Raw genomic sequence first — 57,671 nt, 5'->3', positions numbered from 1 at the left:
CAGGAGAGCGAGCTCTCCTGCCTGCCTTTTTTCTGAGGGTGATAGTTTGAAATCCCCTAAACTGTCCGCATGCCTTATCACCACTGATCCCTCTGAACCCCGCTTAGATCCGGCTGTGCATTTTACGATTCACAGGAATAGTGAATCGGCAAAATCACTCACTCAAGGTATGTTCTTCTGTGCAGAACTCTAAATTTTGTTTTCGAGCCTGCTCACTCCTCTGTTTTGTTGCCTGTATATTATGAGGGCGTATTATTTGTTCCTATTTTCATTTGTGAAGTGGCCTACTTATTGCCTGTATATAGTGAGAGGCTTTTTGCTTCTCACACTTAAGGAGGTGTTGGCCATGAAAGAATCAGGCTACAAAAGCTATGAGGACTTGCCGCTGTTCCTGAACGCGGCAACAGTGGCAAAGGTGCTGGGGGTGTCTCCCTCATCCGGCTACGAGCTGATGCTCGTCGTCGCAAAGTCCACTCCGCTCCACCCGGCATATATGCCGGGTATACGCTCTGCTCCCTTGCTCCTCCTCTCCCCATGAAAACGCATTGCGTTTTCATGGGGGCCTCTTATGGTTTCCCGGTGCTGAAGATCGGCAGCCGGATGGTGGTGCCGAAAGAACAGTTCATCTGCTGGGTGGAGGAGCATACGGGAGGCGGCACATGAAGTATGGGATCGGAAACTATTTCTCTCTTCCAAACGAGATCTTCCTGCTGGGTCTGAGCAGCGGCGAGCTGGCGGTCTACAGTTTCCTGAAACGGTGCGAAAATCGAAAGACGCATCAATGCTGGCCCAGCTACAGGACCATCGGGCAGGCAGTGCGTATGAGCGAGAACACGGTACGCAAGTACACACTGTGCCTTGAGGAGCGCGGGCTCATCTCCACCGAGCCAACTGAAATCACCACCAGGGCTGGTCAGAAACGCAATGGGAACCTGCTGTACACGCTCCGTCCGATCCAGGAGGTGATAGATGAACACTACGACCGGCAACTGGATCAGCTGGAGCTCGTTGCGGCGCGTCAGCGGACGACAGCGGCCCAGGCCGGCACGTGACCGCCTGTGGGCCGCTGTGTGCGGCGATTGCGGCATGGGCAGGAACAGACACTCCCGCACCACAAAGCGCGGTGTGGGGGGCTGTGTGCCGCAGGTACCGGGATCGCCCGGAAGCCAAAATGAGCGGGTGAACCGAGGGGACGAAAATCGTGCAGGATAAAGGCCGGGGGTCGCAAGCGCCCTCCGGCCGGGTCACACCGCCCCGCAACGCGGGACGGGACAGTGGTTTGCGGGGAGTTGCCTGCGGGGGTCATAGGTGGTCGGTTTGGCTCACTTCGGGGGTCACAGGTGGCCGGAATCAGAGGATTGCGCCCTCAAATCCGCATGAAATCAGGGTTGTAAGGGTGAACCCGCGGGGGGCACCTTGGGGATATCGGTTGGTTTTATCGCAAATCCAAGAAGTGAATATTCGGACTATTGCCCCTTCAAAAATTGCGCTGCAAAACAAAGAGAAAAGCCTCCCGCTGCTACGGGAGGCCAGGCATTTACAGCATATGAAATTCGATTCCTTGATGTTTCGGCGTATCATTTGGGGAGAGTTTCATGACGCGCGCCCAAGTCTTGACCGTCTGCGCTTCCAAGAAACGGACCAAAGCATCCAGAGACTCCTGTTCATCATACTGCTGGAGCGCCTCATAGTATGCCTTTTTATCTTCCTCATAAATGATCATGGGGGGATAGTCGTTGATCATCAGCCAGTAGTTCAATAATGTCCGCCCAACGCGGCCGTTCCCGTCGGCGAAGGGGTGAATATTCTCAAAACGCGCATGGAGATACGCTCCGGCCTTCAGCGGGGCTTTCGGACCTACAGAGTTGACTTCACCGATCAGTTCTGCCAAGTCACCTTCCACTTCTTCAGGGTAGGAGCCGACCTCATGGATGCCAGTCACATAGTCATGTTTTTTGAATGTCCCGGGCCGCTCTCCATTGACCAGATAACGGCGCGCATCGTAAGTTCCCTCCGTCAGCGCGCGATGGATCTCCAGGATCAGTGGGAGGGAAAGCGGCTCCTTAACAGGAATCTTCTCCCGGAGGAAGTCATAGCAGACCTTCTGATTTTGAAGTTCAAACAGCGTGCGGGGATCGCCGGTATAGCCGACCACCCGGCCGTTCTCAAAAATCTCCCGGGTGTCGTGGTAAGAAATCGCTGCGTTTTCGATCTTCCCGGAGTTGTACGCGAAGAGAATGCGGAAGTTGTCCAGGCGCAGGTCCAAGTCTTCGCCTGAACGGACAGCCCACATTTGCCACTGTTTTTTCACCTGATCGTATAGATCCATGCGGCCACCTCCGCTACTTTATGAAGACAGTATACCATATATTTTGGTTTATCACAAAAAAATTTTTGATTGCCACTGTGTTCGCTACCCCAAATGATAACTTTTTGATAACAGTTCGCCGTACCCCTGGATAGTTTTCTCTTTCTGCGGTATGTTGTGTCGTTACAAAGGAGGTGTATCATCGTGGCAAAGCGCAGGCCATCCGGCGACGGCATGGTTCGGAAGAAGGAAGACGGCCGTTGGGAGGGCCGCATCGTGGTAGGCCACAAGGCCAACGGCGCCCCCATCTTCCGGTATGTGTATGGCCGCACGCAGAAGGAGTTACTGAGCAAACTCCACCAGAGCATCGAAACCTATCAGGATGTAGAACTGACCGAGGACAGCCGCATGACATTGGGAGAGTGGCTGGACCGCTGGCTGGATGAATACAAAGCGGGGACGATCCGCCACAGCACCATGTACGGCTACCGGCAGTATGCCAGACTTTACATCAAGCCCATCCTGGGAGACAAGGTGATCTCCCGCATCACCTCGACGGACATCCAGCGGATGTACACAAAACTGAAACGGGAGGGTCGCATCCATGAGCATCCAGAATACGGGTATCAACTCTCAGACGCCATGCTCTCCCGCATCCATGCCATGCTCCACCAAGCGATGAAAGACGCGGTGGGCGCACACTTAATCGCCAAGAATCCCACCGAGGGCACGGTGGTCCCCAAGCCCAACTACCGTCCAAAGCAGATTCTGAATGAGGAACAATTGGACACTTTCATGGCCGCAATCGAGCAGGACGAGGTGTGGCGGGACTTCTTCTTCACCGAGTTGACCACTGGCTTGCGCCGGGGCGAGATCTGCGGCCTTCGATGGGAGGACTTCGACGAGGCGGAGGGAACTCTCAAAGTCAACCGCTCCGTCAGCACCCGCAAGGCAGGCAGCCTGGAGGTCGGAGAAACCAAAACCAACAAGGGCCACCGGAGCATATCCCTGCCGGACAGCACGGCCCAGCGGCTACGGGAGCGGAAGAAAACTGCCATCAGCGATTGGATATTTCCCAATCCCTTGCATCCGGAGGAAGCAGTCAATCCTGGTTATGCCTACAATCGGATGAAAACGATCCTGAAAAATACCGGCCTACCAAGTATTAGGTTTCATGATTTAAGGCACCCGTATGTCAAGCACACGACAAAAATTTTTAGCTTGCGCTCGATGGCTTTTCAAGCGCAGGCTTATCCTGATGCTCGGCGAAAAACTCGCGGAGCTTGTCAGCTTCATCGGGGAGGACAAAGCCAAAGCCCTGTCCGTCCACTCTGCAATAGAAAGCGATTTTCATGACTGCCACCTCAATCAAAAATGTCCTGGATTTTGTATGCGATCTCGATGCGCTTATCGGGATATACCAGCACCCGGTCGATCAACAGCTCGGCCAGCTCGGTGGTCAGCGTGTCCGCATCGAAAATCGCCTTGGACGCTTCCTTGCGGCTGTCCTGCCGTGCCTGTTCGTCCTGCTTCTGTTTCGCCTGTGCCAATACTGCGGCATAGGCGTTTTTTGTTTTCAGCAGCAGCTCGTTACACGCGGCCTTTTCCGCCTTGTAGGTGTTAAGGTCAATCTCGCCCATAAGATAGTGTTCGTAAAGTGTGCGCTTGCCGTCTTGCAGCGTCTCGATCTGCTGCTCATATTCGGCGCGTTCCGGTACGGAGGCATCCACCCGGAGCGAACCGTCCGGGGCAAACGGTGCGGCGGCTTCCATCTGCTTTTTCAGCGTCAGGAATACCGCTTGTTCCAGCTCTGCGGCGTTCAGACGCATCTTGTGACAGCGGCTTTCTACGTCCGCCTCGGAATGGCGGCAGTAATAATACGAGGTTTTCTGCATGGTGCGGGACAGCGCATGACCGCAGCAGCCACAGAAGGCTTTGCCTTTCAGCGGGTAGTCCCGCTTTTTCTTGTTTGGCTGGGAAAAGCGGAGCTGGCTGGCCTGCACGGTATCAAACACGGCTTTCTCTACGATGGCCGGGTGATGGTCAGGGATGATGTACCATGATTCTCTGTCCTTCAGGTGGCTTCTGGTGCCGCCTACTTCGAGAACCGCCCGCTTGCCGATCACATACACGCCGGTGTAGCGTTCATCCTCCAAAATGCGGAGAATAGTGGATGTACTCCAAATCCCGTGACAGCGGGAAATATCATGGGTGTGATTGCCGTGCGCGGCTTTGTACTGGCCGGGAGTGGGGATGCTTCTGCGAAACAGCTCCCGCGTGATGGCGGTGGCGTTGATGCCCTCGGCGGCAAGCTGGAAGATGAGCTGCACAACGGCAGCGGCCTCCGGGTCAGGCTCCATTCTGCCATCGGCGCTTTTGCGGTAGCCGTAAGGACAAATCTTGCTCTGATACTCGCCTCGCTGCATCTTGGCGTACTTTGCGCTCTTGGTCTTGATGGACATATCGCGGCTGTAATACTCACTGATGAGATACTTGAACGCCACATCCATGCCGCCGGTGTCGCCCTTGAATTTGCTGCTGTCAAAATCGTCGCTGATGGAAATGAAGCGGGTATGGAACAGTGGGAACACACGCTCGATGAAGTATCCAGTTTCAATGCTGTTGCGCCCGAAACGGGAAAAATCCTTGACAATGATGCAGTCGATCTGATTGGCCCGCACCAGCTCAATGAGCTTCTGCACCTGCGGACGCTCAAAATTTGTACCGCTATATCCGTTGTCGATGAACTCCATGATCTCCGCGTTCAGAGCTTCCGGCATGGAAGCTGCGTACTCATGGAGGACAAGGCTCTGATTTTCAATACTCAGACTGTCGTACTTGTAGTCCTCAATGGAGAGGCGTATGTAGAGGGCAATCACATATTTCTGCATTGTTCCAGCACCTCCGCATAGGTTTCAAACTCGCTCTGGAAGCGATAGCGCACCGTGATCTGCTTATTGTGGGATACCTCAATGCGGTCGATCAGCCGCTCAATGAGCGCACCGGTCAGCGCACGGTCGGTCTTGATCTGTGCAGCATCCTGTTTCAGCGCCCGGTGCTGCTTGGTTTGGGCATCCATTGTCCGCAGACCGTCCTCCAACTGTTCCATTTCCACGGCAAGATCGGCAATGCGGCTTTCGTACTTTTCCTTGTAGTCGAAATATTCATCCTTGGTGAGAACGCCTTGAACAAGGTTTTCATACAGGCTCCGCACGATACCGCGAAGCCGCTGGATTTCCTGTTTGCGGCTGGTGATCTTCTCCCGCAGCTCAGCGCGGTCAGCGGCCTGCCGGGGCAGTTCTGCAAGGGAGAGGGTGTATTGCCCCAGCGCCGTATCAAGCGCGTCCTGAAGCATATCTGCCAACATATCCAGCAACGCATCCTCGCGGATGGTCACGCCGGGGCAGGCATCCTTGCTGATTCGGCTCTGGCTCAGACAATGGTAGAAGTACACATCGTCAGACTTCTTGAGGATATTTCTCTGCCGGTGCAGGCTGCCGCCGCAATGGGCGCAGAACACCTTGCCTTTGAGCAAATTCGGCGTGTAGGCTTTGACCTCCCGTGCCTTGGCGCGGCTGGCGGTCTGATTGAGAATTTCCTGCACCGCTGCGAACTGTTCCCGGCTGATGATAGCCTCATGGGTGTCCCGCACGACCGTCCATTCCTCGGCATCGGCCTTGACCTGCCGGTGATCCACGGTTTTGGTCTGCCCCTGAACGAGATCTCCAGTGTAGACCTCGGAGCGGAGAATAACGCCGACCGTTCGGGTCTGCCACTTGCCGCTGCCGAGCAAATTTTCGTGGGTGATCTTGCCCTGCATCTTCTTGTAGTGGCTGGGGGTGAGAACGCCCGCCTCATTCAGCCGCACGGCGATGGTATTCAGGCCAGCACCCTCGGAAGCCCAACGGAACATCCGCTGCACCACAACGGCAGCAACGGGGTCAATGATAAGCTGGTGGCAATCGTCCTCGGCTTTCAGATAGCCGTAGGGAGTGCGCGCGCCGATGAACTTGCCGTCTTTCATGGCCTGCCGCTGCTGCGCCCTGATCTTGCGCCCGATGTCCAAAGCGTAGGCTTCGTTTATCATGTTCCGCAGCGGGATGATGATACCGGAATGGGCATCCTCTGGGTTGGCGGTGTCGAAGTTTTCATTGACCGCAATAAAGCGGATGCTGCGGATGCGGAAATACTGCTCGATGTAGTAGCCGGTGTCGATGGTGTTTCGTCCCAAACGGGAAAGGTCTTTGACAATCACGCAGTTTACATGACCGGCCTCAATATCCGAGAGCATCTGCTGAAAGCCCGGACGGTGGAAGTTTGTCCCGGTCGCGCCGTTGTCGATATAGGTATCGTATACGCTGATCTCCGGGTACTGCTCCAGATAGCGGGCAATAATCATCTGCTGGGTTTCAATGGATACGCTGTGCGTGTGGGTATCCTCCACCGAAAGGCGGACGTAGATCGCGGCGCGGCAAGCGGCGTCGGCCTCCTGCACGACTACCGCAGCCGTTTCTTTCCTGCTTTTTCTCGCCATGCTCAGCCCACCTTTCTCTGTTCGTAATCTTTCTGCTGCACTGCCAGCGCCAGAAGCTGCAACGCCTTTTTGTATTCGTCCTCATGGGTAAAGGTAATATCCAGCTCCTTCTTCCCACGGACGCGGATGCTCTGTACCATGTGAATGAGCGCCCTGCGGTCTAAGGTTTCCAGCGTGGAGAACTGCGTAAACTGTGAAATCCAGCGGTTGCGCTCACTCCGGTTTTCCAGCACCTCCGTGAGTTTTTCCTTGAGAACGCGGACGCTCTCGCGGATGTCCTCAGCCTGCTTGGTGTACTTTGCCTTATAGGAAGCGTATTCTTCCTTGGTAAGCATACCCCCCACAAGACTCTCATAAAGCCGTGCCTTGAACTCCAGCACCTGCTCCAACCGGCGCTCGTTGTCGGTGATGTGGTCGCTGTATTCCTTGGCAAGCGCCTGATTGATGCTGGTCTGGTCAATGCCGGTCAGCAGCGCCTCCAGAGAAGCAATATTGCCGATATAGGCTTTCAGGCTGTCCCGCACACAGTCGATCAGGCTGCTTTCTTTCAGCATGACCGGATGGGCGCAGCCCTTTTTCTTGCCGGTAGGACAATAATAGTAGTGGTACTCCTTGCCGTTCGCACGGTTGGTCTTGCGGGTCATGCGGCTTCCGCAGCACCCGCAGATCAGAATACCGGAGAACAGGTACACCGTATCCTCGTTGGGAGAAGTCCGGGTATCCAGTCCCTTAATGCGCTGCACCAGCTCAAAATCCTGACGGGCAATCAGCGCTTCATGGGCATCCGGAACACGCACCCACTCGGAGGCGGGGCGCTGCTCCATCTGCTTGATCTTGTAATGCGGCGTACCCTGTTTGCCCTGCACCAGCGTTCCGGTGTAGGTTTCGTCCTGCAAGATGCGGATAATGGTGGTAGCCGACCACTTGCAGTCAGCCTTGTCCGCGTATCCCTTTTTCGCGTAGGGCAGACCGTTGTTCTTCTTGTATGCCAGCGGAGAGAGAATGCCCAGCCGGTTCAGCTCTGATGCGATCTTGGAGGCGCTTGCGCCCTCCAGCCGCATACGGAAGATGTCGCAGACAACGCGGGCGGCGTAGGGGTCAGGGACGAGCAAATTCTTGTTGTCCTCGGTTTTCATGTAGCCGTACACCGGGAACGCGCCGACGAAATCGCCGTTGCGCCGCTTCACGTCCAGAGAGGTGCGGGTCTTGATGGAAATGTCCCGGCAGTAGGCTTCGTTCATAATGTTCTTGACCGATACGGTCAGATCATCGCCGCTGTCGTGGGCGGTGTCGATGCTGTCGGTGATGGCAATGAAGCGCACCCCATAGGCCGGGAATACCCGGCGCAGATACCGGCCTGTTTCGATGTACTCACGCCCCAGCCGGGAGAGGTCTTTTACGATGACGCAGTTGATGTTGCCGTCGGTGACATCCTGCATCATTTCCTTGAATGCGGGGCGGTCGAAGATGATGCCGCTGTATCCATCGTCGATCTTTTCGGAAACGACCTCAATATCCGGGTTGTGCTCCACAAAGTTTTCAATGAGCTTGCGCTGATTGGAAACGCTGTCGCTTTCGCTGGAATGATCGTCGGTGTAGGACAGGCGGATATAAGCGGCGGCTTTGTATTTGGGCATGAAAAAGCACTCCTTTCTCCCGGACTGCTCCCGCATGAAAAGAGTGGTTATCTGGCTATTTGGTTTTCATCCTTTTCCACACCAATCATAGCACTCTCTGCGGAAAAAAGCGAGGATGCCGCTCAGCGCAAAATGCCTTGCAGACATTCCTCTAACGTAACACCGTTCCCGGCAAAGCAGGCGTTTACCACGAAATCGCCGCAGCGGAAGCGGTAAGGATTTTTGATCTGGCGGATAAAGGCGGCAATGCGTTCTTCCTTGGGAAGATTTTTGTCTACGGATACTTCCCGGATGTCCACCAGTTCATCCGTGTGGGTTCGGGTTTCGTTTGGCGTTGGCTGCATCATGGCGATCTCCTTTCTCGGTTTGGTGGGTTTCCTCAAGGTCACATGAATGCGCTGACGGGAAAGGCCGTCAGCGCATGGTATCTGACTTTGAGAGGCGGCTGCGCGGGCAGAATTGGAGCCACATAACATAATGGCGAATACCGGCGCAGCCGCTCTGCTTGTCCATTTGAGAAGATCCATCCTATTTGCCACGCGCCCCGGATAGTGGGCATGATGCAGGCCGCCCTTGGCAGGGCTGTCATAACTCCACGTTACCGCTGCCTCAAAGAGCTGGCGCATACCGCAGGGTTCCCCCTCAAGTCTGTGGGAGGGCGTGAGCAAGTTTCATTATCCGCCGCGCTGTCATCGCGCCCAATTTGCCGAATCGGGTCTAAGGCTGCGTAGATCGCTCGGATGGCTTTTCCGGAATCACCTCCTTGAAGCCATCGTCGTGGCGGCGCACCTTATGCCGCTATCACGCGGGTTTTGTGCCTGCATCATGGTCTATTCAGTTTTCAACGTTCGGTGAAAGGCTTCGTGGAGAATGTCCCTTCACCTATCGCCGATTTTGGGCCACTTTTGCACCCTGTTTTCAGCAATCAGGGAAAAGTTTTTTCATTTTCTTCATCGCCGCGCCGATGCTCTTGGAAATATTCTGATGGCTGACACCCTCGGCTGCGCCAATCTCATCAACCGTCATCCCATCCACGAAATACATCCACACCCTGCGGAACTGCGTATCCGTCAGGTGCTTCCGAATCTGCGTGACCTTTCTGACGCTGCGGTGGATTGCCTCTGCCCGGTCATGCGCCTGCTCCATGCAGACATCCACGGCAGGAATGGAGGCCGCTTCCTCGGATAGCTCATCCAACGCAAGCGTGTGATTGGCATAGACGTGAGCTTCCTTTTCGGAGGCGTGATAGTCCTCGTCCGACAGGGCTTTCCATTTCAGAAATTCTTTCTCGCTGGCAAAGTCCTCGCGGGTCAGGCGGACGATGACTTCATTGGCGTCCATATAAACGATGGCATCGGGGTCTTTCTTATTCAGCGCATAGATGCTTTTTCTATTAAACATTTTGTTCCTCCGTTCAGATCCGAGTGGGTAAAAAGGTCTGAACGAAGGGCGGCGGGGAGCGGCAGCCCACGGCGAAAAAGTGCCGGGAACGACAAAAAGCGCCCACACAGGCATAAAAGCCTGCATGGGCGCTTCGGTGCGGTTCAGTATGGAAATTGTCGGCGGCTGTCGGAGGGCATAGGTATCCTACGGTGTCCGGGTATCGTCCGGCTATGCTCCCGGCGCGGCTTGTTGCCGCAGCATTAGCGGCACCTCCTGTGCTCTCCTGTCATACGCATAGGTCCCTTTCATCTGAAAAATGTTGGGACAGCAAAAACAACGGCCGCCCCGTACAGAGCAGCCGCCGTTTTCCCTATACCATACGCTGCTTTTCAGTACCGCAAGGATGGGTGTCCTGTTATCGTCGTATTCTGATTTCTTTTAGGGCATTTCAGGACTATCCACAAGGGATACGCTGAACTCCTGCGCGGTTGCCCCCTCCGGCAGCAGCTTTGCCATGACCACCAGCCGCTGATTGCCGCTGTTGGCCTTGTCATACTTCCGGCAGCAGGTGGAGAGGGTCAGAACGGTATCTTCCTCGGAGAAGGTCACGCCATCAAAGTCAAGCCAGTTTTTCCGCGCAATCGTCTCAAAGAAGCTGGTCAGATCATCTCCCGTGGGATCAGGCGCAATATAGTCAAAGCCAATATCCGTGACGAATAGCGCGGTGATCTGGAAAATCATGTCCTCGCCATCCACAGAGAGATAGATATACGGATGCTCCTTTACAAAGTCTGCGTCCATATAACGGTAGAGCTTGGTGAACCGCACACCGTCCGGGTCGCAGTTGCTGGCGGAGTGACCGAAAACAGTGGTGTTTTTGTCCAGCTTATCCCTGCCGCCGATTTCGTTTTCACAATGGGCATAATAGCAGCCCCACATGGCATACTCACCGTTTTCATCCAGCTTCAGGTAATAGCCGTTGTCCTCCGCCTGCATCACGGGATCGTCTACCTCCGCACCGGGGATATACAGCCATGCCACGGTGTCGGGATTCTTCGCTCTGGCTTCCGCCAACTCTGCCTGCCTGTCCACCGAGGGGATAACTTCGCCCGCGGGAGTCGCTGATGGCTGAGACGCAGATGTGCCGGAAGGCGTTCTGTCGGGAATGTCGATAGGCTCCGTCCCTTTCTGATAGCAGCCCATGACTGCCGTGGTCATGGCAAAGAGAAGGACGGCCATGCAGATGATCGGACGAATGATTCTTGTGATTCTTTTCATAATGCTGTCTCCTTGCCGCGCTGGGATAGCGGCGCAGCTCAAAATGTCATTGATTTGTTTCTTGTAGCGAAAAGAGAACAGCGCAGCTTCAGGGCGAGATGCCCGTCCGCTGCGCTGTCCGATGTTCGCTTATGGGGTCATGCCAGCGGCTTTGATGTTTAGCCGTATGTCAGCCGGTCACTTCTTGCAGCGCCAGAGGAAGGTCACGATCTGCGCTCTGGTGCAATCCGCATTGGGGCTGAATGTCGTGCTGGTGGTTCCCTTGGTGATGTTCTCCTTGACCGCCCACAATACCGCATCAGCATAGTAGGCGGTGGACTTCACATCAGCAAAGGGATTGGCTGTACCCGCTGTCGGGGACTTCTCAGAACGCCACAGGAATGTGACGATCTGGGCACGGGAGCAGGTCATGTTGGGGCTGAACGTGGTGTCGCTGGTGCCCTTGGTGATGCCGTTTTCTACTGCCCACAGCACAGCGTCGTAGTAGTAGCTGCCCACAGGAACGTCGGTGAAGGGCATGGTGCTGGTTTTAGAGGCGGGGCTTCCAGCGGTGCGCCACAGGAAGGTCACGGCCTGCGCACGGGTGCAGATGCCGTCCGGGGAGAAATGGGTATCATCGGTTCCCTTGGTAATGCCGTTCTCCACTGCCCAATCCACAGCATCCTCATAATAGCTGCCGGTGGCTACATCCACAAACACGCCGGTCTGGGGGTTGCCGTTGGCTTTCATAAAGATGACCTCGATGGTATGGGTTCTGCTGACATTCTCAAAGGTGTAGGACTTCACCGCGCCGATGCTCTTGCCGTCGATCTTGACGTTGGCGACAGCATAGCCCTTATCCGGGGTGATGGTGAAGGTCTGATCCCGGCCCTCACGGACGCTGACATTGCCGGAGGGAGAAATGGAGCCGCCAGCCCCGGCAGTTGCCTTGATGGTGTAATAGCTGTAAGAATGGCCGCTGCCATTATAACGCCAGTGTGCCGTATAGGTTCGGTTGCCAGTGCTGCCCGTTGGGATGGTGACGGTCATATTGTTCTCGCCGTCAAGCCCCGTGCCGCTCCAGCCGGTGAAGGTATAGCCGGATTTGGTAGGATTCTTGAGGGTGAAAGTCCTCGTCTCGATGGTGTAGGTGTCGGGATTGCCCTCCGCAGTGCCGCCGGCCAGATCATAGGTGATCGTGTACTCGGTGGGTGCAGGCGCGTCCTTTTCGAAGATGGCCTTGACCTCCACGTTGTCGTTCGGCATGAGGAACTTGTTGTTCTTGATGGTCACGCCGCCGCTGATGACTTGCCACTCCTTGAAGTGGTAGCCCTCTTTGGGCATGGCGGTCAGGGTGATCTCCGTGCCGGTCGCAGCGGTGGAAGGAGTTGCGGTGCCGGTGCCGTTTCCGTCATTGCTGACGGTGACGGTGTAGGTGGTGGGGGTAATAACGCTGTTTTCCCACAGCGCCTTGATCTCTGTGTCCCCGCTCACGGTATAGGTATCGCCTACCTTGTACTCCGTGCCGCTAATCTCCCAAGCCTTGAACTCCTGATCGGTGGGAGCGGTGAAGCCGCAGACGGGCAGGATGTAATTTGTCTCTGCCTTGACGATCACGGGACCCATGCTGCCGCTGCCGCCGTTGCCGCTGAAGGTGATTGTGCAATCCGCAAGCGGCGTACCCTCACCCACAGTGACTTCCGCATCGGTGCTGGCAAAGTGGTTGTTATCCTCCGCATAGCGGACGAAGTAATTGCCAGCGGACAAGTTATCAATCTCCGTGCCGCTGCACGCCGTATAGCTTCTTTCGCCTGCCATACGGTATTCCATCTTATCAGTCACGCCGCTGATTTTGCCGTCGCTGCCGCCCACGGTGATGGGCGCGACACCGATCAAGCCGTCAGGAGCTTCCCGCGTGGCTTTGCCGATGCTCCACGCTGCGGTCACGGCATCGGTGCTGCCGTCCACCCATTTGCCGGTCTTGGATGTGACGCTAACGGTGTAATCGCCCGCGTCCGTGCCGGTGTTGCCGGAGATGTCCATAGTAGCGAGATCATAGCCGTTCACGGTCGCGGTATGCACAGAGCCGTTATAGGTATATGTTCCCGTTACGCTGATGTTGGGCTTTGCGGGATCGGTGGGCACGGGAGGTGCGTCCTCCTCGAAGATAGCCTTGACCTCCACGTTGTCGTTCGGCATGAGGAACTTGTCGTCCTTGATGGTCACGCCGCCGCTGATGACTTGCCACTCCTTGAAGCGGTAGCCCTCGTTGGGCGTGGCGGTCAGGGTGATTTCCGTGCCGGCCACGGCTTTTGCATGAGATGCGGAAGCCGTTCCGTTCCCGTCCGTTCTCACGGTGATGGTAAATTCGGTGGGCGCGGGAGGTGCATCTTTCTCGAAGATGGCTTTAACCTCCACGTTGGCACTCGGCATAGTGAACTTATCGTCCTTGATGGTCACGCCGCCGCTCATGACCTCCCACTCCTTGAAGTGGTAGCCCTCGTTGGGCGTAGCGGTCAGGGTGATCTCCGTGCCGGCCGCGGCTTTTGCATAAGATGCGGAAGCCGTTCCGTTTCCATCCGTTCTCACGGTGACGGTGTGCTCGGCTGCGGGGGCCTCTGTGCTGATGGTGAAGTAGTGCTCCGCCTTGCCGCAGTAGTTTCCCGTGCCGTACAGCGTCACCTTGGGAGCCTTTTTGCTGTCAAAGCCCTCGTCGCCCGGTGTGAGGGTGTAGGGATGGACGTTGTTGGAATAGATGGCGGTGTAGTCCGTGTTCTCCGTAAGCTGCTTCGTTTTGTTCTCGCCCGTCTGATGGGAAAGCCCCGTCAGCTTCTTTTCGCTGCCGTCATGGGCGCAGTCCGTCAGCCCCTCGAGCGTCAAAAGCCCATGCTCATAGCAGTATCCAAGATCATACTTGTCGCAGAGCGCGCATTTGCCGTACTCGTCAGGGCTATGGTCAATGGTCTTTCCGTTGACGGTGCTGCCGCAGATGGTGATGTTTTCCGCCGGAATACCGGGCAGCTCCTTTGTGTGCAGCTTGTCATAGACATAGTTTGTGCCGTCCTTTTCCTCAAGCCGGAAGGATTCCACCGTGCTGTTCAGAATTTGAATCTTTCCAATCTCTGAAGCTCTGCCAGACGAGTTTTTCCCGATGCCGGGAATATAGTCGGTACCAGACCTCAAATTGCCGCCCTTTGCGGTCACGGTGCTGTTTTCAATAAGAATATTTATCTGGCCTCCACTTGAGCCATACGCCGCGCCGATGGCGGGGCCGAACAATTCATTGCGAACGGACACCTGGCTGTTCGCAATGCGGATACGGCTCTCACCATAGGATTGGGATTGTGTACCGTTGCCGATAACCGCGTTGACTGAAGACCTACTATCGATTTGGCTGTCCTGAATGTCGATGCTGCCAAAGGAAGCCTTTTCGCCGCCGCCAATCGTGCAGCGATTATAGGTGTACTCATCGTTCAGGCGGATGCTGCTGCCGCGGATCACGATCTCTTCAACGGAAGAATATTCTCCACGTGCGCCGATGATATCGCCCGTCAACACGATGCTGTCCGTGATCTCCAGCTTTTTCAGCGTCTTTGCATCATTCGGTGATTGCACGGTTTCGTCCATGAAAATACCGTAGGTGTGCAGATCGGAATCCCGGATGGCGATGCTCCCATTGCCGCCGACGCGAATGCCTCTCAAATGCGGCAGCCTGATCTCGCCGTTTTCAATAACGATCTCGCTATTGCTGCCCACGCGGATCCCGTCGGTATGAGTGGTGGGTATGTCCGTGGATTCAACGCGGCAGTTTCGGATGGTGAGCTTCCCACCCGGCGAGTCTGCGTCCCAGCCGATCAGGACCTTTTCGCTGCTGAGAAGCGGAAGCTCTGCGTCCGAAATGGTGATGCTTCCGACGCTTCCGCCGGCAGCTCCGCCGATGCAGGCGCCGTCCTTACTGGAAATGGATTTGATCGCATTGCCGTTGATGGTGATGCTTTTGCAATCCACACGCTCGGAATAGCTGTCCGTAAAGCCGCCGATGGCTGCGCCGCTGCCCTCGGCGGAAACGGTGAGCTCACCGCCAGTGATGCGAATGTCGCCCTTACTGCCGATGCCTGCCGCACCGCCTTTTCCGACCGCATGGATGACGCCGCCGTTGATGGTAACGCCGCTCTTGCCGTTGCCTTTATCGCCAATGGCGGCGTTATTGTGATTGGCCGTGGCTTCTATCTCTCCGCCATTGATGGTAACGGTCATTGCCCCGGTGTTATAAATTCTGGCTCCGCCGATGCCGAAGCCCTCTCCCTTGGCAGTTGCCTTGACCGTGCCGCCGTTGATGATGACGCTGCCGCTCTCATACGGCCCGATTCCGTTTCCGGAGAGCACCCTGTGCGAATTTTCTCCAAAGTTGTTGACGCCCCCAATGGCGGTTACATCGCCGCCGTTGATGGTGATCGTGCCGCCATATCCTGTGGTGATCGCATCGCAGGTAGCCTCGGCGATGACCGTTCCGCCGTTGATGGTGACGCTGCCGCCATATCCCATTTGGCATGTGCCGATCCCTACGCTGTCCACAGCAAGAGGATTGCCTTCCGGCAAGGCAAAGGGTTCGGTACGGACAACGCCGCCATTGATGGTGATGCTGCCGCCTTGCCTGAGATTGCCAGGCGTATCTCCGTCGGAGGAAACGTTGCGATCATAATCCGATCCGCCGATGGCGGAGGAGCCCTGCTGTCCTTTGGCGTGGATATTGCCGCCGTTGATGATGATCGTACCCTCGTTTTCATAGTAGTTGTCGTTGGCAGCCCACACGCGCACACCGGCGCCGATGCCGGACAGTCCAGCCACAGGCCACACACTCTTTTCATGATCAGACAGCTCCGGGAGGCACGCCGTCAGCTTGCCCATGGATGCCTCAGCGGTGCTCTGGGCGTATATGGTGAAGGTGTCGCCCTCCTTCACGTTGATGCCCCACGGTACCGTGAGGTGGCAGTCGTCCTTCAAAATCAGATTGACCGCGCCGTGGGTGTCCAAGCGGGGCGTGATGGTCACGTCGCCCTCCACCACGTACCAGCCTGCGGGCATATCGTACCACTTGTTGTCGCTATTGAAAAAATCCTCGATAATAACTCTTTCCAGCACCGTGTATTCGGTGCAGAAGCGCTCCTTGCCGTCCGCGTCCAGATAGCGCACGGGGGTTTGCTCGACAGCGTTGTTCACGGTAATGCTCAGCGCCCTTGTGTCGCTGCCCTCGCTGTTTTCTGCCTTGACGGTGAAGGTGGCGGTTCCCGCCGCAGTGAGTATGCCGCTGATTTCTCCGGTTTTTTCGTTCAGACGTAAACCGGCAGGCAGAGCGCCTTCATCAATGCTCCATGTGATGGGCGCTGCGCCGATGGCGGTCAGGGTATGGCTGTAAGCCTTGCCTGTCTTGCCGTCCGGCAGACTGTCCGTGGTCACGATGACGGTATAGGTGTCTGGCACAAACCGCGCCGTGAGCGTGGTTACATCCTCCGGAACGCTATCACCGGGCGCGTAGAGCTTGCCGTCGCTGCCAAGCCACTTAAAGTAATTGCCTGTAGCTCCCTCCGGGCGGGTCAGACCGTCGGACGCAGGCGCGGTAAATTCGCTGCCGTTTTTCACGATGATCCGAATGCTGCTTTCATCGCCCAGCTTGCCGCCGCCAAGGTCAAGAGTAACGGTTTTCAGCCCGTCAGGACCTATCGTGTCACGGTTCAAAACCTCGAGGACGGGGCGGAAACCGACCTGCGGGTTTTGGCCCGCAGCGTCGCGGTGGCCACAGAAGCGGCTCGAATAGTGCCCGCGAACCGTACGGCGCCACGGCAATCTGATCACAGTATCTTGTCCACACGAAAAAATCCCGTTCCAGTTTTTGATATATCCGTCGTCCTTGTCCAGCAGCCTGTCCCATTCGTTGCTTTGGGGCGTGCCGCGTTCTGAATCACCTGAGCCTGTATAATCACTTCCCTCGGATGGCGCACGCATCGTATAGTCCACACCGCCGGCGGTGTAGTCTTTGCCAAAAATCAACCCTGCGGTGTTCAGGTCATTCCAGCTTATCGTATGCGTTACGGTATAGTCCGCCACAAACAGGCTGTGGGCATATTTGTTCTGCTCTGCATACTCCTCGGTGGTTGCCATCTCCGATGTGAGCTTGTAGGCGTCCACTGTCCCGGCGTAGGTAAAGGGGACATAATGCATTGTTTTGTCCGGCAGAGAGCCGTTCGCCGTGCCGGGAATGCTCACGCCGGAGAGGTCAAAGTAATAGGTGCCGTCGGGAGCGAGGTTGAACTGCTCTGGGGGAACAAACTGCGCCGTCAGCTTGGTTACGTCCGCCGGAACATTATCGTCCGGAGCGTAGAGCTCGCCATCGCTGCCAAGCCACTCGAAGTAGCTGCCGGTATTTCCGTCGGGGCGGGTCAGACCTTCGGACGCAGGCGCGGTAAAGCTCTCGCCGGTTTTCACAATGATCTGGATAGTATCCGAGCTTCCTCCCAATTTTCCGCCGCCAAGGTCAAGGGTAACGGCTTTCAGCCCGTCAGAGCCCAGCGTGCCGGGGTTCAGGACTTCAAGGACGGGGCGGAAACCGAGGAACGGGAAGGAGAGCGTAGTATTGGCGCCGGCATATTTGCGGGGCAAATCGTACCGGCCGCGAATCACACGGTTCGATAGCGTATTGGGTAAAGTATCTTGTCCCCAGGAACCTATATTTCTCCAGTTTTTGATATATCCGTCGTCCTTGTCCAGTATCCTGTCCCATTCGTTGCTTTGGGGCGTGCCGCGTTCTGAATCACCCGAGCCTGTACCACCACTTCCCCCGGACGGCGCACGCAGCGTATAGTCCACGCTGCCGGTGGCGTAGCCTTTGCCAAAAATCAGCCCTTCGGCATTCAGGTTATCCCAGCTTACCGCATGCGTTACGGCATAGTCCGCCACGAACAGGCTATGGGCATATTTTTTCTGCTCTGCATACTCCTCGGTGGTGGCCATCTCTGATGTGAGCTTGTAGGCGTCCACTGTCCCGGCATAGGTAAAGGGGACATAATGCATTGTTTTGTCCGGCAGAGAGCCGTTTGCCGTGCCGGGAATGCTCACGCCGGAGAGGTCAAAGTAATAGACGCCGCCGGGAGTGAGGGTAAACTGCTCATCAAACTGTGCCGTCAGCTTGATTACATCCGCCGGAACGCTATCGCCGGGCGCGTACAGTTTCCCATCGCTGCCAAGCCACTGAAAATAACTGTCGGTATTTCCCTCCGGGCGGGTCAGACCGTCGGACGCAGGCGCGGTAAATTCGCTGCCCTTTTTCACAATGATTTGAATATCCTCAGAGCTGCCGCCCAGCTTGCCGCCGCCAAGGTCAAGGGTAACGGCCTTCAGTCCGTCAGAGCCCAGTGTGCCGGGGTTCAGGATTTCAAGGACGGGGCGGAAACCGACGTACGGACTGGAGCGCGTAGCACGGTTGTAGCCCCAGAAGCGGGCCGAACTGTACCCGCGAACCGCACGGCTCGTCCACGAAGAGCGCGAAATATCCTGCCCCCACGAATGCATCCTGCTCCAGTTTTTGATATATCCGTCGTTCTTATCCAGTATTCTGTCCCATTCGTTGCTTTGGGGCGTGCCGTGTTGGGAATCGCCCGAGCCTGCACTATCGCTTCCCACGGACGGCGCACGCAGCGTATAGCTCACACCGCCGGCGGTGTAGTTCTTGCCGAAAATCAGCCCTTTGGCATTCAGGTTATCCCAGCTTACCTCATGCGTTACGGCAAAATCCGCAATGAATAGGCTGTGGGCATATTTGCTCTGCTGTGCATACTCCTCTGTGGTTGCCATCTCCGACGTGAGCTTGTAGGAGTCCACTGTCCCAGCATAGGTAAAGGGGACATAGCGCATTGTTTTGTCCGGCAGAGCATCGTTCACCGTGCCGGGGATGCCCATTGCCGAGAGGTCAAAGTAATAGGTGCCGCCGGGGGCAAGGATGAACTGCTCGTCGATTTCACCCGCCGCGAAGGCCGTTGTCGGCAGCAGCGTCAGCACCATGCAGCACAGCAGCAGGATGCTGAGGATTCGTTTCTTCATGTCCTTTTTCCCTCCTGTTCGTGTCGGTTCGGCTTATCCGCCCCGTCTTTTTTCTGATTTTCTCTTTTTCTGAGCCGGAAGCACAGCGCGGTGATCGCCGCCGCCGCGGCAAAGGAGACGACAGCCACCAGCACATAGCCGCCCGCATCCTCCCGCAGCAGCATCGCGCCGAACACGCCCCATACGGCTGTCTGTCCCGGCCCGACGACCGTGCCCGCTGTCTGCATCAGCGCCGCACACAGCAGCATACACGCGGCGCTCAGTCCATAGATGCCGCGCCGTTGCCTCCGGCGGTTGTTTTCCCGCACCCGCTGCTTGACGAGTGCGACCCGTCTTGCGGTATCGTACATTTCGTTTGAACCTCCTCTCTGGATTTTTTGAAATGCGGCTTAAAAACCCCTTCACTTATATAGGTACAAAAAATCGAAAAAACTCTCACCCAAAACGCAAAATTTTTCAAAAAAATTTGAGAGCCGCCAAAAAGCAGCTCTCAGGGAGTGGCTATTCGGTTATTTCCTCTGCCCGAGGCGGAAAGCGGACAGCTCTCCCGCCGCCACCAGCAGCGCCGGCAGGGCGTAGGCCACATACTGCGCCGCGCCGCCGTAGGCGATGAGCAGATTATAGATGGCGTGGAGGGTGATGGCCGCGCCCAAGAGGCCGCAGGTGCCTGCGATCTTCAGCCACGTCCGCTGCCACGTGTATGCAAGGCCACCGCCGACGATCAAGCCGCAGATCACATGCATGGCCCCCGTGCCGAAGCCCCGGAAGAAAATGAAGGAGAAGCGGTCTGCGCCGTTCTGGATCAGATAGCAGACGTTTTCAAAGGTGGCGAAGCTCAGGGCAACCGTGATGGCGGCGGGCTTGATCTTATCGCCCTCCGGCTCGAATACCAGAAGATAGAACACCAGCGGCAGCAGCTTCATCATTTCCTCCACCACCGGCGCGATCTCCGCCGTGGCGGCAAGGGCGTCCGCCTGACACACCGCCGCGAGGAAGGTGTTGATATAGGCCGAAAGCAGACACACCCCCATTCCGGCAATGCAGAACAGGAAGAAGCGGAGCTGCCGCCTGCCCATGCACAGGGCGGCTACCAGCAGCGGGGATACCATGCAGAGGAAGATGTTTTCGATGTAGGTCATGCGTCCACCGCCTTTCTCGTGGCGGGCAGCAGCCCCAGAATCGCAAGCGTCAGTAGCATATCACACCAGAAGGTGGGACTTGCCGGTGAGGTATCCGGCCAGAAGCAGCCCGCCGTCCACAGCAGATATTCCGAACCGGCAAAGCACAGCACGCCGATGTGGAAGCACCGCATATTCCGCGCCGCGCCCGTCTGTCCGTTGGCGTAGACCAGCCCCCGAATGGCGCAGAAGGAGAGCCATATCATCATGCCGCACCAGATCAGGTTGGAGAGAATGTCCCCAAAGGTGCAGTAGAACGCCAGCAGCGGCACGCCGAACGCAGGCGCGAGCCATGCCCTGCGGCAGCGGAAGCTGCGCTCGTCCTGACTGGCGAGCGTGGCCTGCAAAATGCGCAGGAAAATGACGCTGGCCACCCAGCCGAACTCCGAGACATAGAAAACCCGCGGCGTGGTATCGAACAGCAGCAGATACAGCGTCCAGTAGAGCGCGCCGAGGGCAAAGCAGCCGTAGAAGCACAGCAGCAGAAAATACGCCTGTCGCCCACTTTTCCGGTAGGAGATACCCGAGAGCAGCGCGCCCACGAACGTGACCAGCAGTTGCAGCAGGTTCTCAATCAGCTCCATGCGCATCCTCGCTTTCCTCGTTCTGCCCGTCCTCCCGGTTCATCTGCCGCAGCCGGAAGCACAGAACGGTCACGCACACGCCGAGTAAAAACGCCAGCAGCCCGATGACGATGTATCCCAAGGCAGCGCCGCCGCCGTACATACTGGCCGCCGTTTCAAAGCCGGAGTAGTCGCCTGTCTGGATGCTTGCGGCAATGCCGGGCATGGCAAGGGACGCGCCGATGAGCAGTACAAGGCACGCCGCCACGGCAGAAGCCATGGTGATCGTATTGCGCCGCAGCCGTTTTTCCCGCTCAATTTGGGCGATGCGCCGCTTCGTCTCCGCGACGCGCTCCTCATGACTCCGCATTTGTGATTCCCTCCCGTTCCAGCAGCCTTCGCAGGCTTTCTTTTCCGCGATACACCATGTTGGTGATCTGTTTTACCGTTTTCCCCGTGACCTCCGCCGCCTGTGCGTAGCTCATATCCTCGAAATAGGTGAGGTACAAAACCTCCCGGTAGTCCGGGTTCATTTCATCCATGCAGAAGTGCAGGATGCGGTTTCGCTCCTCCGTCCGTATGACCTCCTCCGCCAGCAGCCGTCCGTCCGGCTCACCGGTCAGCGCATCGAGGCTGAATAGCGGTTTTCGCTTGCTCTTGTGGCGCAGTGCCATGTGCCGCGCCGCCTTATAGAGATACGCCTTGAAGCCGCCGTCCCGTACTTTTGGCTTTTTCGTGAACAGATAGGCGAAAACATCCAGCATCAGCTCCTCCGCCTCGTGAACGTCGTGCAGATAGCCGTCGATATACAGGGTCAGGGGGTCGCCGTATTTTTTCATCAGGGCATTAAGCCCTTCGTCGTCACCGCTCAGATATTGGCGGTACAAGCTCTCGTCGCAAGTCATAGCGTTCACTTCCTTTTTGCGGATGCTTCCAATTCCAATGCGGAGGGGATTCGTCAGGTGCTTGTCCTGCCGGAATCGCGGTGCTGCCCCTTGAAGCGCGGGTCGGAGGGCTTTTCCGCGTTTTCCGGGATCGCCCATGAGCGCCCGAACCGGGACGCGCCGGGGATCCGCCCCTCGGCGCAATATTGGTTGACCCGCCGCTCCGACACGCCCCAACGGTAAGACGCCTCCCGAATGGAGATATAGCCCTTGATCCCGTTCATACCGCACCTCCGCATGGATAATACTCAACACGATACATTATATACGAATATCCGAAGAAACACAAGACATCCGGCGAAGTGTTCAGAGAAAAGTTACGGATAGGAGCGACATTTTTTGAAAAAGTCCTCCGAAACTGGCCAAAACGCCCCTTTCGGATTGTAGTATGGGTAGAGGGGAAAACGGGGGTACGAACGGGGGCAAGAAAGCGGCAAGCAATGCAAAGCGGTACCCACTTTGCAAAAACAGGCGGATTCCGTTTACACGGAGCCCGCCTGTTTCATGCTTGTTGGGGCGCTGCCCCAATCCCCGCAGAACACAAAAACTGTGTTCTGGAACGATGGATAAATCCATCGGCTGCGCGATTTTGCAAATCGCTTATGGGCAGGCAGCTCAGCGCTGCTCTGCCTCTTTTTCCCGTCGTTCATTCGCTTCCTCCTGCTCCTTATCCAGCTCCAGAATACGGTCGATATTGGCCTTGGCCGTCAGCAGCTCTTTCATTTCCTCACGGGCTTTTCGGTAGTCGGCATAGGCGGCTTTCTTCTCCGCCAGCAGCTCGGCGTACTCGGTATTCAGCGCCTTGATGGTGGGCAGCTTCTTGAAGCCCAGTCCATCAAAATAGTTCTTTGCGGCCTTGTGGATCGTGATCTCGCTTTCATGCTCTGCAAGAAATTTCTTGGAGTACCCGGCCTTGCGATAGGCAACGTAGGTATCGCGGGTCTTGGCGTAATTGGCAATATGCTCCCGCAGCACCGCAATCTCAGCCATGCGCTTTTCCGCAGCCTTAATCCTTGCGGAAAGCTCATTGAAGTGAGCGGACGCTGCCGCCGCTTTCTCTGAGAGAACGGCGTAATCTAAAAGCTCATGGTCTTGCAGATAGGCCACCGTCTGTGCCATCTGCTTCAAATTGAACAACGTCGCCCAACGCGCATAACCGGCACCTTTGCCAGCGCGTAATTTTGTCTGAATGTCCACCAGCAGATTCCCGCTGCGCTTTTCCGGTTTGACCGGTGCGGCGGCGCTCTTTCGCGGCGTATGCGCCTTTTCACCTGCAATCACCGCACGAAGATCTGCGGGAGTATAACCGTCGCCGAGGGTATCCATGCGAATGGATTTTTTCTGTTCGCCGCCTAACAGGGACGGGACTTTCTTGCCCTTGACCTCATACCCGGCCTGCCGCAGCAGCTCCAGCAGCGTTTCAAAGCTGTCGGGCTTTTGCGCCAGCGCATCGTCAATGGCCGCGCATATCCGCTCCCGGTGGGAGGGCTTCTTTTTGTCGCCCAGCCACTTGTTGTAGCTCTTGCCGTGGCGCTTCGGATTCTCCACGATGGAGTAGCCGTTCTCGATGCAGATGGTATCGTTGAGCCGCCGCACGGCGCGGCTGCTGCCCCAAAAGTTTCTGAATTTCCGGGTCTGGCTGAGTGCGGTGGAGTTCCAGATCACATGATTGTGAATATGGGCTTTGTCGATATGGGTGCAGACGATATAGGCGTGATTGCCTTTGGTGAATCGCTTGGCCAGCTCACAGCCCAAACGGTTCGCTTCCTCCGGTGTGATCTCTCCGGGAACGAAGGACTGCCGCAGATGGTAGGCGATCACATCATCCTCGCCGCGCACTCTGCCGGTCTTGTGGGTGTATTGATTTTTGGCGAAAAGGAACTCGGCATCGGCGATCCTGCTGTCGCACTGCCAGCTTGTTATCAGCCTGCCGCCGTCCGTCTTTTGCGGATTTTCGGTGTAGTCGATGATAGCGCTGATGGCCTGTCCCACCGTGCGGCCTTTGCCGGTGTGGAGAGGCATCAGGCGTGTGGTTGCCATGTTGGACACCTCCTTGAAAAGTCAAACGGCCTGCCGTAGCAGACCGTTTGAAATGTGTTAATTTGCAAGAGGTAAAAGCAAACTGATAGTTCGACAAACTGGAATTTTCAAATTAGTCTTTGCAAATAACCTTTGAACCTTCACCATCAATTACAATTCCCTGACGGTTGTTAATTGGGCATAGATTCAAATCCGAAAACTCAGTCATTATTTTCTCGGTAACTTTCTTAAATGGTGCTGTAAGATAATGCGGAAGAACATAGAAATCAATCAAATCAAGCCCTGCATCATCTTCTTGTGAGTAGTCCTCCGGCTTTTCATCCATTTGCTCGATATATTGGATGCTTGGAGCGCATATAATCGCACCTGCCGATTCACCAATCATCAGTTTTCCCTTTGCCAATTCTTTCTTCAACAGCTCATCCGTTCCCGTTTTACGGAGCTGGTCTATAAGGAAAAAAGAATTTCCGCCGGTAAAATATATCACATCCGCATCTTCAAAAACAGACTGTATCGTTGAATAAGCCTCCGTTGAAATATCAATTTCAGTTACGATTGCTCCCAACTTTTTGAATAATTTTCGAGCCGAGCCGACATAACCGGTGTAGCCTTCACGCAGCGAAGCTGTTGGAATAAATGCGACTTTTTTATTTTCAATTTCTTCCTTTATCAGACTTCCTACACTTGAAAAGTGCGAACATAAAAACAGTTTCATCAATATTCTCCTTTATATATAAATTCCGATTTGCTGCTCTCTATTACTCCCGTGCCAGTTCATATAGGCTGCGGATGGATTCCATGACCGTATGCCACGACAGGTCGGCGGCATAGGAAAACTTCTTCTGATAAGCCCGCCACAGCTTTTCCATGTTTGGGTCGGCCTCAACTTCATCAAAGGCCGCAGGCGCGTCGGCAAGATACTTCTCTGTACCGCGTTTCCTGGCCGTTGCAATGAGCGCCGCACGGAGATCGGCTGGGACGATGCTCTGGCCGTGGAGCTGGCTCAGAATGTGCAGATCATAGAAATCTCTCATGCGGGTGTTGGTGGTGGCGCGGGACACGACAGTTTCCAGCTTCTCAGCCAGAACAGTTTCCAGATTGTACGCCAAAATTTCAATGGAACGATCCTCCAGCATCAGCTTGAAGCTGTAACGCACTTCGCGGGGCGTGATGGCGTCGCCGGTGGAAATGTCGATCTTGAGCGGCGTTATCACGCCGTCAAACTCCGTTTCCATGCTGACACGGATGCCCGGATACTCGGCCTCGTCCATGATCTCGGAAATGCGCTTCACCCGGAACCCCACGCCATCGTCCACCGGTACGGAGATGATGGAGGCAATCATGTTCTCCACGTCCTCGATGCCGACCGTCGCACCCTTTACGGTCGCGTCAATGTCCATCGTGGAGCGGGCGTCAAGGCCGACCATTGCAGCCACCAGCATCCCGCCTTTAAGGATGAACTTGTCCCGATATTCCGAAAGAGAAATGCGCTCCAGAAAGCGCTCCATCATGTAATTGCGCATCAGGATTTGCGCATCTGCGGATTTGTCCTTGGAGAGATTGCGTATCAGGTCTTTGAGCTGCCGTGCAGTCTTAATCATAAGAGTACCTCCAAATACTGCCGAAGCAGTTTTTCAACACGGAACATCTGCGCATAGCGCATCAGCTTCCGCAAGTCCTTGTCTTTTCGTTTTGCGTATTGCTTGAGTGCATCCTGAAAGGTCTGCATCTCGATTCCACTACGGCTGCGGATCAGATCGCAGATGGTACGCTCCATATCATAGACGGGAACCGAGTTGCCAAAGGGCGTGTTCATCGTGACGATCCCCACATCATGCAATTCTTTCTTGATGGTGTAGACCTTGATGCCGTCTGCTTGCAGGCTGGCAGGATTGTAGCCGGTCTTGACCGTGATGGAATACGGATTCGGCTCCCGGTCGGTCAGGTCATGGAAAAACAGCGCGCTCTCATGGGAGAATACAGCCTGCGCACAACGAAGGTGCAGCAGGTACATGGCGTCCGTCCATGCATCTGGCGAAACATAAACGCCATGCGCGGCCTGCTCTACGCCGCGCTGCTTGGCGTAGGCGTAAAACGTGGACTTGGCAATACCGATTTCCAAAACCTGCGCGGTTTTGACGATCCCATTGTTTTGCTGAAAAAGCAGATCAAGCCGGTCGTAGGCGGTCATGTTATCACTTCCTTCTTGCTAATATTATATCCGAGATTAGCAAGAAAGTAAACAACGATTTTAGAAAAGCAAGCCGAGGCATCGCCCCGGCTTGCGCTTTAACTATGGATGAAGTTTTTCATGGCAGCGTTCACGTCTTGCAGCTTGCCAAGTCCCTGCACCGCCAGCAGCGGAAGTCCCATCGGGCTGATTAGAAACGCCAGCACAAGGAGGATAATGCCATTTTTTACAGAGTAGGTAATCATCACGGCGATGGCCAACAGGGAGAGCAGGCCGCTTGCCAGCTTGAACGCGAAGCCGGAGCAAGACAGCAGCCCCGCGCACAGCCAGACGAACAGGGACAGGATAAGCGATAGCGGCACAAGGATAATTTTCAGAATGGACATTTGACGGCCTCCTTTTCAAAGACGTTATGCTTTTCTAATATCAGAATACCATGACAGCGCGCGCTTTGCAACAATGCGAGGCTTTTGCTTTGTGTGAACAGGGGCGGCGGAGTGACCGCCGCCCCTGCGACTTATTTCAGCGCCGCCAGCGAGGAAACGATTTTCTCTGCCGCCGTCCATATCCGTTCCTGACTTTGCTGAATGTCCTCCAAATCGGCCTCATAGATGCGGCCTGTTTCGTGAGCGCGGCGGGTAAGCTGGTTGAGGTTGTTGCTGGAATACCGAAGCAGGGACACCAGCTCCCGCAGCTCCGGAAGGTCGAGCTTCACCACATATCCGTCAATCGCCATCTTGCGGAGATACGCCGCCATGTTGGTGGTGCCGAACTGCGCCATCTTCGTTTCAATCATTTCCCGCTCCTGCGGCGTGACGCGGAATTTGAGCTGAATATCCCGTTTGCGCTTTGCCATCGCTCAGCGCTCCGGGGCTTTGGACTTCGCCGAAATTTTCGGCGAAGTTGTTTCAGGCGGCTTTTTCAGCTTATCCCGGACAGAGGTTTTCTGCCGCTCCTGTGCGTAGGCTTTGCGGGTCTGGCTGAGAAACAGATCCACCAGACCGGGATGGCTGTTGACGGCCAGATAGCAGTTGCGGTCAGTACCCCATGTGTCGGGATTGGCGGGGATGGACATGGCGTTTGTCCATGCCCGGTTGTCGGGTGAATACCGTCTGTCCCAATCCGCTTGACAGACGGTAATGGCGAGGATATAAAATGCGCGGTCATAGCCGAACTGCTGCACCACCTGATCGACTGCCGCTGCATCCAACCGGTTATCCCGGTAGTGGTCACGGATGGCGGTTTCAATCGCTTCCTTGCAGGCCGTGTTCGCTTGATTGGAAGCGCGGTAGGCCGCAAGCTCGTCATGCTCTCTGGCATAGGATGCCGGGTGTTTGTAAACGGGGAGATTTTTCATTATCGTGCCTCCATTTCTTTTTTGTGGGGCTTTTCCGGTGTGCCATGAACGGGCGGCGCTTTCAGCCTGTCCAGAACGGAAGGCCGCGTCGATTTTGCAATCGCCTGCTCAGGCTGCGGCTGTCCCTTGCCGTCCAGATTCAGTTCCATATCCAACTCAATCAGCCGCGCAGTTTTCGCGGCCAGCTCCTGCTCCTGCGGGAATGGCTTACCGACCTCAGCCTTTGCCGCTGCCTGCTGGTTATAGAGGTTTTCAAGCTGCTCCTGAACGCTGCGCAGACGCTCCGGCATTTTATCCAGCGCGTTCTCGATGCGGACAAGGTTGCCTCTGGCATCCGAACCGAGTTCAACGCGATGGGTCATCTGGCCTTTCAGCGTCAGCGTGTACGTTTTCCAAATGGAATCAAAAGCAACGGACATGGTAAAGCCGCGATAGCTGCCGATCTGTACCGGGTCTTTGCCCTTGACCTCCTTGCAGGTGTCCAGCAGTGCGGCACCGGCGTTTTCCTTATCGGTGAGCCGGTCGCCGCGAATCTCCATGCCGACAAAGCCCTCTGCCGGGAGCGGATGCGCTGCGAGGGTCTGCATATCCGCCTCCAGTCCACGAACAAAGCCCTTGTGTTCTTCTATCTTTTCCGGGAAGTATTTCAGCAGACTGTCCTCCAAGCGGAATTGCTTGCTGTTGTGGTCTGCCTTCATAATTTTGAGCTTGGACACCTCGATGTCCAAATCCATACGCTCTTTGATGCGGGGATCACCGGCACAGAGCGCCTTGATCTCCGCAAAGGACAGCGCCGTGGCGTCCACATCCTCACAGGAGCGAACCGGGGATTTTGAGGTCATGATCTGAGAGATGAATTTCTGCTTATTTTCCACCGTTTGCCAGAGGTAGGCATCAAACGTCCCCTCGGTCACATAGCGGCATACATGAACGAGCTTGTTCTGATTGCCCTGACGCTCGATGCGGCCTTTTCGCTGCGTGAGATCACGGGGACGCCACGGGCAATCCAAATCGTGAAGTGCGACCAAACGATCCTGCACGTTGGTTCCTGCGCCCATTTTGGCCGTGCTGCCCATCAGGACGCGCACCTGACCGCTGCGTACTTTTGCGAACAGCTCCCGCTTTTTGACCTCCGTATTGGCGTCGTGGATGAACGCGATTTGTTCCGGGGGCATACCGGCGTCAATGAGCTTTTGGCGCACATCCTCATAGACCGTGAACGGCGTTTCCGCGCTTTCCTCCAATGAAATCGCACTCTCCAGCGCATGGATTTCCGGGCTGTCCAGCGTACCGGGGGAAGCCTTTGCCGCCCGCTGTGAGGGCGTGGTCTTTGGCGTAGAAATGTCGCAAAACACAAGCTGTGTCAGTTTTTCCTCCTCGCCGTCACGCCAGTATTGGAGAATGTTCGCCACGCACTGATTGACCTTGGTGGTTTCCTCGTCGGGGAGCATGGGATTGATGATGCGCTGGTCAAGCCCCAGCTTGCGTCCGTCCGAGGTAATTTTGAGCATATTGTCCACATCCGGGCTGACCGCACCGCTGTGTACCTTGGACGCTCGTTCCGAGAGGGCTTTCACCATGTCCTGCTGGATCTGCGTGGGTTTGGTGGCGATGGTGTGGTACGCAACCTCCGGCGTGGGCAAGTGGAGCTGATCCGCCGTTTTGATGTCGGCGACCTCTTTGAACAGGTTCATCAATTCGGGCAAGTTGAAAAACTTTGCAAAGCGCGTCCTTGCCCGGTAGCCGGTGCCCTCCGGGGCAAGCTCCAGCGCGGTGGTGGTTTCACCAAAGCGGCTTGCCCAGCAATCAAAGTGGCCCATACCCATCTCTTGCAGCCGGTCATGCTGCAAATAGCGCTGGATGGTGTAAAGCTCTGTCATGGAGTTGGAAACCGGGGTGCCGGTGGCAAACACCACGCCGCGCCCACCGGTCAGCTCATCCATGTAGCGGCACTTGGAGAACATATCCGAGGATTTCTGCGCATCGGTGGTAGAAAGCCCTGCCACGTTGCGCATCTTCGTATAGAGGAAAAGATTTTTATAATTGTCCGACTCGTCCACAAACATCCTGTCTACGCCGAGCTGTTCAAAGTAAATCACATCATCCTTGCGGTCGCTGGCTTGCAGCTTTTTCAGCCGCGCCTCCAGCCCCTTTTTCGTGCGCTCCAAGCTCTTGATGGTAAAGCTGTTGCCGCCTGCGAGCTTGGTATCCTGAATACCATCGGTGATTTCCTCAATCTGCTGGTGAAGGAGCTGTTCCTGCCGCTCCGGACTGATGGGGATACGCTCAAACTGGCTGTGGCCGATGATAACGGCGTCATAGTCGCCGGTGGCGATACGGGCGCAGAATTTCTTGCGGTTGTGGGTTTCAAAGTCTTTCTTGGTAGTGACAAGGATGTTGGCCGAAGGGTAGAGCCGCAGAAACTCAGACGCCCACTGTTCCGTCAGATGGTTCGGCACGACAAAAATGGATTTCTGGCACAGGCCCAATCTCTTGGATTCCATCGCAGAGGCTACCATTTCAAAGGTTTTTCCCGCGCCAACTTCGTGTGCCAGCAGCGTATTCCCGCCGTACAGCACATGGGCGATGGCGTTTTTCTGATGCTCCCGGAGGGTGATTTCCGGGTTCATCCCAGAGAAAACGATGTGGCTGCCGTCATACTCGCGGGGACGAGTGCTGTTCATTTCCTCGTTGTATTGCCGTACCAGCGTTTCGCGCCGCTCCGGGTCTTTCCAAATCCAGTCCTTGAACGCATCCCGGATAAGCTGCTGTTTCTGCGCGGCAAGGGTGGTTTCCTTGGCGTTGAGGACACGGCGCTCCCGTCCGTCTGCATCCTCAATGGTATCGTAGATACGAATGTCGCGGAGATTCAGCGCATCCTCCAGCAGCCGGTAGGCGCTGGCGCGGTCTGTGCCGTAGGTGGTGAACGCCGCCACATCGTTGTAGCGCACCATGCTCTTGCGGGAAACCTGCCATTCTGCGGTGTACGGGACATAGCTGATCTCGATCTGTCCGCGCAGATAGCGGGGCGTTTCAAAGGTTTCATACATGAATTGCTCGATGTACTTCTTATCAAGCCATGTCACACCCAGCCGCACCTCAATCTCGCTGGCTTCAAGGTCTTTCGGCTGTGCGGCGATCAGGGCATCCACATTCCCGGCGAAGAATGGGTCGCGCGCTGCCACGCGCTGCGCGGTGCGGAGCTTCTGCCGGACGTTGCCGGAGAGATATTCGTCCGCCGTTTGCCAGCCCTTCGCCCAATGCTCGCCGCCGTCCTGCAAGTCAAACGGGCCGCTGTTGGGTTCCTTGTAAATGACACCCTTCAAATCCTCAACGATCTGCGGGATTTTCTCGCTGCCGCCCATGAGGGAGGCCATAAAGTCGAGATCGACGCAGGCTTTTTCTCCGATGCAGACAGCAAGGGCTTCACTGGCGGTATCCACAGAATCTACGCTGCGCTGCTGCTTGATAGTGCGCTTGTGGAACATATCCGCCTTGCGCTCCAGCTTTCCGTCGTCGTCCAGCACTTCCAGTGAACACAGGAGGTAGTAAGAGGAATCGTCAGAGAACGCAAGACGGTTCGCACGGTCATTGATTAGGCCATGTTTTGCGGAGAACGCATCATAGAGGCGGTTTAGCTCGGCCTGTGCTTCCTGAATCCGGCTTTCTGCGCTGTACTCGTCCATTTGCAGGGCAATCAGCTCATTCACGCAATCCCGCAGCGCGACCATGCCCTTGACACGCTCGGCGGCGGTGGCGTTCAGCTCCGGTTTGACCATGCGGCTGTTTTCCCGGTAATACACCTCGCCGCCCACCACGGTGTAGGAGTAGTTTTTCACATTGGGGTCTGCGGGGATAGACGTGTCGATCTGTTCGCCCTCACCCAGCTCTGGCAGTTCCGCCTCCTGATAGGTGCCGCGAATGTTTTTCACGGCATCATGGAGCTGATCTGCAAGTTTCAGCCCCTCAATGGGGACAACGGTGAAGTCCTGCTTGCCGTATTGGGTGCTTTCGGAGGTCTGCCTGCCTAAAATCATCTCCGGGTGGTCAACAAAATAGCGGTTGATGGCAAAGCCATCCTCGTTCTGGCCGAGGTATACCCAATCCGGTTCGATCTCAATGGGACGGTCACGCTTTTGGAGAAAGAGAATGTCCGAAACCACATCCGTACCGGCGTTGGCGCGGAACGCATTGTTGGGCAGACGAATGGCACCCAGCAGCTCCGCCCGCTGCGCGATGTACCTGCGGACTTCGGGCGATTGCTTGTCCATCGTGTAGCGGGAGGTCACAAACGCAATCACGCCGCCCGGACGCACTTGGTCGAGGGTTTTGGCAAAGAAGTAGTCGTGAATGGAAAAACCGAGCTTGTTATAAGCCCGGTCATCTACCTGATATTGTCCGAACGGGACGTTGCCCACGGCAAGGTCGTAAAAGTCTTTCCTGTCCGTTGTTTCAAAGCCCGCGATGGTAATGTCCGCCTTGGGATAAAGCTGCTTGGCAATACGTCCGGTGATGCTGTCCAGCTCCACGCCGTAGAGCTTGCTGCCCTGCATCTGCTCCGGCAGCAGGCCAAAAAAGTTGCCAACGCCCATAGACGGCTCCAGAATGTTGCCGGTCTGAAAGCCCATATTGCCGACCGCTTCATAGATTGCCTTGATGACGGTGGGGCTGGTGTAGTGGGCGTTCAGCGTGGACGCTCTGGCCGCAGCGTATTCCTCCGGGGAAAGTGTGGCGTAAAGCTCTGCAAACTCGTCCGACCAGTTTGGCTTATTCTCGTCGAAGGCATCCGCAAGACCGCCCCAGCCCACATAGCGGGAGAGGATTTCCTGCTGCTCCGGGCTGGCCTGTAAGCCCTCAAACTCCAGCTCTTGCAGGAGGCGAATCGCCGCCATATTTGCCCGAAACTTTGCTTTTGCGCCGCCGACGCCGAGGGCATCATCGGTGATGTGGAAATTCTGCGCGTCGCGGTGGCTTGCCGCCTTGAAGTCAGCGTAAGCGGCCTGCTCCGCAGCGGCAACGCTGTGAAATTCCTGCCACTCGCCGTCAACGGGGATGGATACCGCAGGACGGTGTGCGGGAGGCTCGTCGATCTCGGCCTGTGAGATGGCATCATCAAAATCAGGCACAAACTCGCCCATTTCCGAGAGTGCCGCTCGACCTTCATGCTCCAGAATCAGCCTTTCTTCCTCGTTCATAGCAGGAGGTTCAGGCTTGGCGGGTTCCGCAGAGGGCGGGTCATGCTCCGGCTCGTCAAAGCGCAGGGTGCGAATCTCCACATCATAGGGGAGGTTGTTTTTGTCAGCGGGATACACCGCCACGGTCTGCTCGGTGTAGGCGGGTGCCTGTTCCGGCTGCGGATACCGCTCCATGAGCCGTGCGAAGCTCTCCCTGCTCTCCGCACGGGAAACGGGATAGCGAAGCGACGGATCGCGGAGAGAAATATCAAAAAGACCGATGCTCTCAATAATAAACGGCTTGCCGTCCTCCAAATATACCGTATCGCCTACGGAATACGGGAACGGTTCTCTCTGCGGGACAGGAGCTGTTTCGGGAACGTCTGTAACTGCTTCCTCTGGCTCATGCCAGCGGTATTGTTCCACATCCTCATCCGAAACATGAATGAGGTCGCTGAAATCGAGGTTTTCCAGCTCGTTGGTAATAATCTCTTGCAAAGAGCCGTACTGCCGGGTTTCCAGATGCTCGTCATCCAGATAGCGCTCCAGCCGGTAATTCACAAGGTCAATGTTCACCTGAATGGGAATCTCATCGTCGGTGACGGTGGTGTAAGCGACGCCAATCTTGGTGGGGTCGCTGAAATCCGCCTCTGAGCCGTATTCACTCCGGCAGAAGTCGGAGATCAGTCCCTTTGCACGTTCCATGAGCGCCTGCTCCGCAACACGCTCCGCATCCTGCATCACACGCTGGATAAATGGATCGCTGTTCAGCTTTTCGGGGTCAACTACTTTGCCGCCCACGATGCCGCGCTCGGCGAGGGTTTCCCGAATGACAACAGGGTCAATATCATCGAAATTGTCGCGTTCCGCCTCGGTGTAGAATTTATCCTCGCGGATGAGCTGCGCCAGTCGCCGCTGCACCTTCGGCCATGTCAGTTCGGCGGTTTCCGGGCTTCCAGCGCGGACGATAAAGAGATTGTTGCCCTCCTTGCCGCCGTACTCGTGAGCAAGCCATGCAGCAGTTTCTTTTTCACGTCCGTGCTGCTGCATATACCGCACTACGGCGTGTTTGCTCTCGATATTTCTGTTCCATGCACGGAGCGCATCGTCTATATCGTCCTGCGAGAGCGGTCGCAGCAGATCGTGAAGCCGCTCATAGGTTCCCTCAAAAACCTCCTGATGTAAGCGGCTGCGGAATTCTGGAACATCCGAAAATAGCCGGATAAGCTCCATATCTTTTGAATTGAGAACGGCACGGCGCACAGCGGCATTACACTCGATTTCCGCATTTTCCCGGTCAGAGTGACCGCAGGCGTTGCGATAGGCCGTATCCTCCGAAACCGCTGCCATCACCACCGGCCTGTAATGCTCCAAACGTTCCTGCACCGTGGGCTGAACTTGCTCTGCGGCGGGGTCGCGGAACACCCTCGTGCCGTCCGCGCCGAACTCTGCTTCATAAGCATTGATGGCGGCTTCTGCTTCATGGTCAATAGAGCGCAGCGTGTAAATGTGGCGCTCACCCCTAAAGTCTGACGCTTCGGCAATCGTCACGTCGTACTTATCGCGCAATTTCTCCACATACATCTCTAAATTGTTCGACGGAAGGCCACACATTTCCACACGGCCAGCGCCGGGGATATTGCGGGTGGTCAGGTTCATATCCAGCAGCTCCGCCGCCTGTTTTGCGTCCTCGCCATACATTTCAAAGAAATCCCCCACCTGAAACAGCACGATGTTGTCCGGGTGGGATTCCTTGATGGCGTTATAGCTGTCGTAGGCGGTGTTTCGCGCCACATCCTGTGCCTGCGCCTTATCATAAAGCGCCTGTTCGTCTGGTGTAAAATAGCGGTTCATCCGAATCAGCTCAGAGATACGCGAAGCGACCTTGTTCCAATTCATCTGAACATCTGCACAGCCCGCTTTTTTCAACGTGATGCCTTTGCTGCCGTGATCTTCATAGCTGCCGCTTTCTCTGGATACGGCATGGGTATGCCCGCCGATGCCGTACTCCTTTTTCAGAAAATCGGCATTCTCCTTGGGGGTGTGCGAAGTCTGGAAAAACGCATAGATGCGGGCCTTTCCACCCTCAAAGCTGCTTCCGTTTGCAAGAGAAGCCGAAATTTCATCTTCGGTGATAAACCTGCCGGTTGCTGGAATAGCCTCCATATCGGAACGGAATTCCTTTCGTGGAAGGGACAGATCTTCTAAACGTGTGAGAAGTGCCTGCGGCCGGTGGTAATGGAAGCGCAGCAGCGCACGGTTTTCGCGGTAGGCGTCCATGAATACCTTGTATTCTGACAGGAGCCTATCCCGGAACGCCGGATTCAGCAGATCGTCCGTCAGACGCTCCGTTTCCTCTGGAAAGCTGGTGCTATGGATATTACCCAAGCAGGACAGATACCCCAGCGACTTTGCTTCATCCGAGAAATCGTGATAAAGGTTCCAGACATCCGCAGCAATACCCAGCCGCTCATAGCGCGGGGCTTCCGTGACCTCAAGATTGGTGGCAAATGCGCCGCCGTCCAGAAGTTCCTCAATATGCTCCGCCGCATCTGCCCAGCCTATCACTTGGGCAGAACGAAGATAGCGAGAGGTATCTCCGGTTGCAATATGGATACCATCGTCTCCGTACCATGCGGAAAACCTGCCGTTATCCGTAATCAGGCCGTTGCCGCCGTAGTAGAGCTTTTTGAGAAATACCGCGCGATCCTCTAAAGGCTTTTGCTTGGAGAATTCCGCAGCAATTTTCATCCGCGCTGCATCCGCATTACCGCTCGTGCGCAGGATGTGGTCAATATCATCCTGAGAAATGAACATAGAAAAAGCGGAGGGTGTTACACTCTCCGCTTCTGCGATGGATTGAATTTGTTCTGCCTCTGAGGGGAAGAAGGACATCTGTGCCCCAGCAGGGGCATCGAACATATTTAGCTGAACACCAGTTCCGTGAGGATCGTTTCCTCGGCCTGCGCTTTCAGCGTGTTCATCAGCCCTACCCACTTCATCGGGTCGCTGGCTTTCAGCGCTTCCGTCACGCCCGCTGACTTCATCAGCTCCGGCATCATCTGTTCCAGTCGGTTGTTCGCTGCCTCGTCGATCTCCCGCAGATGGGGGTACAGCTTCTCGGACAGCAGCAGGCTGTTCCACAGCACCGGACGATGCTCCTTCAGGTAATCCTTCCGCATCCTGCCGTACTTGCCCAGCGGGGCTTGCGGCTGCTCGGTCAGGCTCAGATCGGGAATCAGATAATCCCCGCTGCGGGTGTAGGTCAGTTCGCTCATGGCTTTCGCTCCTTTCCGCGATTTTCTCGCGCTCGTAATTCTTGATGGTGACTTCGATCTGCCGCAGCACCAGCTCGCTGGACTGGCTGATGGCCGTTCCAAGGGCGGCGACGGTCTGCGGGGTGTTGAAATCAAAGACGTTCAGAAAATCCTCATGCTCGAAGTAATCTCCCGGCTGCATCCCGCAGCGGGACAGCAGCGTATAGGTGGTGCTGACAACGGCGGCGTTCCGAAAAGCGGCTCCGATGTTGAACTCATCATAGTCCTCCAAAAAGGAGCCGTCAACGATGCCGACAATATCGCGCCGATTGTCGTGCCAGTATTCATCTACAAGCTGCGCCGCCACACGCTCCAACTGATCAGCAAGTCCGTTTTCACCGGAAACATCGAAGCGCTGTTCCAGCGCCGCAGATACCACCTCACGATGCTCTTGCCGGTATTCCCAAAGATAAGGGCGGCGAGAGTTCTCGCCGCCGCTGGTGTCGGAAACATCAAATACATATCGGAGTTTGGGTTGGTCGCTGCTGGTATCCACAAGGGCGATGCCCTTGCTGCCTCGCCGCACATAGCGGCGCATCTGCTTATTCCAAAGGTCGTATTCCGCGCAGGCCGTGGCTTCCGGGCGCTGGGCGAAAATCATGAGCTGTTCATTGTAGGGGTACTTATACAGCCTTGCGGCGGTGGTCAGAAATGCCGTCCACTTCTGGTAGCTTCCCGTGATCTGCTCCGCCGTGCGGTCTGCCATCTGCGCATAGAGCTGTACTTTACTCGGCATCCATATCCTCCTTTTCAAAATCGGGGAACAGGTCAAGCGCGTCATATTCCGCGTCGCTCATCCTGCGCAGCTTTGCGATGGCGCTGTCCGTCAGCTCCCGCAGCTCCGTTTCATCCGCAGCGAGGTAGCCGCGCATTTCCTCCAGCGCCGCGATCAAGCCCGTGCGGGTGCCGGTGTTGTAGAGGCTCATAAGTTGGCGTTCTTCAAAGGTGATGTTCATATCAAAGCTCCTTTTCCGCGCTCTTTTTGAGCGCTGTTTTGTGTGGACGTTCTTGGGCCGGTTGGCTTTTGAGCTGCTCCAGTACAGATTTCTTCTTTTCCCGGTGTGCCGCCTCTGCCAAATCCATCAAGGAGATGGACATACCGGCCTTGACCTGTGCTTCAAGGTCGGCGACGGTGGGCTGTTTGGGGCCGTTGTTGATAATGCCGTCGATCATGCCGTAATCGTCCTCCATCGACATCTCGGCGGCTTTCAGATAATTCTCCGGTTTCTGAAAGGCGGGCAGCTCCTGAAATCCCGTGCTGTCACAGTAGTGATAGGATACCTTGCCGTCCTGTTTCAGCGCAACGATGTCGCTGACGGAGAGGCTGTGTCCCACAAAATCGCCGGGGCGCTCGTCGTTGAAAATGTAGTAGAAGTTTTCAAGGATTCTGCCGGTATCATCGTCCGGGTACACCTCACGGGTATAGACGGCTTCATAGTTGGCCGGGTCAGGCGGCGCGGCCAGACTGCCGAGGTTGGCAAAACGCAGCTCCACCGGCGCATCCCGGCGCAGTTGGTAGATCGCCATAGAATCGGTGGGACTGTTCAAAAAACGCTGCTCCACATCGCGGGGTGGGATATGGCCCTTGACCGCATCCCAATCCGGTCTTGTGACGCCGAACATTCCGTCGTGCTTGATGATGTCCTCGGCTTCAAAGACCATTTCCTCGGTGTTGCCGGGATGGAGCATATAAACCGTGATGTCATGTTCCAGAAGCTCCACTGCCCGATCCTTGGAAAGCGGGAGCATATCGCTATCCAGATACCCATAGCTGCGCATATCATCCACCGTCAGCGTGGGGTCAGGCATCGGGACGGCCTGTTCCAGCTCCGGGAGCATATTATCTGCCGCATCGGTGGGAACAGCGACTGCGCCGGTGATCTGTTCACCGGCACCGAGGGGCAGCTCGTTTGCCTCCTGCAAGTCTTTCAACAGCTCCAGCGGCGCAAGGCGGATCGGTGCGGCATTGCCAATATTGTGGAGCTTGCAAATTCCAAGCGCCGCTGTGGACAGTTGCTGTTCGGTGCCATCGAGTACGCCGCCATCCAGCACTTTTGCGGAACCGGCGTCATAGATGGTGTAATCAATGCCTGTGTCGCTGCGCTGAACGTGAATGTATTTGTCGTTGTCCACCATGTAGAGCTTTTCCGCCTCTGGCGCTTCCACACTTGGCTGTTCCGCAGCGGCCAAATTCTCCCGGTCTATGCCGCGCTCCTTGCAAATCTCCGCAAAGTGCCGGTCAATGTCCGTAATCAGCTCGGATGCCGTCTTATTGATAGTTTCCAGACTGGCTCGAAGCTCTTTCAGCTCCTTGCCCTTTGACCATGTGGCGATATAGCCGAAGCTGTTCTCTCCCGTTTCAATGCCGTAATACTGGCAGACCGCATAGGAAATGCTTTCGGCCTCGACCTCCTCGGTGTTGCGGCTCTTTTCACCGGGGACAAGGATCGTCTCACCATCGTCCGCAAGCTCCGTCATGTGTTCATAGTCGTGGAGCTTGGCGTGGGCAATCTCATGGACGGCGGCGCATACCGTCTGCACCTCACTCATACCGGCGCGGATGGTGATGCTCTGCGCCTTAATGCTGAAAAAGCCGTCCGTATCCCGCGCAACGGGCTTTATCTCCATCGGAACGGGAGAAGCACGGCGCAGCGCCTCCATGAAAACCTCATACTGCTGCACATTGCCGCTCAGATCGGCGGCAAGCTGGGGCAAGGGCTTTCCCGCAGTCTGCGACACGTCAAAGACGGATACCACCTTGAACATAGGGATACGGATTTCCTTTTCCTCAATGACGGCCTTACCGTCTGCGTCCAGTATCGGCGCGTTGGTTTCGGGGTCGGTCTTGATTTCCTCGACCTTTTTCTTATAGGGAGTAGGAGCGATGATGCGGATACCTTTTTCGCCTTTCAGGACGTTCCTGCCGAACTGATCGCGCCACTTGTTGAAGCCCGCCACATGGGTTGCGTCGGGGCGCTGCATATAGATGAGCATGGTATTATTGACCGAGTAGCGGTGAAAGCGGCTCATGGTGGCAAGGTACTTCCGGTATTTATCGCTCTCGAACAGCTCCTTGATGCCATTTTCGATGCTGTCAACGATCTCCCGCATCCGGTCTTTGTTGGTTTGTTTTTCAGCCATGATGATCTCCTTTCAGAAAAAATAGCGCCCCTGCGCAGAAGAAAACACATCCTGCACAGGGGCAATTCTCCGCAGATAGAGGCCGTTTTTGCGCTTGCGGATAGAATGACGCAGCCACTTGCAATCCGGCATGGAAAAAGCCTTGCGGCACGGGGCTTTCCCAGTCTCTATTTGCGGAGGTTCCAGTATTGTTTACGCTTCCGTTTGGCGTCCTGCTTTCGACGCTCCTGCTTGGCGCAGGCGGGGCAATATTTGGTGCGATTGGAGGAAGAATAGACCGGCTTACCGCAGACGGCGCAGCGCTTTCCCGGCCTTTCCCGCATCACGTCGGCCAGCAACTCATGGTCGGCGGGAAGTACCGCGTTTCGGAACCAGTTGCACAGCAGCGAGTAGGAAATACCCTGTACGCAGACGCAAGGCTCTCCATCATCCAGCGCGAGGCAGTTGCCGTGATCGTAATTACAGCAGAGCTTCCGAATGAGCTTCTTGGCGCGGCGGAGCTGCTTGTGATCCATACGCGGCGCATCAGCCATTGTCGAACACCAGCTTATAGCCCGTGTGCTGCCCATCATCCTCCAGAAGAACGACGGCATCATAGGTTTTCCCGGTTTTTTCCGAGTAGCAGCCTTTCAGCGGGGCGCGGCCATTTTTCAAAAGCGCAGCGGCAAGAGATTTCGTCAGCGCCTTTTTCTTGGCGGTGAAAAAGCGGCTGTTTTTCCAGAGAACAAAGGAACAGGTGCGGTTCTCACAGAAAAAACCCTTCGGAGATCCCGTCACCTCGGCTCCGCAGCGGGGACACTGGCCGACCGCTTCACGCCCGGAGGGGAACAGGACTTCCGTACCGGGGATGGGTTTGTAGGTCTGCACCAGCTCATGTAGCATGGCGGCAATCCCATCCATGAAGCTGTCCGGGGCGATTTCGCCGCGCTCGATCTCTTTCAGGCGGTGTTCCCATTCAGCGGTGAGCTGCGGAGACTGGAGCTGTTCGGGCAGAACGGTGATAAGCGCCGTGCCGGTGGAGGTGGGCAGCAGATTTGTGATCTTCTTGGACTTCCTGCGCTCCACAAAACCGGAGGACACCAGCTTTTCAATGATACCGGAACGGGTCGCCGGGGTGCCAATGCCCTTGCGCTCGGCATCATCTGGCATATCCTCCTTGCCCGCGTTCTCCATCGCAGCCAGCAGCGTATCCTCGGTGAAATGCTTGGGCGGCGTGGTTTTTCCGGTCTTGACCGATGCGGCAGATACGGAAAGCGTCTGTTGCTCCGTCACCACCGGCAGCGCGGGCGCTGCCTCTGCCTGCTCCTGCTCATAGCGCTTCCAGCCGGGTGCAAGGACGGTTTTGCCCTTGGCGGTGAAGCTCTGACCGGCACAGTCCACCGTAATGACCGTTTCTGCGTAGCGATGTGGTTCATCCACCGCACGAAGCAAGCCCCTTGCCGCCAGCTTCAGCACCTCGCGTTCGCCCAGCGGCAGAGAGGCTATATCTACCTTTTCCGCGCTGATGGTGGGAACAATGGCGTGGTGATCGGTGACTTTTTTACTGCTGCATACCTGCTTGGCGCAGATGGTCGGCGGCTTCTCCATGCCGCAGACAGCGGCAGCGGCGGCGACAAGGCCGGGGACGCTGCCCTCCATATCGTCGGTCAGGAAGCGGCTGTCGGTGCGCGGGTAGGTACAGAGCTTCTTTTCATAGAGCGCTTGGAGATAGTCGAGGGTCTGCTGAGAGGTGTAGCCGAGAACGCGGTTGGCGTCGCGCTGGAGGGAGGTCAAATCGTAGAGCGCGGGCGCTTTCTCAGACTTTTCCTTGCGCTCCACGCTTTTGACGGTTACTGCCTTGCCCTTGCAGGCGTTGGCGATGGCGTCGGCATCCTTTCTGTCCTTCATTCGGCCTGTCGTGGCGGGAAAGCCGCAATCGAGCTGGACGGTGTAGAACGGCTCTGCCACAAATGCGGAGATCTCCGCCTCGCGCTGTACCAGCAGCGCCAGCGTGGGCGACATGACGCGCCCGATGTTCAATGTGCGGCCATACGTCAGGGAGAAATACCGCGTGGCGTTGATACCAACCAGCCAATCAGCCTTGGCGCGGCACAGGGCAGATTGATGCAGGCCGTCATAGTCGCGCCCAGACCTAAGCTGCTGGAAGCCGCTGCGGATGGCATCATCCTCCATTGAAGAAATCCAAAGCCGCAGAATCGGCTTGGAGCATCCCGCAAGGCAGTAAACCGTGCGGAAGATCAGCTCACCCTCGCGCCCAGCGTCGCAGGCGTTGACCACCTCTGCCACATCCTCCCGGCGCATCAGCTCCCGCAGAATGTCAAACTGCTTCTGCTTTTCAGAGCGGACGATGAAGCGGAACGAGGTAGGAATGATGGGCAGCGCCGCCAGCGTCCATTTGGCATCATCGGCATTGTAAACGGCGGCGTCGGCCAGCTCTGCCAGATGCCCGAAGCACCACGACACGATGTACCCGCCGCCCTCCAGATACCCGTCATACCGTGATTTTGCACCCAGCACGGCGGCGATGCTCTGCGCCACGGATGGCTTTTCGGCAATCACAAGGCGCATGGTGCAGCCTCCATTCTCTTTACGTCACGGTAGCAGGGGCGAACGCAGCTCTGCCCGAAGCGCTTACAGCCATAGCAGAAGTGTTCCTTGGCAGCGGCGGGAGGGCTGTCCTCCCGCGCTGCTTTCGGCTTCTGCATCATCAGGCGTTCCAGCGGATTGTTGGTGAAATATCTCATGCGTCTGTATCCTCCGTAGTATCCTGTTCCGGTTCGTCCTCATACGGCTCAAACTCGTATTCGTCCTCATCCTCACCGTAGTCATAATCGTCCAGATCGGCGCTGCCCTTGGTCTGCGGCTTGGCCTTTTTCTGCTTGAAGATGTAGAACGCGGCACCGCCGCCCAGCGCGACGATCAGCAGAACGACAAGGATGCCGCCCACGCCGCTCTTTTTCTCCGGTTCCTCGGCGGCGGGTTCTGTCGGCTCAGCGGGGACTTCTGGCTTTGCCTCCTTGCCCACGCACTCGGTCATGTTGACCGCGCAGACGGGGCAGGATGTATTGACCGTACCGGCCACGCATTTGGTGGTGCAGGAGCAAGTGGCGGGCGTTTCTTCCTCGCCGGTCAGCACCATCAGGTCAGCCTCATCCACCTGATTTAAGAAGTGGACGGTTTCTTCGCCCTCATCGTCACGGTCAATAATCATGTAAAACACATTGCCGTTCTTGCTTTCCAGCGTAATGAACTGTTTTCCTGCCTTGGTGCTGGAGCCAATATCGTCGATCAGCGTCAGATTGCCGTCCGGTGTCAGCGCGTCGCTGCCGCCCGTCATGCTGCCGACAAGGAGCTGCCAGAGGTCGGCCAGCTCTTTTTCATCAAACGGAAGCGTAATGCCGCCGATACTCACGGTACTGTCGGCGGCGTCGGTGACGGTCAGATAGCTGCCGTACACATAGCCCACACGGGCGGGCAGCAGGATTTTTACCCAATCGCCGTCCCTGCCAATCACATCGACCACCGTGCCGTTGGGGAGCTGCGTAAACGCGGTGTTGTCCAGTCCCGCGCCGGTGCGGACGTTCAGGTTGCCGCCGTTGGTCGTGACCGTGCCGATCTGTTTTGTTTCCTGTGTGTCTGCGGCGCTGCTTTCGGCGGTGGGCAGCGCATCATCAGGATAATCACCGCCGCTGGCAAAGGCAGAAACGGGGAGAATCCCGATACACAGGAGCATCAGCAGCAGACTGATAAAAATGCGCGGTGTGTTCTTAGTCATGGTTCAACGCCTCCTTTTCCGAAGTGGCCGGTGCAGGCGCGGCCTGCATACGGCGGAACAGCTCGGCAAACTGCTCCATCGTCATGCCGTTCTCACGCACCATGCCGATGATGTCGGTGTCCTCCAACTCACGAATCTGCTTTTCCAGCTCGCGGTTGCGGCCTTGCAGATCGGAAATTTTGCCTTTGTTCTTCTCCAGCTCTCCACGGAGCTTCATAATTTTCGGATTCATATTGTTCACTCTCCTTTACGGCAAGCGCCCATAGCGGTAGAAATGGGACTGCCAATAGCTTGAATTTAAGTTCGCATAAGAGATCGGGTCGCCACAGTGGATCATCATATTGTTGCCAACATAGATACCCACATGGCTGACACCTGGGGTATCATACGTTCCGGTGAAAAACACCAGATCGCCCGGCTTGACGTTGGCAGAGGATACGGGCGTACAGATATTGCAAAGCCCCTGCGCGCCCAGTCTGCCCACATCCCAACCGGAATGATTGATGACCCAACTGACGAAGCCCGAACAGTCAAACGAGGTGGAGGGGCTGCTGCCGCCCCAAACGTAGGGGTAGCCGAGATACTTTTCCGCTTCCTTGATGATAGCGGCGAATACCTCATCGTCCAGCGCCTCCGGGGGAATGTCGTAGTCGGTATAGCTGCCCTCCACATACTTGCCGATGTAGCCTGAACCGGGGAACAGGTCGGGACGGTTGCCGAGGGTGGCCATATAGGTGGCGTACATTCCGAGCTGTTCTTCGCTCATAATGTAGACGGGAACATGGGAGAGATTGAAGTTTTCCAGCGTGACCGTGCAGATGTAGTAGTCATACGGCACCTGATAGGTGTCCGTATGGGTGTTGCCGTCCGCGTCTGTCCATGTGTCGGTTTCTGTGCGGTAGCGGGTTTCCACCACCACATCCTCGGTCAAAATGTACTGGCGGTCAAAGAGCATCTGGAGCGTACCCTGCACCTCATCCAGCGTCCATTCCCCTTGATGCAGCGCCGTAATCATGGAAATGAGTACATAGGGGTCATGCTCGATGGTGTCTAGATCAAAGTGGTACTCATCGTAGTCATGGGTGCTTTCGTAGGTGTCGAGGTAGCGCTGAAGCTCTGCCTCCATTTCGCAATACTGCGCTTCCGCACCCAGCATATCGGTGTCCTGCGACGGATAGGTACTGGCCGCGATCCCGGAGCCGACGCCATCCATTATCACCGAGCAGGAGGACAGGCCGTTGAGCAGAAATGCCAGCATCAGCAGAATTGCGGCGGCAATGGCAAAGCCGCGCCGGTGTTCCCACACATATTTGCCCGCTTTCTCAGCCTTTTCAGCGGCTTTTTTCGCGGCCTTGGCGGTATTCTCTGCCGCCTTTGCCGTAGTCTGCGCCGCCTGATTGTGCTTGGCAGCGGCATACTGCTTTTTGATGGCCTGCTTCTGCTGCCACTTGGAAACGGGATTGCTGGTGGGGCTGTCGATCTCTGCTTTCTTCTGGAGCGCGTCAAGATTGGCTCGTTCCAGCTTTTTCTCTGCACGGATGGCAGCACGATAAGGCTTGAGCTGATGGGCGCGGTGGGCAGACTGCACCAGCCGCCCGCCGCTCTCCACGGCTTGCTCTACCTTGTGCGCGGCCTCTACGCCTACATTGTCATCCTCGCTCTGCCGCACCTCCCGGTGAACCTGAGAGAGAACAAAGTTGGCGGGGGCATCCCGCACGGCATGGGTCAGCTTTGAGGGCGGCTTTTTCTTATCCACTTCCTCAAAACGGAGCTGCGTTTTGACCTTGCCGGTGGCCGGATCAAAGCCGCGTTCCCTTTTGACCACGGTTTTCTTGGGGATTTTCGCCTGCGCCTTATCCGCCTTGGCCTCCGCTTTTTTCACCCGCTTGATGGGCTTTTCCAGCTTCGGCTCGGCAAGATCGGCGTCGGAAAACTGCAAACGCGGTTCTCTTTTCATGCCGACGCCACCTCTTGCGGTTTGGTGGTCATGACGCGGTACAGCTCGGTGTCCTTCGGGAAGTGGTCAATGAAGGGCAGGATCGTGTTGCCGTAGAACAGCAGCCCCTCGCCCTCGCCGGAGTGGGTCACATAAGAAAGCTGATGCGGCGAAATGTTGAGCTGCTTTGCGAGAATCTGCCGGTCGCCAGCGGCCTGATTGAGCATATAGATGAAATCGCTGTTCTCAAAAATGTTCTCAACCTCGCGGCTGGATAACAGGTCTTTGACATTTTGCGTGATCCCGGTGGGGATGCCGCCCCATTTGCGATAGCGCTTCCAAATCTCGACACTGTACGAGGCCGTCTGTTCCTCCTTCAAGAGAAGATGGAACTCGTCAAGATAGTAGCGGGTCGTTTTATGGGCGGCGCGGTTGATGGTCACACGGTTCCACACCTGATCCTGCACCACCAGCATCCCGATTTTTTTGAGCTGCTTGCCCAGTTCCTTGATGTCGTAGCAGACGATGCGGCTATTCACATCCACGTTCGTGTGATGGTTGAACACATTCAGCGAGCCGGTGACGTAGATTTCCAAAGCAGTGGCGATGTACTGCGCTTCTTTTTCATCCTGCGCACGGAGGGCGTTATACAAGTCCTCCAGCAGCGGCATATTCTCCGGCTTCGGGTCATTGAGGTAGTCCCGGTAGACGATGCGAACGCAGCGGTCGATGATGGTCTTTTCCACAGGGGCAAGCCCATCCTTGCCTCCGACGATCAACTCGCACAGCGACAGAATGAAGTCGGATTTCAGGCTCAGCGGGTTATCATCGTCGCTGTAATCCAGATTCAAGTCCATCGGATTGATGTAGCAGGGCGAACCGTCGTAGCCCTTGCCGGTGGGCGACAGCTTAATGACCTGACCGTGCAGACGCTCCACCAGCGGCGTATATTCGCCCTCCGGGTCACAGATGATGATGTCATCCTTGGGGCAGATGAGAAACGCATTGGTGATCTCACGTTTTGCCGAAAACGACTTGCCGCTGCCGGGAGTGCCTAAAATCAGACCGTTGGGATTTTTCAGCAGCTTCCGGTCTACCATGATGAGGTTGTTGGAAAGGGCGTTGATGCCGTAGTACAGCGCCTCCGAACCGTTCTGGAACAGCTCCTGCGTGGTGAAGGGGACGAAGATCGCTACGCTGGAGGTGGTCAAGCCCCGCTGAATCTCGATCTGATTCAGCCCCAGCGGGAGACTGCTCATCAGTCCTTCCTCCTGCTGGAAGTCCAGCCGGGTCAGCGCGCAGTTATATTTCTGCGCGATGCTGGAGGTCTGGAAGATGTTGTTGTCGAGCTGCCGGGGCGTGTCCGCTGTGTTGAGAATGAGGAAGGTCAGCAGGAACATTCGCTCGTTGCGGGACTGCAAATCCTGCAACAGCTTTTTGGCCTCTGCGCCGTAGGTAGCAAGGTCGCTTGGAATGATGTCCATGTCGTACCCGGCGCGGACGGCTTTTTTCTGTTCTTCGATTTTGGATTTGTCGAGATCGGTGATCTTGCGCTTGACGGTCTTGATGGCGTTGACCTGATCCACAGACTGCACATGGAGATTGACGAGGACGCTGCTCTCCATATCCAGAAAATCCGCCAGCATCCGGTCGTTCAGCTCCGGTGCCAGAATCTGCACGAAGCTGACCGCGCCCAGCTTTTTGCCCATACGAAACTGCCTGCCGGTCTTGAACTCAAAGGAGCTGGGCGCGATAAAGTCCTTAGTGGACAGCCCAGAGGGAGCCAGCCAGTCCCACGAAAAGCGGAACGGTTCCTGCTCGTCCATCCGCAGAATGTCGTGCATGACGTGCAGGCGCTCAAAGCCGTTCAGCGGCGCAGCCACAACGCCCAGCCGCTTGAAGTTGTTCAGGAGGTCGGTTTCGATGCGCTCCAAACGGGGCTTGGCAGCGCGGAGGTTGTCGGCCTCAACGCCGAACGTGAGATACTTGGTCTTAATGAGGCCGTTGTTGCCGCGGGCAAGCTGATTTTGCAGCATACCGGCGTACTCGGTGCGGATGCCGTCAAACTCGTCCCCGCAGGGCGGAATGGAAATGCTCCGTGCAAAGGTTTCCTGCGAAGCCGAGAGGTTCACAAAGGAAAGCTGGAATTGCACGGAGCTGTCAAAGTAGTTCAGGAAATCGCACCACGCCTCAAAGATGGCGGTCTTGTCCTCGTTCTGCGAGAGCTGGTAGTTGATGTCCTGATACTGGATCGTTTTGGTGTAGCGCGTGTCGGTCACACGGCAAATACCGTCCGGCCACATACGCTGATACGGGATGCTGTCCTGCGCCGATTTTTCTTTCTTATCCGTTCGGTTCGCTCTTGCGATGGCGGCTTCGATCTGTTTTCGTTCGGCGCGGGTCAGCTTTTTCTTTTCGGACAATTTGATACACCTCCCGGTCTAACTGGTTTTGCCGCTCCAAAACGGCATAGAAATTGTTGGTCTTATACGGGCGCTGCTTCGGCCTCTGGAAACACACGCGGTAGATGTTGCGGATGACGACCTCCAACGGCTGACCGTTCTTTTCATACATGGCGAACAGCATAGCCGGGATCATCACCACCATCATCACCATGGCGGCGGGGCTGGTGCCGATGCTGCCCTTGAGCAAGAAGAAAAGCGGTACGCCGATGAGCGCGCCGCTTCCGAAGCAGATGAGCTGTCGTTTCGTGAGGTTGAATAATACCTTGGTCTTAACTTTGGTTAAGTCCTTTGGGACGTTGACATAGGCCATAGAAATCCCCCTTTACAAGAGCTTTTCATATCGAAGTTTCATCTGCGCCGGGTACAAAGCGGAGGCGGGCTTACGGCTGCCTGTCCAGCATTTGCCGCCTGCCAAGCCTGCGCAGCTCCAACCAGCGGCGCGGAGACTGCTGCCGCTCTCGCTATCCAGCGTATAGGTGATGATCTTGCGGTATCCCATTGCCTTTGCCGCCCGCGCGGATGCGGCATAAAGGATGCTACAAGCGTTCTTCTCACCGGTGGTGCAAAGACGATTGACCTCCAATGTCCAGCCATCATCCAGATACCGGCTCACAGGACGGCCTACGATTGCAACACCGACAAGCTCTCCATCCTTGGCACAGCCGATGGAAAACTTATGTCCAGCAGTTGCCTTATGGTGCCGGTGATGCGCATTGACAAATGCGTTCGCTGTTGCAAGCGCGACGGGCGTGAGTGTCAGCATGGTATCACCCCCGTTAATGTGCATTGAACACGGACTTGGCAAGGCTGCTCGTTTTGAACAGGCAGAAGCACAGCAGCACCGTGTAGCCCATGCAAGTCCAGATGGCGTAGATGATGTCATCCACAAGCGCGATATTCTGCACCAGAACCGCGTAAATGGCAACGCAGACGATAATCAAAAACGCTTGGAAGCCCAGCGCCAGCAGGGAACGGATGTAATTCTGCCCCATGCCGCCCCATTCCTTGCCCATCATGGTCGCCATTGGGATGGGGGCAACAGAGGTGACGAGATATATTTCAATCATTCTTCCGAATGTGATAATGAAAATGCAGATGGTCAGCGCCCACATGGTAATGCCAACGAACAGTGACTGGAACCACAGGCCGAACAGTGGCCCCAGCTCCATTTCCATCAGCCGATCCTCAATGCCCACCATGACGCTTGAAATGTTGATGCTGGTGTCGCCGATAATCAGCCCGGAGGCGCTGGCAACGACGCTTTGGGCGGCATCGAACACGCCCATCACAATCGTCCATGTGTTTGTTACAATCAGGACAGCGGCAGCGGACTTGAACGCCCACTTGAAGAATATCCATGTGTCCATGTCGTTGAGGTTATTTTTGTCGGTAATGAGCTGGATCAGTTCCAGCGTCATCACAAAGGCGAGAATTGCGCCTGCGATGGGGACGATCACGGTTTCCGACAGGTTTTGTATCATGCTGAAAATGCTGCCGTTCCATGCCTGCGGCGATAAGCCCACCTGACCGGAGATCTCGGCAACCTTTTGATTGGTTGCATCGAACATCCCGGACAGATTGCTCACGATACCGCCGATGAGCATTTCTTTCAGCCATTCCGTGATCTTATCCCATAAGAAATCCATAGGGTTGCCCTCCTTTCGGGAGGATGCCGCCAGAAAGCGGCACCCTCCGTGGATTTATGGGAAGCAAACGAGCTGCCGATTAGCCGAACAGACCGGACAGCAGCGGCACGAGGGTAATGCCGATTAGCGCCACGCCGCCGCCCGCCATAAGCTGCTTCATGCCCTGAGATTTTGCTAATGTGTGATAAAGAAGCATTAGAAGTGTAAAAAATTTTGCCGTTCCTATCCGGCACTTGGCCATTGTGTCGGATAGGTCGGGCGGTTATTCGGGCAAGTCAATCTTGCCGACAAAGCTGTAATAAATCTCAATGTCCTGCCTGCGGGTGCCGTTCTCGTCGTAACTGCACTCATGCACCACGATTTTCTCTACCATTTCCCGCAACAGGGTGGGGGTCAGTTCTTCAAAGGCAAGGTGCTTGCGGACAATGCCCATGAATTTCTCGGCGTTGACGGTGGCGGCCTGCGACTTGTCCAGTTCAGCTTGCAGGGCTGCGGCTCTCTTTTTCAGTTCAGCTTGCTCGGCTTCATAATCAGCCGACAGTTCCATGAAACGCTCGTCGCTGATTTTGCCGTTTACATTGTCCTCATACAGCCGCTTGATAATCCGGCTCACTTCGGCAATGCGTTCCTGTGCCTGTTCAAGCTGCTTGGTGGCTGCGGCGGTCTTTCGCTTGCCGCCGATCTCGTTCTGCTGGACAAGCAGTTTCACAAACCGGCTCTCATGCTTGGCTGCGTATTCGGTCACTTGCCGAAGATTTGCCAGGACACCGGCGGTCAACAGGTCGGTGCGGATAAAGTGCGCCGTACAGTCGCGGGTGCGCTTCTTGTAGCTGCCGCAGATGTAACAGTCCTGCTTGCGGTCTTTGTTCTGATACCGCTGCTGATACAGCACATGGCCGCAGTCGGCGCAGAATAAAATCCCAGAGAACAGCCCCACTTCATCATAGCGGTTCGGGCGTTTGCGCTGCTTGCGTAACTCCTGCACACGCTCCCATGTTTCCATGTCGATCAGCGGCTCATGGTGGTTCTCAAAAATGGCCTGCTTCTCAATGGGGTTCTCTACGCTGTGCTTGACCTTGTAAGAGGGCTTTTCCGTCTTGAAGTTTACCAGACAGCCGGTGTACTCCCGATTTTCAAGGATATGCACGACGGTGTTTGTCGCCCACTTGCACTCATAGCCGGGGTGGTAACGGCGGGTGCTGCCTGTCCGCTGATATTCCAGCGTCCCCGGCGTGGGGATTTGCTGCTCCGTCAGCATACGGGCAATCTTGGTCGGGCCGTTCCCGGCAAGGCAAAGCTGGTAAATCTGCTGTACCACCGGGGCGGCTTCCTCGTCTATGATGAAGTTTTCGTCCTCGTCCATCACATAGCCGTAAACCGGCTTGCTGGTAACGGGCTTGCCGCTCATGCCTTTTGACCTTTTTACTGCCTTGATTTTCTTGCTCGTATCTCTCACCAGCCATTCGTTGAACAGATTTCGCAGCGGGGTAAAATCGTTGTCCATGCCGCCGTTTGCGCTGTCCACATTATCGTTGACAGCGATAAAACGCACACCCTTTTGAGGGAACAGCATTTCCGTGTAAAACCCCACTTGCAGGTAGTTTCGCCCCAGCCTTGACATATCCTTGACGATAACGGTTCCCACTTTTCCGGCTTCAATGTCTGCAAGCATAGACTGAAAGCCCGGTCTTTGGAAATTTGCCCCGGAATAACCGTCGTCGGTGTACCAGCGCAGATTGGTAAAGCCGTTCTGTTTTGCGTAGGCTTCGAGTATCCTTTTTTGGTTCGATATGGAATTGCTCTCTCCTTGCAGTTCATCGTCTTTGGATAATCTCGGATAAAGGGCGGTAATCAGGTTTTGGGTGGCTTGTCTTAACATAAAATCCTCCGTTTCCGACAGCCAGCCCCACTATTCCGTATTTTTATCATACCACATGGGGCGGCTGTCTGTATAGCGGCAAAAGTGTAAAATCTGCTTCTTTATAGTTTATAAAAAAGAGCGTTCTTTTCATAGGGATTATCATGAAAAACGGTAATTGAAAATCCCTTTACTTCATGCTATAATACGAAAAGCGTTACCAGCGACGATAATGCGGGATTTTGTCTGCAATTCATTGAAGGAGGTACAGGCATGAAGTTTGAAAAAATTGATTGTGGCAACGGAATTGCGGTTGCCGTATCAAGTGACAGCATGATTATTACTGATGTCGATTCTGCGCTTGATTTGCTTATGTCTGCCAAATACGAAGCAGGCACAAAGTATATTGTCGTGGATAAAAAGAACATCATTGAAGATTTCTTCATTTTGAGCAGCGGCTTGGCGGGAGAAATTCTTCAAAAGTTTATCAATTACGGTGGAAAAATCGCTATATACGGGGATTTTTCACATTACACCAGCAAGCCGCTGAAAGACTTTATCTTTGAAAGCAATAAAGGGAAAGATGTGTTCTTTGTTGCAACAAAGGAAGAAGCAATTCAAAAAATAAGTCAAAGCATTTAGTGGATAAAATCCCCATATCGGATAGTTGTGTATTAACCCAACGCGAAAGCGGCCATGTCAAAGCATGGCCGCTTTTTCCATGCCCCCGGCTCATGCCGGATAAGTCGGCTTCTGTGTAGCAGCGGCTTCGGCTTGCAGCACTTTTTCCATTTTGTCGATGGCAGTTTCGGTGCTGTCCTGCTTGAAATAGCCGGACACCACAAGGACAGAGTTGCCCATGCGGATTTTCGTCACGCAGTCGGGGCGGCGGGGATTGGTTTTTGTGGTCTGTTCGTAATCTGCCATAGGCTACTCCTTTCACTCATTCATCAGATTTTTCAGCCGTTCCAGCTTGGCTTGTGCGGTTTCCCTGCGGAAGTTGCCGCCCGTAAAACGGACAGGGGCGCACATTTCCAGCAGCCGGTCATAGATACGGGCATAGGCGGTGTCGGTTGGGTTCTGGATTTGCTGCAAGGTCAGGTTGGTGGTGACGATCAGCGGCCTGCGGCTGCGGTATCGGCTGTCTATCACGCTGTAAACCTGTTCCAGCCCGTAGGCGGTGTCACGCTCCATGCCAAAATCATCAAGGATAAGCAGCGGATAGCGGCAAAGCCGGGAAATGTATTCGTTCCTGCCCTCGAAGCTGGCGGCAAGGTCATTGAGGATAGCGGCAAAGTTCGTCATGCGGACAGGGATTTTCTGCTCCATCAGGGCGTTTGCGATACAGCCCGCAAGGTAGCTTTTGCCGGTTCCCACACCGCCCCAAAAGAGATAACCGATGTTCTCGGCCTGCATGGTGTCCCAATGCTCCGCATAGAACCGGGCAACGGCGGTCTGGGGGTTCCTGCCGTTGTCGTTTTCAAAAGTCCAGTCCCGCATGGCGGTATCGGAAAATCCCCGGCGTTTCAAGTCCTCTACGGTGTCAAGGTGTCTGCGCTGCTGTTCGGCGGCTTCACGCTCAATCCGCTGCGCCCTCTGGCAGTCGCACTCTGCCGGGTGGCGGTCAAGCCCGAAAAGCGTCTTGCCCTCTGGGAAATAGGCTTCTTTGGGCTTGCGGCATTTTCCGCAGTACAGCAAACCGTCCTCGCCTGTGTAGTCGCCGCTGTCCGGCTCGGTATCCGGCAGCAGATTGATATTCTCGATTTTGTTCATAAACTTTCTCCCTCCTTGCAGGTGTAGTCCGGGACACCCTGTTTCGGGGCGTCCTTTTTGTCATTCTCTGCCCATATCCGCAGGGCGGCGGCATAGTTCTGGTAGGTTCTCCCGTTGGCGGCAAGGTAGCGGCTCATTTCCTCAATGAGCCGTTCCAGTCTGTCCGGGAACTCGGCTTTCAGTTCTGCATACTCGGCTTCGGTCAGAAAAACATTCTCATATCTGCCAAACGGTTTGTGCGGCTCTCCACTCACTCCCATTGTTTGGTTTTCTATCAGGTTGTTTATAGTAAGGTTGTTAGGGGTCGGTTTTCCGACCGTCATAAGGTCGCTTTTCCGACCATCAGTAGGTCGGTTTTCCGCACTTATGAGGGTCGCTTTTCCGACTGTCATAGGGTCGGAAATCCGAACTAATGGCGGCAGCTTCACATACAGGCGGTTGGCTGCGGAAAATCCCGCCCGTTTCCGTTCCAGAAGTCCGGCTGCGTCCAGTTCGTTCAAGGCGGCTTTGATGGCGGTCTGCCCCTTATCCAGCATTTCGGCAATCTCCGCTATGGGATAGACAATGAATGTCCTGCCCTGATCGTCCTGCCAGCCGTTCCGCTGTGACAGGGTGGTGCGGTCTAACAGCAGCGCATAGAGCAGCTTGGCGGTCTGGGAAATGTCCATTTTCAGCAGGAACCGGGGATATGGCAGGTAGGGCGGCAAGCCTGTGTCCAGCCCTACATAAATGGTTTCCTGCGTGTTGTCCGGCTTCATGGCTTCGCCCGCTTGGAGCGAAACGGCGGGCACTCGATGATCATAGCCCGGAAACTCTGCTTGCAGGTGCGGCGGCACTTGCGGCAAAGAGGATTGTAGGTGATACGGTTGCGCTCATTGAGGAAGAACGCCCATTCTTCCTTGCGCTTCTTGCTCATTCTCGGCATGGCGGCTCCTTTCTGCCGTTTCTATCGATGTAACCGGATAGGCGGCGTTTGGTGTATGATTTCGGTGTCATTTTCGGGGATTTTCCTCTCTGTATGCCCCTTGAAAAAGGCAGGTGGTATTGCGGATAGGGTCAGATATAGGGAACGCTTTTGTGCGGTTTCGGTATCATTTCGGGGTGGAGTTCAGTGGTCAATTTCCCATAGCAAAGGGGTGTCCAAAATGGAACCCCCTTTCCGGGTAGGGGTGGAACAAAACGGAACACCCTTACCGCTCCCAATCCCGACGCACCTCTTTTGTCCGTTCCTGCCGGAGCATGGCGGCAAGGTTGGATTTGACCTTTTGCAGCTCGGCGGCTCTGGCTTTCTGCTCCCGGTACTCGGTGTAAATCCCGTTTTTCTCGGAAATCAGGGCTTCATTTTCCGCTTGCAGCTTGGAAACGGCGGGCAGCTTCTTTAAGCCCTGTTGCCGAAAATACCGCACCGCCGCTTCATACAGCGTCAGGTCTGCATGAAACGCTTCCCGGTATCGTTCCGGCTTCTTGGCAGTTTTCAGCCCGTCATGGGCGGGCTTGGTTCTGCGGTAAACGCTGATCTGGTGCATGAGTTCCTTGTTGGCGGTGATTCTGGATTCCAGTTCTTTCAGCTTTTCTCCGGCGGCGTGCTGCCCGGAAATGGCGGCTTCCAAAGCTGTGTCCACTTCTTCGGGGCTGGCAAAACCATGCTCGGAAAGGAAATTCATGGTCTTTGCCATCTGTTTGAGGTTAAAGGTTTTTGCCCAACGCTCATAACCGATACCTTTTCCCTCGGCTCGCTTGGCGGCTATATCTACAAGCCGCTGCGGGCTGTCAGGGTTCGGGGTGATTTGGGCGGGTTTTGTCCGCTGTATGCCCTTAGTAAGCTGCGGCTGGTGTTCCTGTCTGTCCTGCATCTTTGCGGCTGCTCTATGGGCGTTCTGCTGGAAAACAGCAAGGACAGCGGCCTTGTCGAAGTCCGTCCCCAGCTTCCGGGCGGTGATGGGCTTTGTTCTGTCCGGCGTGAGATAGGACAGCCGCCCCCGGCTCTCCTTAACGGTCACGCCCTCCCGCAACAGGAGAGCGGAAAACTCGTCAAAGCTGGCGGCGGTGGCAAGGGCTTGGCGTATGGTCTGCCGCAAACGGCCTTTGTCGGTTTCAAACTTGGTCTGTCGGGGTGCGATACCCTCGGCAAGCAGCACAGCGTTTTCCTTGTCCAGCTTGGCTTGCCCCTTGCGCTTCGCCCAGTATTCACGCTCGGTCACTTTGTTTCGGCTGCCGTTCAAGAGGTCGATCTGGTAAAGCCCCTCCCGGTGGCACATCTCCATGACTTCGCTGCGGAAATACCGCATGGCGGCTGCGGTACAGCGGTGCTTGTTCCCGGCTCTGGTGTCGCTTGCCCTGTCCATGTAGGGCTTGCGCTCCACCTCGGCAATCCGCAGACTGTTGATGACAATATGCACATGGATATTGCCGCTATGGTTGTGCCCGTCCGGGTGGGTACAGACAAGGGCTTGGTGTCCGGGAAAATGCTCTTTGCAGTAGGCCAGCCCCAACGCCTGCGCCCGGTCTACGGTCAGGCCATTGTCGGCTGCGTCCCGTGGGTCAAAGCTGATGATATAGTGGTGGCTCTTGATGTCCTCCCGTTTGCTGTTCTTGCCGTACCGCAGATTTGCCCGGATACATGACAGGGCAAAATCTTCCTCCCCGCAGTTCAGCGTGTCCAGCCGGTAGTCCTGCCGGGGAATGAGCCGCCCGGCTTCATCAAGGGTGGGTTTCATGGTAAACTCGTCATGCTCAAAGGTGAGATAGGCTTCGGCGGCTCCGTAGTCGGCATTTTTAGAGCTGATATGCTTGATCGTTGCCATAGGCTTCACCTATCACTTTCAGCACCTCGAATTTGAGGGCGGCAAGGTCGGAAACAGCGGCTCTCACCTCACTGGACAGGGCGTTGTAGGGTGCGCCGTATTCGTTGAGATACCGGGCGATCTGGTTCAGGTTGCTGCCGATTTTCCCGTACTGCGCCACAAGGGAAGATATGGCGGTGAGCATTTCTTCGCTGTGGGCAGTCACCCGGATAACAGGAGAAATCCGGCTGTAAAAAACGGCTTGCCGGATATACTCGGACTGGCTCATGGAGAGGGCGGCGCATTTGTCCTCAAAGGCTCTGCGCTCGTCCTCGGTCAGACGGGTCTTGACAACACATTTCCGCTTGGGGGTGTTGTAGGTTTTGTGTGGCATGGTGGCTCAACTCCTTTCAAACTGCAACGGACAATTTTTATCTAAAACACAAGTATTGGGGCAAGTTTTTTCAGCGGCGCAAGCCGCAAAAGGCGGGTTTGGGGTGGCAACCCCAACAAGTATCTGACCGGGGGACAAATGAGCGAAAAGCGAAATTTGGTACACTGGTCGATACTTGCTCTCCGTGACTGCAAACTTTCTCTCACTTCCGTCCGCCACTTTTTTGGAAAACTGCAACCACAAAAGTTTGTTTCTCTTTTTCTGCTACTACTAATCCTGTAAAGGGCATTCCTGCCCGCTTTCGCTAAAATGACACCGGACGCAGTGGTTTCTACCCGGTGTTGGAGAAATCCTTTCTCTTTGCCCTCTACTACGGGTAAATGCTCCAAATGCCAAACACCAGGGCAGAAAAATTCCCTCCTCGCTTACTACTACAACCGGCAGGGGGCAAAATGGCCGGGAGCGGAGCCGGACAACAAAAAAAGCAGTAAATCTTTTTCAAGACTTACTGCTTTCGCTGGCCGCGTCGGTGGCGGCTGGTATTCAGTTTTTATGACTTGTCCGGTGGTTCGTCAAGCCGGAACTTGAATTGACAGTCAATTAACCGCTGCTTTACATAGTCCTCCACCTCGGCGTTGACCTGCCCGTTCACTTTTGAGAAATAGCGGATATATCCGGCGTAGTGGAGCAGGACAGCGTTCACGGCTTCTGGGTCGCCCTCACGGGCTTTGAGGATTGTTTCATAGGGGAGAAGTCTACTCATACCGGCTCACCCCCATTTCTTCGCGTAGCCGCTGCAAGGCAAGCTGGATATGCCGCCCCGCTGTGCTGCGTGACCGGCCAATACACGCGCCGATCACGCGCTGCGGCTGGCGCAGAAAGTAATAGCGCAGGATTTCTTCCCGCGTCTGCTCCGGCAAAACAGAGATCGCGTCGGCAAGGGCGGCGTTGCAGAGCAGGACGGTCTGACCGCAGACGGTAAATGGGTATTCCTCGTCCGGCTCCGACGCGGCAAACTGGACAAACTTCTCGTTCATCAGATAGTCAAGGGAAACTTGCCGTTCCCATTGCCGTTTAAGCTTCAAAATCTTGTCCAAGGCGGCACAGCGGATAACAGTCTTGCAAAAGGCGTTGTACCTGCGCTGGATATATTCTTGATAGGCTATCTGGTCGGTCATGGAAATTCCCCTTTCTGAATAATAGTGCGGGGCGGTGGCACTTCTTGCTGTCGCCCCTTGATTGCCTACCAGCAAAGGCGGGCGGGGCTGTCAACGGCTGCGCATATGCGCCGTTCATCTTGACCGTTGACTGGCTCGGCTGGGTTTGCTATTTACCCGACAAACTTGAATTTGAATACTACGATTTTATGAGCGATTATCGCTCACCGTGGGTTTTCAATAAAATCCTCCAAAAGCCTTGAAAACAAAGGGTTTTTCGCAGCGTGTTCGCCTTATCCCTTTATTCGGTTTCACACAAGTTTACCCTTGCCCTGGCCACTCATAAGGGCAAAAGCAAGGGCAAGAAAATCTCGCAACAGGATATGGCAACGTGTGGCAATCGGGGAACTGTGACGTATGTGCGAATATATTATAGCGGAGGATTTTATTATGGACAAGTACATTTTTGACAAGAACAACGGCCTTTGGTATGAACTGATTGGCGACTACTATCTTCCCTGTCTGACCGTACCCGCTGAAGAAGGACAGCCTGTTGGCGTATGGGGTCAGCGGCACAAGCGGTATCTCAAAGAATACCGCCCAGCCTTTTATAATGCTTTGCTGTTAAGCGGCAAACTGAATGGCTACCTTGCCGATATTGACCGGCAGGCACAGGAGCAAATGGTCACCGTCATTCGGCAAATGTCGAAGGCCCAAGGAATTACTGAAGTGTTGAAAGCTACCAACCAAGCGGAGTGGGTAGGAA

48 protein-coding genes and 3 pseudogenes (1 of these 51 running past the window's edge) are annotated in these 57,671 nt (G+C 55.7%); 6 read left to right on the top strand and 45 right to left on the bottom strand.

Annotated features, from left to right (window positions below; all coding sequences use genetic code 11):
• Positions 1-346: 346 nt before the first annotated feature.
• The 3 genes and pseudogenes from OCV80_RS16520 to OCV80_RS02935 all read left to right on the top strand — a co-directional run.
• Positions 347-465 (top strand): annotated as a pseudogene (locus OCV80_RS16520) (DNA-binding protein); the annotation flags it as partial.
• Positions 466-570: 105 nt separating this feature from the next.
• A pseudogene (locus OCV80_RS02940) lies at positions 571-663 on the top strand (DNA-binding protein); the annotation flags it as partial.
• Positions 660-1,052 carry a helix-turn-helix domain-containing protein gene (locus OCV80_RS02935; RefSeq protein WP_136890908.1) on the top strand — a complete coding sequence of 131 codons (393 nt, stop codon included), beginning with the start codon at positions 660-662 and terminating at the stop codon, positions 1,050-1,052. The pseudogene OCV80_RS02940 and the gene OCV80_RS02935, both read left to right, overlap by 4 nt.
• A 485-nt stretch (positions 1,053-1,537) precedes the next feature.
• Here the strand turns inward: OCV80_RS02935 and OCV80_RS02930 are convergent, their stop codons facing one another.
• Positions 1,538-2,311 (bottom strand): Fic family protein, encoded by a 774-nt coding sequence (locus tag OCV80_RS02930; RefSeq protein WP_267288180.1) that lies wholly within the window; start codon positions 2,309-2,311, stop codon positions 1,538-1,540.
• A 201-nt stretch (positions 2,312-2,512) separates the two neighbouring features.
• Between OCV80_RS02930 and OCV80_RS02925 the strand changes: the two genes are divergently transcribed.
• On the top strand, positions 2,513-3,664 hold the full coding sequence (locus tag OCV80_RS02925; protein ID WP_249390810.1) for a tyrosine-type recombinase/integrase: 1,152 nt from the start codon (positions 2,513-2,515) through the stop codon (positions 3,662-3,664).
• An 8-nt stretch (positions 3,665-3,672) separates the two neighbouring features.
• On the opposite strand, the gene OCV80_RS02920 is transcribed toward OCV80_RS02925, so the two are convergent.
• The 36 genes and pseudogenes from OCV80_RS02920 to OCV80_RS02740 all read right to left on the bottom strand — a co-directional run bounded on the left by OCV80_RS02920 (position 3,673) and on the right by OCV80_RS02740 (position 50,819).
• Complete coding sequence (locus tag OCV80_RS02920) at positions 3,673-5,199, bottom strand: recombinase family protein (protein WP_136890910.1); 1,527 nt, start codon at positions 5,197-5,199, stop codon at positions 3,673-3,675.
• Positions 5,184-6,842: a recombinase family protein gene (locus OCV80_RS02915; protein ID WP_267288179.1), complete on the bottom strand. Its 1,659-nt coding sequence runs from the start codon at positions 6,840-6,842 to the stop codon at positions 5,184-5,186. The genes OCV80_RS02920 and OCV80_RS02915 overlap by 16 nt, the downstream gene beginning before the upstream one ends.
• Positions 6,843-6,844: 2 nt before the next feature.
• Positions 6,845-8,479, bottom strand: coding sequence for a recombinase family protein (locus tag OCV80_RS02910; protein WP_267288178.1), 1,635 nt, complete (start codon positions 8,477-8,479; stop codon positions 6,845-6,847).
• 122 nt (positions 8,480-8,601) lie between these two features.
• Entirely contained in the window at positions 8,602-9,105 is a 504-nt protein-coding gene (locus tag OCV80_RS16670) for a DUF6870 family protein (protein ID WP_449588044.1), read from the bottom strand.
• Between the two features lie 292 nt (positions 9,106-9,397).
• Positions 9,398-10,006: a sigma-70 RNA polymerase sigma factor region 4 domain-containing protein gene (locus OCV80_RS02900; RefSeq protein WP_158629704.1), complete on the bottom strand. Its 609-nt coding sequence runs from the start codon at positions 10,004-10,006 to the stop codon at positions 9,398-9,400.
• 294 nt (positions 10,007-10,300) lie between these two features.
• The gene (locus OCV80_RS02895; protein ID WP_136890914.1) at positions 10,301-11,140 is read right to left on the bottom strand and encodes a class B sortase; all 840 of its coding nucleotides are present in this window, start codon (positions 11,138-11,140) and stop codon (positions 10,301-10,303) included.
• 177 nt (positions 11,141-11,317) lie between these two features.
• The gene (locus tag OCV80_RS02890) at positions 11,318-19,213 is read right to left on the bottom strand and encodes an InlB B-repeat-containing protein (protein WP_267288177.1); all 7,896 of its coding nucleotides are present in this window, start codon (positions 19,211-19,213) and stop codon (positions 11,318-11,320) included.
• Complete coding sequence (locus OCV80_RS02885; protein WP_136890917.1) at positions 19,210-19,563, bottom strand: glycosyltransferase; 354 nt, start codon at positions 19,561-19,563, stop codon at positions 19,210-19,212. The genes OCV80_RS02890 and OCV80_RS02885 overlap by 4 nt, the downstream gene beginning before the upstream one ends.
• A gap of 159 nt (positions 19,564-19,722) precedes the next feature.
• The gene (locus OCV80_RS02880; protein WP_136890918.1) at positions 19,723-20,352 is read right to left on the bottom strand and encodes a PrsW family glutamic-type intramembrane protease; all 630 of its coding nucleotides are present in this window, start codon (positions 20,350-20,352) and stop codon (positions 19,723-19,725) included.
• Positions 20,349-20,975 carry a histidine kinase gene (locus OCV80_RS02875; protein ID WP_136890919.1) on the bottom strand — a complete coding sequence of 209 codons (627 nt, stop codon included), beginning with the start codon at positions 20,973-20,975 and terminating at the stop codon, positions 20,349-20,351. The genes OCV80_RS02880 and OCV80_RS02875 overlap by 4 nt, the downstream gene beginning before the upstream one ends.
• Positions 20,962-21,324, bottom strand: a complete 363-nt coding sequence (locus OCV80_RS02870) for a DUF4179 domain-containing protein (protein ID WP_136890920.1) — start codon at positions 21,322-21,324, stop codon at positions 20,962-20,964. The genes OCV80_RS02875 and OCV80_RS02870 overlap by 14 nt, the downstream gene beginning before the upstream one ends.
• Positions 21,311-21,859, bottom strand: a complete 549-nt coding sequence (locus OCV80_RS02865; RefSeq protein WP_249390811.1) for an RNA polymerase sigma factor — start codon at positions 21,857-21,859, stop codon at positions 21,311-21,313. The genes OCV80_RS02870 and OCV80_RS02865 overlap by 14 nt, the downstream gene beginning before the upstream one ends.
• Positions 21,860-21,912: 53 nt before the next feature.
• On the bottom strand, positions 21,913-22,122 hold the full coding sequence (locus OCV80_RS02860) for a helix-turn-helix domain-containing protein (protein ID WP_181446422.1): 210 nt from the start codon (positions 22,120-22,122) through the stop codon (positions 21,913-21,915).
• Positions 22,123-22,513: 391 nt separating this feature from the next.
• On the bottom strand, positions 22,514-23,938 hold the full coding sequence (locus OCV80_RS02855) for a relaxase/mobilization nuclease domain-containing protein (protein WP_136890922.1): 1,425 nt from the start codon (positions 23,936-23,938) through the stop codon (positions 22,514-22,516).
• Positions 23,939-24,050: 112 nt separating this feature from the next.
• Positions 24,051-24,653 carry a Type 1 glutamine amidotransferase-like domain-containing protein gene (locus tag OCV80_RS02850; RefSeq protein WP_015563755.1) on the bottom strand — a complete coding sequence of 201 codons (603 nt, stop codon included), beginning with the start codon at positions 24,651-24,653 and terminating at the stop codon, positions 24,051-24,053.
• A gap of 43 nt (positions 24,654-24,696) precedes the next feature.
• The gene (locus OCV80_RS02845; protein ID WP_136890932.1) at positions 24,697-25,539 is read right to left on the bottom strand and encodes a nucleotidyl transferase AbiEii/AbiGii toxin family protein; all 843 of its coding nucleotides are present in this window, start codon (positions 25,537-25,539) and stop codon (positions 24,697-24,699) included.
• A complete protein-coding gene (locus tag OCV80_RS02840; RefSeq protein ID WP_136890933.1) occupies positions 25,536-26,129 on the bottom strand; it encodes a type IV toxin-antitoxin system AbiEi family antitoxin domain-containing protein in 594 nt (197 codons plus the stop codon). The genes OCV80_RS02845 and OCV80_RS02840 overlap by 4 nt, the downstream gene beginning before the upstream one ends.
• A 98-nt stretch (positions 26,130-26,227) precedes the next feature.
• Entirely contained in the window at positions 26,228-26,515 is a 288-nt protein-coding gene (locus OCV80_RS02835) for a CD1845 family protein (RefSeq protein WP_136890934.1), read from the bottom strand.
• A 131-nt stretch (positions 26,516-26,646) separates the two neighbouring features.
• Complete coding sequence (locus tag OCV80_RS02830; protein ID WP_101069705.1) at positions 26,647-26,985, bottom strand: plasmid mobilization protein; 339 nt, start codon at positions 26,983-26,985, stop codon at positions 26,647-26,649.
• Positions 26,986-26,988: 3 nt separating this feature from the next.
• Positions 26,989-27,486 carry a DUF3849 domain-containing protein gene (locus tag OCV80_RS02825; protein WP_136890935.1) on the bottom strand — a complete coding sequence of 166 codons (498 nt, stop codon included), beginning with the start codon at positions 27,484-27,486 and terminating at the stop codon, positions 26,989-26,991.
• On the bottom strand, positions 27,486-34,514 hold the full coding sequence (locus OCV80_RS16515) for a MutS N-terminal domain-containing protein (RefSeq protein WP_449588084.1): 7,029 nt from the start codon (positions 34,512-34,514) through the stop codon (positions 27,486-27,488). Before OCV80_RS16515 ends, OCV80_RS02825 begins: the two co-directional genes overlap by 1 nt.
• A 1,070-nt stretch (positions 34,515-35,584) precedes the next feature.
• The gene (locus OCV80_RS02810; protein ID WP_021633207.1) at positions 35,585-35,938 is read right to left on the bottom strand and encodes a TnpV protein; all 354 of its coding nucleotides are present in this window, start codon (positions 35,936-35,938) and stop codon (positions 35,585-35,587) included.
• Between the two features lie 764 nt (positions 35,939-36,702).
• Positions 36,703-36,933, bottom strand: a complete 231-nt coding sequence (locus OCV80_RS02805; protein WP_055270739.1) for a transposon-transfer assisting family protein — start codon at positions 36,931-36,933, stop codon at positions 36,703-36,705.
• Position 36,934: 1 nt separating this feature from the next.
• Positions 36,935-39,118: a YodL domain-containing protein gene (locus tag OCV80_RS02800; protein WP_136890936.1), complete on the bottom strand. Its 2,184-nt coding sequence runs from the start codon at positions 39,116-39,118 to the stop codon at positions 36,935-36,937.
• 167 nt (positions 39,119-39,285) lie between these two features.
• Positions 39,286-39,633, bottom strand: coding sequence for a cysteine-rich VLP domain-containing protein (locus OCV80_RS02795; protein ID WP_429835591.1), 348 nt, complete (start codon positions 39,631-39,633; stop codon positions 39,286-39,288).
• Between the two features lie 10 nt (positions 39,634-39,643).
• Positions 39,644-41,686, bottom strand: coding sequence for a DNA topoisomerase 3 (locus tag OCV80_RS02790; protein WP_136890937.1), 2,043 nt, complete (start codon positions 41,684-41,686; stop codon positions 39,644-39,646).
• Positions 41,674-41,862 (bottom strand): hypothetical protein, encoded by a 189-nt coding sequence (locus tag OCV80_RS02785; RefSeq protein ID WP_118683642.1) that lies wholly within the window; start codon positions 41,860-41,862, stop codon positions 41,674-41,676. Before OCV80_RS02785 ends, OCV80_RS02790 begins: the two co-directional genes overlap by 13 nt.
• Entirely contained in the window at positions 41,859-42,893 is a 1,035-nt protein-coding gene (locus OCV80_RS02780; protein ID WP_136890938.1) for a CD1107 family mobile element protein, read from the bottom strand. Before OCV80_RS02780 ends, OCV80_RS02785 begins: the two co-directional genes overlap by 4 nt.
• Entirely contained in the window at positions 42,886-43,125 is a 240-nt protein-coding gene (locus OCV80_RS02775; RefSeq protein ID WP_007883194.1) for a DUF4315 family protein, read from the bottom strand. Before OCV80_RS02775 ends, OCV80_RS02780 begins: the two co-directional genes overlap by 8 nt.
• Positions 43,126-43,140: 15 nt before the next feature.
• Positions 43,141-44,850, bottom strand: a complete 1,710-nt coding sequence (locus OCV80_RS02770; protein ID WP_136890939.1) for a C40 family peptidase — start codon at positions 44,848-44,850, stop codon at positions 43,141-43,143.
• A complete protein-coding gene (locus OCV80_RS02765; protein ID WP_181446424.1) occupies positions 44,847-47,252 on the bottom strand; it encodes a VirB4-like conjugal transfer ATPase, CD1110 family in 2,406 nt (801 codons plus the stop codon). The genes OCV80_RS02770 and OCV80_RS02765 overlap by 4 nt, the downstream gene beginning before the upstream one ends.
• Entirely contained in the window at positions 47,173-47,604 is a 432-nt protein-coding gene (locus tag OCV80_RS02760; protein WP_007883202.1) for a PrgI family protein, read from the bottom strand. Before OCV80_RS02760 ends, OCV80_RS02765 begins: the two co-directional genes overlap by 80 nt.
• Positions 47,605-47,616: 12 nt before the next feature.
• Positions 47,617-48,057 carry an XF1762 family protein gene (locus OCV80_RS02755; RefSeq protein WP_136890941.1) on the bottom strand — a complete coding sequence of 147 codons (441 nt, stop codon included), beginning with the start codon at positions 48,055-48,057 and terminating at the stop codon, positions 47,617-47,619.
• 13 nt (positions 48,058-48,070) lie between these two features.
• Positions 48,071-48,940 (bottom strand): VirB6/TrbL-like conjugal transfer protein, CD1112 family, encoded by an 870-nt coding sequence (locus tag OCV80_RS02750; RefSeq protein WP_021633196.1) that lies wholly within the window; start codon positions 48,938-48,940, stop codon positions 48,071-48,073.
• 79 nt (positions 48,941-49,019) lie between these two features.
• Positions 49,020-49,115: pseudogene (locus tag OCV80_RS16510) on the bottom strand (Maff2 family mobile element protein); the annotation flags it as partial.
• A gap of 87 nt (positions 49,116-49,202) precedes the next feature.
• Positions 49,203-50,819 carry a recombinase family protein gene (locus OCV80_RS02740; RefSeq protein WP_118101863.1) on the bottom strand — a complete coding sequence of 539 codons (1,617 nt, stop codon included), beginning with the start codon at positions 50,817-50,819 and terminating at the stop codon, positions 49,203-49,205.
• A gap of 252 nt (positions 50,820-51,071) precedes the next feature.
• Between OCV80_RS02740 and OCV80_RS02735 the strand changes: the two genes are divergently transcribed.
• A complete protein-coding gene (locus OCV80_RS02735; RefSeq protein WP_087988644.1) occupies positions 51,072-51,440 on the top strand; it encodes a DUF4180 domain-containing protein in 369 nt (122 codons plus the stop codon).
• A 90-nt stretch (positions 51,441-51,530) separates the two neighbouring features.
• Here the strand turns inward: OCV80_RS02735 and OCV80_RS02730 are convergent, their stop codons facing one another.
• The 8 genes from OCV80_RS02730 to OCV80_RS02695 form a co-directional block, all read right to left on the bottom strand.
• Entirely contained in the window at positions 51,531-51,725 is a 195-nt protein-coding gene (locus tag OCV80_RS02730; RefSeq protein WP_087988643.1) for a transposon-encoded TnpW family protein, read from the bottom strand.
• A 12-nt stretch (positions 51,726-51,737) separates the two neighbouring features.
• Positions 51,738-52,571, bottom strand: a complete 834-nt coding sequence (locus OCV80_RS02725; RefSeq protein ID WP_087988642.1) for an ATP-binding protein — start codon at positions 52,569-52,571, stop codon at positions 51,738-51,740.
• Positions 52,568-53,329 carry a replication initiator protein A gene (locus OCV80_RS02720; RefSeq protein ID WP_087988641.1) on the bottom strand — a complete coding sequence of 254 codons (762 nt, stop codon included), beginning with the start codon at positions 53,327-53,329 and terminating at the stop codon, positions 52,568-52,570. Before OCV80_RS02720 ends, OCV80_RS02725 begins: the two co-directional genes overlap by 4 nt.
• Complete coding sequence (locus tag OCV80_RS02715; protein ID WP_168951823.1) at positions 53,326-53,496, bottom strand: hypothetical protein; 171 nt, start codon at positions 53,494-53,496, stop codon at positions 53,326-53,328. The genes OCV80_RS02720 and OCV80_RS02715 overlap by 4 nt, the downstream gene beginning before the upstream one ends.
• A 265-nt stretch (positions 53,497-53,761) precedes the next feature.
• Complete coding sequence (locus tag OCV80_RS02710) at positions 53,762-55,375, bottom strand: relaxase/mobilization nuclease domain-containing protein (protein ID WP_136890944.1); 1,614 nt, start codon at positions 55,373-55,375, stop codon at positions 53,762-53,764.
• Positions 55,347-55,748 (bottom strand): plasmid mobilization protein, encoded by a 402-nt coding sequence (locus OCV80_RS02705; protein ID WP_008980720.1) that lies wholly within the window; start codon positions 55,746-55,748, stop codon positions 55,347-55,349. Before OCV80_RS02705 ends, OCV80_RS02710 begins: the two co-directional genes overlap by 29 nt.
• Positions 55,749-56,298: 550 nt before the next feature.
• Positions 56,299-56,511 (bottom strand): helix-turn-helix domain-containing protein, encoded by a 213-nt coding sequence (locus OCV80_RS02700; protein WP_002586615.1) that lies wholly within the window; start codon positions 56,509-56,511, stop codon positions 56,299-56,301.
• The gene (locus OCV80_RS02695) at positions 56,504-56,926 is read right to left on the bottom strand and encodes a sigma-70 RNA polymerase sigma factor region 4 domain-containing protein (RefSeq protein ID WP_002586616.1); all 423 of its coding nucleotides are present in this window, start codon (positions 56,924-56,926) and stop codon (positions 56,504-56,506) included. Before OCV80_RS02695 ends, OCV80_RS02700 begins: the two co-directional genes overlap by 8 nt.
• A gap of 429 nt (positions 56,927-57,355) precedes the next feature.
• On the opposite strand from OCV80_RS02695, the gene OCV80_RS02690 reads away from it, so the two are divergent.
• Positions 57,356-57,671 carry the 5' portion of a TnpV protein gene (locus OCV80_RS02690; protein ID WP_136890923.1) on the top strand. 62 nt of this gene lie beyond the right edge of the window, so the window shows 316 of its 378 coding nt (coding positions 1-316); it begins with the start codon at positions 57,356-57,358; the stop codon falls past the right edge of the window.

This window comes from Oscillibacter acetigenes (assembly GCF_025567605.1).
Classification (GTDB): domain Bacteria; phylum Bacillota; class Clostridia; order Oscillospirales; family Oscillospiraceae; genus Oscillibacter; species Oscillibacter welbionis.
The sequence above is the reverse complement of the archived record's forward strand: the minus strand, read 5'-3'. Positions and strand labels throughout refer to the sequence as shown.

What these genes read in the sequence shown, in the direction of transcription:
- OCV80_RS02935 (WP_136890908.1), top strand. Translation starts at nt 660, where the DNA reads ATGAAGTATGGGATCGGAAACTATTTCTCTCTTCCAAACGAGATCTTC.
- OCV80_RS02920 (WP_136890910.1), bottom strand. Translation starts at nt 5,199, where the DNA reads ATGCAGAAATATGTGATTGCCCTCTACATACGCCTCTCCATTGAGGAC.
- OCV80_RS02915 (WP_267288179.1), bottom strand. Translation starts at nt 6,842, where the DNA reads ATGGCGAGAAAAAGCAGGAAAGAAACGGCTGCGGTAGTCGTGCAGGAG.
- OCV80_RS02910 (WP_267288178.1), bottom strand. Translation starts at nt 8,479, where the DNA reads ATGCCCAAATACAAAGCCGCCGCTTATATCCGCCTGTCCTACACCGAC.
- OCV80_RS16670 (WP_449588044.1), bottom strand. Translation starts at nt 9,105, where the DNA reads ATGCGCCAGCTCTTTGAGGCAGCGGTAACGTGGAGTTATGACAGCCCT.
- OCV80_RS02900 (WP_158629704.1), bottom strand. Translation starts at nt 10,006, where the DNA reads ATGCAGGCTTTTATGCCTGTGTGGGCGCTTTTTGTCGTTCCCGGCACT.
- OCV80_RS02895 (WP_136890914.1), bottom strand. Translation starts at nt 11,140, where the DNA reads ATGAAAAGAATCACAAGAATCATTCGTCCGATCATCTGCATGGCCGTC.
- OCV80_RS02890 (WP_267288177.1), bottom strand. Translation starts at nt 19,213, where the DNA reads ATGAAGAAACGAATCCTCAGCATCCTGCTGCTGTGCTGCATGGTGCTG.
- OCV80_RS02885 (WP_136890917.1), bottom strand. Translation starts at nt 19,563, where the DNA reads ATGTACGATACCGCAAGACGGGTCGCACTCGTCAAGCAGCGGGTGCGG.
- OCV80_RS02880 (WP_136890918.1), bottom strand. Translation starts at nt 20,352, where the DNA reads ATGACCTACATCGAAAACATCTTCCTCTGCATGGTATCCCCGCTGCTG.
- OCV80_RS02875 (WP_136890919.1), bottom strand. Translation starts at nt 20,975, where the DNA reads ATGGAGCTGATTGAGAACCTGCTGCAACTGCTGGTCACGTTCGTGGGC.
- OCV80_RS02870 (WP_136890920.1), bottom strand. Translation starts at nt 21,324, where the DNA reads ATGCGGAGTCATGAGGAGCGCGTCGCGGAGACGAAGCGGCGCATCGCC.
- OCV80_RS02865 (WP_249390811.1), bottom strand. Translation starts at nt 21,859, where the DNA reads ATGACTTGCGACGAGAGCTTGTACCGCCAATATCTGAGCGGTGACGAC.
- OCV80_RS02860 (WP_181446422.1), bottom strand. Translation starts at nt 22,122, where the DNA reads ATGAACGGGATCAAGGGCTATATCTCCATTCGGGAGGCGTCTTACCGT.
- OCV80_RS02855 (WP_136890922.1), bottom strand. Translation starts at nt 23,938, where the DNA reads ATGGCAACCACACGCCTGATGCCTCTCCACACCGGCAAAGGCCGCACG.
- OCV80_RS02850 (WP_015563755.1), bottom strand. Translation starts at nt 24,653, where the DNA reads ATGAAACTGTTTTTATGTTCGCACTTTTCAAGTGTAGGAAGTCTGATA.
- OCV80_RS02845 (WP_136890932.1), bottom strand. Translation starts at nt 25,539, where the DNA reads ATGATTAAGACTGCACGGCAGCTCAAAGACCTGATACGCAATCTCTCC.
- OCV80_RS02840 (WP_136890933.1), bottom strand. Translation starts at nt 26,129, where the DNA reads ATGACCGCCTACGACCGGCTTGATCTGCTTTTTCAGCAAAACAATGGG.
- OCV80_RS02835 (WP_136890934.1), bottom strand. Translation starts at nt 26,515, where the DNA reads ATGTCCATTCTGAAAATTATCCTTGTGCCGCTATCGCTTATCCTGTCC.
- OCV80_RS02830 (WP_101069705.1), bottom strand. Translation starts at nt 26,985, where the DNA reads ATGGCAAAGCGCAAACGGGATATTCAGCTCAAATTCCGCGTCACGCCG.
- OCV80_RS02825 (WP_136890935.1), bottom strand. Translation starts at nt 27,486, where the DNA reads ATGAAAAATCTCCCCGTTTACAAACACCCGGCATCCTATGCCAGAGAG.
- OCV80_RS16515 (WP_449588084.1), bottom strand. Translation starts at nt 34,514, where the DNA reads ATGAACCGCTATTTTACACCAGACGAACAGGCGCTTTATGATAAGGCG.
- OCV80_RS02810 (WP_021633207.1), bottom strand. Translation starts at nt 35,938, where the DNA reads ATGAGCGAACTGACCTACACCCGCAGCGGGGATTATCTGATTCCCGAT.
- OCV80_RS02805 (WP_055270739.1), bottom strand. Translation starts at nt 36,933, where the DNA reads ATGAACATCACCTTTGAAGAACGCCAACTTATGAGCCTCTACAACACC.
- OCV80_RS02800 (WP_136890936.1), bottom strand. Translation starts at nt 39,118, where the DNA reads ATGGCTGAAAAACAAACCAACAAAGACCGGATGCGGGAGATCGTTGAC.
- OCV80_RS02795 (WP_429835591.1), bottom strand. Translation starts at nt 39,633, where the DNA reads ATGGATCACAAGCAGCTCCGCCGCGCCAAGAAGCTCATTCGGAAGCTC.
- OCV80_RS02790 (WP_136890937.1), bottom strand. Translation starts at nt 41,686, where the DNA reads ATGCGCCTTGTGATTGCCGAAAAGCCATCCGTGGCGCAGAGCATCGCC.
- OCV80_RS02785 (WP_118683642.1), bottom strand. Translation starts at nt 41,862, where the DNA reads ATGAGATATTTCACCAACAATCCGCTGGAACGCCTGATGATGCAGAAG.
- OCV80_RS02780 (WP_136890938.1), bottom strand. Translation starts at nt 42,893, where the DNA reads ATGACTAAGAACACACCGCGCATTTTTATCAGTCTGCTGCTGATGCTC.
- OCV80_RS02775 (WP_007883194.1), bottom strand. Translation starts at nt 43,125, where the DNA reads ATGAATCCGAAAATTATGAAGCTCCGTGGAGAGCTGGAGAAGAACAAA.
- OCV80_RS02770 (WP_136890939.1), bottom strand. Translation starts at nt 44,850, where the DNA reads ATGAAAAGAGAACCGCGTTTGCAGTTTTCCGACGCCGATCTTGCCGAG.
- OCV80_RS02760 (WP_007883202.1), bottom strand. Translation starts at nt 47,604, where the DNA reads ATGGCCTATGTCAACGTCCCAAAGGACTTAACCAAAGTTAAGACCAAG.
- OCV80_RS02755 (WP_136890941.1), bottom strand. Translation starts at nt 48,057, where the DNA reads ATGCTGACACTCACGCCCGTCGCGCTTGCAACAGCGAACGCATTTGTC.
- OCV80_RS02750 (WP_021633196.1), bottom strand. Translation starts at nt 48,940, where the DNA reads ATGGATTTCTTATGGGATAAGATCACGGAATGGCTGAAAGAAATGCTC.
- OCV80_RS02740 (WP_118101863.1), bottom strand. Translation starts at nt 50,819, where the DNA reads ATGTTAAGACAAGCCACCCAAAACCTGATTACCGCCCTTTATCCGAGA.
- OCV80_RS02735 (WP_087988644.1), top strand. Translation starts at nt 51,072, where the DNA reads ATGAAGTTTGAAAAAATTGATTGTGGCAACGGAATTGCGGTTGCCGTA.
- OCV80_RS02730 (WP_087988643.1), bottom strand. Translation starts at nt 51,725, where the DNA reads ATGGCAGATTACGAACAGACCACAAAAACCAATCCCCGCCGCCCCGAC.
- OCV80_RS02725 (WP_087988642.1), bottom strand. Translation starts at nt 52,571, where the DNA reads ATGAACAAAATCGAGAATATCAATCTGCTGCCGGATACCGAGCCGGAC.
- OCV80_RS02720 (WP_087988641.1), bottom strand. Translation starts at nt 53,329, where the DNA reads ATGAAGCCGGACAACACGCAGGAAACCATTTATGTAGGGCTGGACACA.
- OCV80_RS02715 (WP_168951823.1), bottom strand. Translation starts at nt 53,496, where the DNA reads ATGCCGAGAATGAGCAAGAAGCGCAAGGAAGAATGGGCGTTCTTCCTC.
- OCV80_RS02710 (WP_136890944.1), bottom strand. Translation starts at nt 55,375, where the DNA reads ATGGCAACGATCAAGCATATCAGCTCTAAAAATGCCGACTACGGAGCC.
- OCV80_RS02705 (WP_008980720.1), bottom strand. Translation starts at nt 55,748, where the DNA reads ATGCCACACAAAACCTACAACACCCCCAAGCGGAAATGTGTTGTCAAG.
- OCV80_RS02700 (WP_002586615.1), bottom strand. Translation starts at nt 56,511, where the DNA reads ATGAGTAGACTTCTCCCCTATGAAACAATCCTCAAAGCCCGTGAGGGC.
- OCV80_RS02695 (WP_002586616.1), bottom strand. Translation starts at nt 56,926, where the DNA reads ATGACCGACCAGATAGCCTATCAAGAATATATCCAGCGCAGGTACAAC.